General features: G+C 72.4%; 41 protein-coding genes and 1 pseudogene (1 of these 42 running past the window's edge). 22 read left to right on the forward strand and 20 right to left on the reverse strand.

The features are described 5' to 3' along the window. The 4 genes and pseudogenes from ABZ928_RS20800 to ABZ928_RS20815 all read left to right on the forward strand — a co-directional run. Positions 1–240 (forward strand): annotated as a pseudogene (locus ABZ928_RS20800) (hydrolase TatD); the annotation flags it as partial. Positions 241–247: 7 nt separating this feature from the next. Next, the gene (gene eboE / locus ABZ928_RS20805; protein ID WP_361520769.1) at positions 248–1,450 is read left to right on the forward strand and encodes a metabolite traffic protein EboE; all 1,203 of its coding nucleotides are present in this window, start codon (positions 248–250) and stop codon (positions 1,448–1,450) included. Continuing rightward, positions 1,447–2,823 carry a nucleotide pyrophosphatase/phosphodiesterase family protein gene (locus ABZ928_RS20810; protein ID WP_361520772.1) on the forward strand — a complete coding sequence of 459 codons (1,377 nt, stop codon included), beginning with the start codon at positions 1,447–1,449 and terminating at the stop codon, positions 2,821–2,823. The genes eboE and ABZ928_RS20810 overlap by 4 nt, the downstream gene beginning before the upstream one ends. 34 nt (positions 2,824–2,857) lie before the next feature. Further along, positions 2,858–4,045, forward strand: coding sequence for a cytochrome P450 (locus ABZ928_RS20815; RefSeq protein WP_361520775.1), 1,188 nt, complete (start codon positions 2,858–2,860; stop codon positions 4,043–4,045). Positions 4,046–4,124: 79 nt separating this feature from the next. On the opposite strand, the gene ABZ928_RS20820 is transcribed toward ABZ928_RS20815, so the two are convergent. The 3 genes from ABZ928_RS20820 to ABZ928_RS20830 form a co-directional block, all read right to left on the reverse strand. After that, positions 4,125–5,330: an MFS transporter gene (locus ABZ928_RS20820; RefSeq protein WP_361520777.1), complete on the reverse strand. Its 1,206-nt coding sequence runs from the start codon at positions 5,328–5,330 to the stop codon at positions 4,125–4,127. A 93-nt stretch (positions 5,331–5,423) separates the two neighbouring features. Next, on the reverse strand, positions 5,424–6,881 hold the full coding sequence (locus ABZ928_RS20825) for a tryptophan 7-halogenase (protein ID WP_361520780.1): 1,458 nt from the start codon (positions 6,879–6,881) through the stop codon (positions 5,424–5,426). Between the two features lie 57 nt (positions 6,882–6,938). Next, the gene (locus ABZ928_RS20830) at positions 6,939–14,717 is read right to left on the reverse strand and encodes a type I polyketide synthase (protein WP_361520783.1); all 7,779 of its coding nucleotides are present in this window, start codon (positions 14,715–14,717) and stop codon (positions 6,939–6,941) included. Between the two features lie 248 nt (positions 14,718–14,965). On the opposite strand from ABZ928_RS20830, the gene ABZ928_RS20835 reads away from it, so the two are divergent. After that, positions 14,966–16,144: a S1 family peptidase gene (locus tag ABZ928_RS20835; RefSeq protein ID WP_361520785.1), complete on the forward strand. Its 1,179-nt coding sequence runs from the start codon at positions 14,966–14,968 to the stop codon at positions 16,142–16,144. A gap of 41 nt (positions 16,145–16,185) precedes the next feature. Here the strand turns inward: ABZ928_RS20835 and ABZ928_RS20840 are convergent, their stop codons facing one another. Next, the gene (locus ABZ928_RS20840) at positions 16,186–18,831 is read right to left on the reverse strand and encodes an NACHT domain-containing protein (RefSeq protein WP_361520788.1); all 2,646 of its coding nucleotides are present in this window, start codon (positions 18,829–18,831) and stop codon (positions 16,186–16,188) included. A gap of 72 nt (positions 18,832–18,903) precedes the next feature. Further along, positions 18,904–19,950: a LacI family DNA-binding transcriptional regulator gene (locus tag ABZ928_RS20845; RefSeq protein ID WP_361520791.1), complete on the reverse strand. Its 1,047-nt coding sequence runs from the start codon at positions 19,948–19,950 to the stop codon at positions 18,904–18,906. Between the two features lie 145 nt (positions 19,951–20,095). On the opposite strand from ABZ928_RS20845, the gene ABZ928_RS20850 reads away from it, so the two are divergent. After that, positions 20,096–21,151, forward strand: a complete 1,056-nt coding sequence (locus ABZ928_RS20850) for a cellulase family glycosylhydrolase (protein WP_361520794.1) — start codon at positions 20,096–20,098, stop codon at positions 21,149–21,151. A 63-nt stretch (positions 21,152–21,214) separates the two neighbouring features. Here ABZ928_RS20850 and ABZ928_RS20855 read toward each other — a convergent pair whose 3' ends face one another. Then, positions 21,215–21,688 carry a carboxymuconolactone decarboxylase family protein gene (locus ABZ928_RS20855; RefSeq protein WP_361520797.1) on the reverse strand — a complete coding sequence of 158 codons (474 nt, stop codon included), beginning with the start codon at positions 21,686–21,688 and terminating at the stop codon, positions 21,215–21,217. 85 nt (positions 21,689–21,773) lie between these two features. Then, the gene (locus ABZ928_RS20860) at positions 21,774–22,295 is read right to left on the reverse strand and encodes a CGNR zinc finger domain-containing protein (RefSeq protein WP_361520800.1); all 522 of its coding nucleotides are present in this window, start codon (positions 22,293–22,295) and stop codon (positions 21,774–21,776) included. Positions 22,296–22,321: 26 nt separating this feature from the next. Here ABZ928_RS20860 and ABZ928_RS20865 point away from each other — a divergent pair, with 26 nt between their 5' ends. Next, positions 22,322–22,816: a GNAT family N-acetyltransferase gene (locus ABZ928_RS20865; RefSeq protein WP_361520803.1), complete on the forward strand. Its 495-nt coding sequence runs from the start codon at positions 22,322–22,324 to the stop codon at positions 22,814–22,816. A 127-nt stretch (positions 22,817–22,943) separates the two neighbouring features. Next, on the forward strand, positions 22,944–23,969 hold the full coding sequence (locus tag ABZ928_RS20870) for a serine/threonine-protein kinase (protein WP_361520805.1): 1,026 nt from the start codon (positions 22,944–22,946) through the stop codon (positions 23,967–23,969). 96 nt (positions 23,970–24,065) lie between these two features. On the opposite strand, the gene ABZ928_RS20875 is transcribed toward ABZ928_RS20870, so the two are convergent. The 4 genes from ABZ928_RS20875 to ABZ928_RS20890 all read right to left on the reverse strand — a co-directional run bounded on the left by ABZ928_RS20875 (position 24,066) and on the right by ABZ928_RS20890 (position 27,819). Continuing rightward, entirely contained in the window at positions 24,066–25,166 is a 1,101-nt protein-coding gene (locus ABZ928_RS20875) for an acyltransferase family protein (protein ID WP_361520807.1), read from the reverse strand. A gap of 58 nt (positions 25,167–25,224) precedes the next feature. Further along, a complete protein-coding gene (locus tag ABZ928_RS20880) occupies positions 25,225–25,908 on the reverse strand; it encodes a response regulator transcription factor (protein WP_361520810.1) in 684 nt (227 codons plus the stop codon). 124 nt (positions 25,909–26,032) lie between these two features. Continuing rightward, entirely contained in the window at positions 26,033–27,208 is a 1,176-nt protein-coding gene (locus tag ABZ928_RS20885) for an acyl-CoA dehydrogenase family protein (protein ID WP_361520813.1), read from the reverse strand. Between the two features lie 56 nt (positions 27,209–27,264). Then, entirely contained in the window at positions 27,265–27,819 is a 555-nt protein-coding gene (locus ABZ928_RS20890) for a DUF2269 domain-containing protein (protein ID WP_361520816.1), read from the reverse strand. 179 nt (positions 27,820–27,998) lie between these two features. Here ABZ928_RS20890 and ABZ928_RS20895 point away from each other — a divergent pair, with 179 nt between their 5' ends. Beyond that, a complete protein-coding gene (locus tag ABZ928_RS20895) occupies positions 27,999–30,086 on the forward strand; it encodes a SpoIIE family protein phosphatase (RefSeq protein WP_361520819.1) in 2,088 nt (695 codons plus the stop codon). Positions 30,087–30,129: 43 nt separating this feature from the next. After that, entirely contained in the window at positions 30,130–30,765 is a 636-nt protein-coding gene (locus tag ABZ928_RS20900; protein ID WP_361520821.1) for a TetR/AcrR family transcriptional regulator, read from the forward strand. Here the strand turns inward: ABZ928_RS20900 and dmpG are convergent. The 3 genes from dmpG to mhpD are packed head-to-tail and all read right to left on the reverse strand — an operon-like array spanning position 30,762 to position 33,507. Beyond that, positions 30,762–31,775, reverse strand: coding sequence for a 4-hydroxy-2-oxovalerate aldolase (gene dmpG, locus ABZ928_RS20905; protein ID WP_361520824.1), 1,014 nt, complete (start codon positions 31,773–31,775; stop codon positions 30,762–30,764). The two genes, ABZ928_RS20900 and dmpG, sit on opposite strands and share 4 nt — an antisense overlap. Beyond that, positions 31,772–32,701, reverse strand: a complete 930-nt coding sequence (locus ABZ928_RS20910) for an acetaldehyde dehydrogenase (acetylating) (RefSeq protein WP_361520827.1) — start codon at positions 32,699–32,701, stop codon at positions 31,772–31,774. The genes dmpG and ABZ928_RS20910 overlap by 4 nt, the downstream gene beginning before the upstream one ends. Then, positions 32,698–33,507, reverse strand: coding sequence for a 2-keto-4-pentenoate hydratase (gene mhpD, locus ABZ928_RS20915; RefSeq protein ID WP_361520830.1), 810 nt, complete (start codon positions 33,505–33,507; stop codon positions 32,698–32,700). The genes ABZ928_RS20910 and mhpD overlap by 4 nt, the downstream gene beginning before the upstream one ends. Before the next feature lie 99 nt (positions 33,508–33,606). On the opposite strand from mhpD, the gene ABZ928_RS20920 reads away from it, so the two are divergent. Then, a complete protein-coding gene (locus ABZ928_RS20920; protein ID WP_361522222.1) occupies positions 33,607–34,329 on the forward strand; it encodes an IclR family transcriptional regulator in 723 nt (240 codons plus the stop codon). Positions 34,330–34,570: 241 nt separating this feature from the next. On the opposite strand, the gene ABZ928_RS20925 is transcribed toward ABZ928_RS20920, so the two are convergent. Continuing rightward, a complete protein-coding gene (locus ABZ928_RS20925) occupies positions 34,571–34,879 on the reverse strand; it encodes a hypothetical protein (protein WP_361520832.1) in 309 nt (102 codons plus the stop codon). A gap of 180 nt (positions 34,880–35,059) precedes the next feature. On the opposite strand from ABZ928_RS20925, the gene ABZ928_RS20930 reads away from it, so the two are divergent. Further along, positions 35,060–36,010 (forward strand): zinc metalloprotease, encoded by a 951-nt coding sequence (locus tag ABZ928_RS20930; protein WP_361520835.1) that lies wholly within the window; start codon positions 35,060–35,062, stop codon positions 36,008–36,010. Between the two features lie 3 nt (positions 36,011–36,013). Here the strand turns inward: ABZ928_RS20930 and ABZ928_RS20935 are convergent, their stop codons facing one another. Then, positions 36,014–36,940 carry a LysR family transcriptional regulator gene (locus ABZ928_RS20935; protein ID WP_361520838.1) on the reverse strand — a complete coding sequence of 309 codons (927 nt, stop codon included), beginning with the start codon at positions 36,938–36,940 and terminating at the stop codon, positions 36,014–36,016. Between the two features lie 50 nt (positions 36,941–36,990). Between ABZ928_RS20935 and ABZ928_RS20940 the strand changes: the two genes are divergently transcribed. Next, positions 36,991–37,686 (forward strand): type 1 glutamine amidotransferase domain-containing protein, encoded by a 696-nt coding sequence (locus ABZ928_RS20940; protein ID WP_361520841.1) that lies wholly within the window; start codon positions 36,991–36,993, stop codon positions 37,684–37,686. A gap of 69 nt (positions 37,687–37,755) precedes the next feature. Here the strand turns inward: ABZ928_RS20940 and ABZ928_RS20945 are convergent, their stop codons facing one another. Further along, a complete protein-coding gene (locus ABZ928_RS20945; RefSeq protein ID WP_361520843.1) occupies positions 37,756–40,002 on the reverse strand; it encodes a heavy metal translocating P-type ATPase in 2,247 nt (748 codons plus the stop codon). A gap of 177 nt (positions 40,003–40,179) precedes the next feature. On the opposite strand from ABZ928_RS20945, the gene ABZ928_RS20950 reads away from it, so the two are divergent. After that, complete coding sequence (locus tag ABZ928_RS20950; protein ID WP_361520846.1) at positions 40,180–41,103, forward strand: hypothetical protein; 924 nt, start codon at positions 40,180–40,182, stop codon at positions 41,101–41,103. A gap of 9 nt (positions 41,104–41,112) precedes the next feature. Here ABZ928_RS20950 and ABZ928_RS20955 read toward each other — a convergent pair whose 3' ends face one another. From ABZ928_RS20955 to ABZ928_RS20965, 3 genes are read right to left on the reverse strand one after another with little or no spacing between them, the layout of a single operon-like run. Continuing rightward, a complete protein-coding gene (locus tag ABZ928_RS20955) occupies positions 41,113–42,201 on the reverse strand; it encodes an iron chelate uptake ABC transporter family permease subunit (protein WP_361520847.1) in 1,089 nt (362 codons plus the stop codon). Next, positions 42,198–43,244, reverse strand: coding sequence for an iron chelate uptake ABC transporter family permease subunit (locus ABZ928_RS20960; RefSeq protein WP_361520850.1), 1,047 nt, complete (start codon positions 43,242–43,244; stop codon positions 42,198–42,200). Before ABZ928_RS20960 ends, ABZ928_RS20955 begins: the two co-directional genes overlap by 4 nt. Continuing rightward, a complete protein-coding gene (locus ABZ928_RS20965) occupies positions 43,234–44,862 on the reverse strand; it encodes an AMP-binding protein (protein WP_361520853.1) in 1,629 nt (542 codons plus the stop codon). Before ABZ928_RS20965 ends, ABZ928_RS20960 begins: the two co-directional genes overlap by 11 nt. 170 nt (positions 44,863–45,032) lie before the next feature. On the opposite strand from ABZ928_RS20965, the gene ABZ928_RS20970 reads away from it, so the two are divergent. The 8 genes in view from ABZ928_RS20970 to ABZ928_RS21005 are tightly spaced (at most 44 nt apart) and all read left to right on the forward strand, a layout consistent with a single transcriptional unit that may run on beyond the window. Further along, positions 45,033–46,379, forward strand: a complete 1,347-nt coding sequence (locus tag ABZ928_RS20970; protein ID WP_361520856.1) for a salicylate synthase — start codon at positions 45,033–45,035, stop codon at positions 46,377–46,379. 8 nt (positions 46,380–46,387) lie between these two features. Next, on the forward strand, positions 46,388–47,686 hold the full coding sequence (gene entS / locus ABZ928_RS20975) for an enterobactin transporter EntS (protein WP_361520859.1): 1,299 nt from the start codon (positions 46,388–46,390) through the stop codon (positions 47,684–47,686). 44 nt (positions 47,687–47,730) lie between these two features. Continuing rightward, positions 47,731–48,543 (forward strand): alpha/beta fold hydrolase, encoded by an 813-nt coding sequence (locus ABZ928_RS20980; protein WP_361520862.1) that lies wholly within the window; start codon positions 47,731–47,733, stop codon positions 48,541–48,543. A gap of 41 nt (positions 48,544–48,584) precedes the next feature. Continuing rightward, positions 48,585–49,016, forward strand: coding sequence for an aspartate 1-decarboxylase (gene panD / locus ABZ928_RS20985; protein WP_361522224.1), 432 nt, complete (start codon positions 48,585–48,587; stop codon positions 49,014–49,016). Between the two features lie 3 nt (positions 49,017–49,019). After that, positions 49,020–49,238, forward strand: coding sequence for an MbtH family protein (locus ABZ928_RS20990; protein ID WP_361520865.1), 219 nt, complete (start codon positions 49,020–49,022; stop codon positions 49,236–49,238). After that, the gene (locus ABZ928_RS20995; protein ID WP_361520867.1) at positions 49,238–52,465 is read left to right on the forward strand and encodes an amino acid adenylation domain-containing protein; all 3,228 of its coding nucleotides are present in this window, start codon (positions 49,238–49,240) and stop codon (positions 52,463–52,465) included. Before ABZ928_RS20990 ends, ABZ928_RS20995 begins: the two co-directional genes overlap by 1 nt. Then, a complete protein-coding gene (locus ABZ928_RS21000; RefSeq protein ID WP_361520870.1) occupies positions 52,462–56,865 on the forward strand; it encodes an amino acid adenylation domain-containing protein in 4,404 nt (1,467 codons plus the stop codon). The genes ABZ928_RS20995 and ABZ928_RS21000 overlap by 4 nt, the downstream gene beginning before the upstream one ends. After that, on the forward strand, positions 56,862–57,671 hold the 5' end (the start) of the coding sequence (locus ABZ928_RS21005; protein ID WP_361520873.1) for an amino acid adenylation domain-containing protein. The gene runs 6,957 nt beyond the window's last position; the window shows 810 of its 7,767 coding nt (coding positions 1–810); its start codon is at positions 56,862–56,864; the stop codon falls past the right edge of the window. The genes ABZ928_RS21000 and ABZ928_RS21005 overlap by 4 nt, the downstream gene beginning before the upstream one ends.

The following is a 57,671-nucleotide window of genomic DNA, read 5'->3' on the forward strand; positions in this document are numbered from 1 at the left end:
GGCACCGACCGGATGCTCGTCAACTCGGCCGCCGACTGGGGCCGCAGCGACCCCCTCAAGACCCGCAAGACCGCCGACGCGATGCTCACCGCCGGCTTCGACGACAACGCTGTCGACCAGGTTGTGTGGCGCAACCCCGTGGCCTTCTACGGCCAGAGCGGCCGCCTCGACCTCGAAGACATCAAGGCCGACGACACGGCCCTCTTCGAGGGCAACTCGGTCAAACGCGGCGGAGCGTGACCCTGCCGTGCGCCTCCGACACCCCGACGGCACCACCGTCCACCTCGCCTACTGCAGCAACGTCCACCAGGCCGAGGACCTCGACGGAGTGGTGGCCCAACTCGCCGCCTACGCCGAGCCGGTACGCGCATCCCTCGGCGCCGATCTCCTCGGCATCGGCCTGTGGCTGGCCCGCGACGTCGTCACCGAGCTGAGCGAACGGCCCGACGCCGTACGCCGATTGCGTGCCGAACTGACCGCGCGCGGCCTGGAGACGGTCACCCTCAACGCCTTCCCCTACGGCGGCTTCCACCGCGAGGTCGTCAAGAAGGACGTCTACCTGCCCGACTGGGCCGACCCCGCCCGGCTGCGCTACACCGTCGACTGCGCCCGGGTCCTGGCGGGCCTGTTGCCCGACGACGCCCGGCGCGGCAGCGTCTCGACCCTGCCGCTGGCCTGGCGGGCACCGTGGCCGACCGATGCCCGTGACGCCGCCCGCCGGGCCACGGACCAACTCGCCAGGCAGCTCGCGGAGGTGGAGCGCGAGACGGGGCGCACCATCCGGGTCGGCTTCGAACCCGAGCCCGGCTGCGTGGTCGAGAACACCGTCCAGGCCGCCCGGGAACTCGGGGGAGTGGACCCCGAGCGGCTCGGCATCTGCCTGGACACCTGCCACCTCGCCGTGCAGTTCGAGGAACCCGCCGCCGCGCTGCGCCGCCTCGCCGACGCCGGGCTTCCGGTCGTCAAGGTCCAGGCGTCCAGCGCCCTCCAGGCCGACGACCCCGCCGATCCCGAGGCGCGGCGCGCGCTCGCCCGGTTCGCCGAACCCCGGTTCCTGCACCAGACACGGACCGCACCCGGCGGCACGGTCACCGGCGTGGACGACCTCCCGGAGGCGCTGGCGGGCGGCCTGGCTCCCGACTCGCCCTGGCGGGTGCACTTCCACGCGCCCCTGCACGCCGAACCCGAGCCCCCGCTCAGCACCACGGCAACCGAACTCACCTCGGCTCTACGCGTGTTGCTCGGCGGACCGGAGGCGGTCTGCGACCACATCGAGGTCGAGACCTACACCTGGTCCGTGCTGCCCGAACACCTCCGCCCGCACGACCGCGAGGGCCTGGTCGCGGGCCTGGCCGCCGAACTGTCCTGGACCCGGGACCGGTTCGAGGAGCTCGGCCTGAAGCCCCACCTCGGTGTGAACCCCCACTCACGCAAGGAGCCCGTCTCATGACCCGACTGGTCGTCCTCGACATCGTCGGCCTCACCTCCCGCCTGCTCCGCCACATGCCCGCCGTCTCGGCCGTCGCCGAACAGGGCTTCCAGGCCCGCCTCAACACCGTTCTCCCCGCCGTGACCTGCTCCGTGCAGTCCACCCTCCTCACCGGCGCCCCGCCCTCCGAGCACGGCATCGTCGGCAACGGCTGGTACTTCCGCGACCTCGGCGAAGTCTTCCTCTGGCGCCAGCACAACGCCCTCGTCGGCGGCGAGAAGATCTGGCACACCGCACGCAGGACCCAGCCCGACTACAAGGTCGCCAACGTCTGCTGGTGGTACGCCATGGGCGCCGACGTCGACCTCACCGTCACCCCGCGCCCGATCTACTACTCCGACGGCCGCAAGGAACCCGACTGCTACACCTGGCCGCCCGCCCTCCACGACGAACTCACCGGCAGACTCGGCGAGTTCCCCCTGTTCACCTACTGGGGCCCGAACGCCGGCCTGCCCTCCAGCCAGTGGATCCTCGCCGCCGCCCGCCAGATCTTCGACGAGCACCGCCCCGACCTGACCCTGGTCTACGTCCCGCACCTGGACTACGAACCCCAGCGCTCCGGCCCCGGCTCCCCGCAGACCGCCCGCGAGGCACGCCGCCTCGACGACGCCCTGCGCCCCCTGCTGGAGCACTTCGAGCGCGAGGGCGCCACGGTCGTCATCCTGAGCGAGTACGGCATCGCCCCCGCCTCCCGCCCCGTCGACATCAACCGCGCCCTGCGCCGGGCCGGACTCCTCGACGTCTACACGCAGGACGGCATGGAGTACCTCGACCCCTGGACCTCCCGCGCCTTCGCCGTCGCCGACCACCAGATCGCCCACGTCTACGTCCGCGACCCCGCCGACACGGAGGAAGTCGCGAAAATCGTCAGCCAACTCACCGGAGTGGACCAGGTGTTGGACGCCGAGGGCAAGGCGGCCCACGGCCTCGACCACGAACGCTCCGGTGAACTGGTCGCGGTGGCCGAGTCCGACGCCTGGTTCACGTACTACTACTGGCTCGACGACGACCGGGCCCCCGACTTCGCCCGCCAGGTCGAGATCCACCGCAAGCCCGGCTACGACCCCGCCGAACTCCTCTACGACCCCACCGTCCCCGCGGTGAAGGCCCGTGCCATCGGCCAGGTCGCCCGCAAGAAGGCCGGACTGCGCTACCGCATCCAGACCGTCCCCCTGGACCCCTCCGGCGTCCGCGGCAGCCACGGCCGCCTCCCGGACGACCCGCAGGACAGCCCCGTACTGCTGTGCTCACGGCCCGAGCCCGCGCGCGACGAGATCGACGCGACCGACGTCAAGGACCTCCTCCTCACGCTCGCCGGCCTCACCACCGACTGACCGACCGACCAACTGCCCACCGGAGCCCCCCCACATGAACGCCACCCCTCCGCCGCTGCCCACCCGGCGGCCCCTCCTCGACCCCGCCGCCGAATACGGGCGCTGGATCGAGGAACGCCCCCTCGCCCGGATCAGTCTCTGGGGCGACATCCACCCCTGGCTCGTCACCCGGCACGAGGACGCCCGCGCCGTCCTCAGCGACCCCCGGTTCAGCTCGCAGAACACCCGGCCGGGCTTCCCCGGCCTCCAGCCGACACCCCCGCCGCCCACCCCCGGCCAGCTGTTCGCCATGGACCCGCCGGACCACACCCGGCTGCGGCGCATGCTCATCCCCGAGTTCACCTTCCGCCGCGTCGAGCAACTCCGGCCCGCCATCAGGAACATCACCACCGAACTCCTCGACGGCCTCACCAAGCAGGAGCAACCGGCGGACCTCGTCGAGCACTTCACCCTCCCGCTGCCCCTCCTCGTCATCTGTGAACTGCTCGGAGTGCCGTACACGGACCGCGAGTTCATCAACCGGCACGCCGCCGCGTTCGCTACCGTCACCGCCGGGCCGGAGGCCATGCGAGCCGGCTGGGGAGCGCTCTTCGGCTACCTCCAGGAACTCCTCGCCGCCAAGTCGCGCGAACCCGGCGACGACCTCATGAGCAAGCTCGCCACCGAGCGGGTCGCCACCGGCGAGGCCACCCCCGCGGAAGCGGCCGGGATGCTCGTCCAGCTCCTCATCGCCGGGCACGAGACGACCGCGAGCATGCTCTCCCTCGGCGTCGTCGCCCTGCTGCGCCACCCCGAGCAGCTGGCCGCGCTGCGCGCCGACGAAGAACTCGTGCCGGGTGCGGTGGAGGAGCTGCTGCGCTATCTGACCGTCGTCCACATCGGGATGCGGCGCATCGCCACGGAGGACGTCGAGGTCGGCGGTGTCGCCATCAGGGCCGGTGAGGGGGTGGTCGTCGCCTTGCAGGCCGCCAACCGGGATCCCTCGGTCTTCGCCGATCCGGACAGGCTGGACATCACCCGGGATGCCGGACAGCACCTGGCCTTCGGTCACGGTCTCCACCATTGCCTGGGGCAGTCCCTGGCCCGGGCCGAGCTTCAGATCGCCCTGCCGATGCTGTTCGAGAGGCTTCCGGGGCTGCGGTTGGCGGGGGCGGAGGTGGAGGAGTACGCGTTTGAGGGGCGTGCGATTCATGGGGTGGAGGAGTTGCCGGTGGCTTGGTAGGGGGTGGCCAGCCACGTAGTTCGTCGTCTGCGGCAGCGTCGTGGCTGGTCGCGCAGTTCCCCGCGCCCCTGACGGGGCGCTACACCACTGTGTCTGTTCGATGGTGCCGGAAGGCTGGGAAGAGCAGGAACAGGGCGAGTGCTGCCGTGACGGTCAGCAGGCCGCCGGCGACGACCGCCCCGGTCGCGCCGACGGCGGCGCCTGCCATGCCGTGTGCCAGGTCGCCCAGCCTCGGCCCGCCTGCCGCCACCACCGTGTCGATGCCCTGGAGCCGGCCCCGCATCCCGTCCGGCACCGCCGATTGCAGGACGGTCCGGCGGAACACGCCCAGCGTGAGCAGCGCGGCGCCCGCCAGGAGCAGCCAGGCACATGCCATGACCAGCGAGCCGGACAGGCCGAACCCCGCGATGGCGAGGCCCCACACGCCCACCGAGGCCGCGATCGCGAGGCCGTGGCGGCGCAGGCCCGTGAAGGCCCCGGAGAACAGGCCGGCCAGCACACCGCCCGCCGACGCGGCGGCGTAGAGCACTCCGATGTCCGACGGCTGGAACCGTTCGGCGGCCAGTTGCGGGAAGAGTGCCGTGGGCAGGCCCAGGAAGAGGGCGGCGAAGTCGGCGAGGTACACCACCCGCAGCACCTGGCGCCGGGCCACGAACCGGAAGCCGTCCGCGATCTCCCGGACGCCTGCTCGCTTCCGGGGCCCTCCACCGTCGGGCGGCAGCGGAGGCAGTCGCCACACCGCCCACACCGTCGCGCCGACGGCGACCGCGTCCGCCAGATAGAGCGTCGGCGCGCCCACGACCGGCAGCAGCACCGAGGCCAGCAGCGGCCCCGCGATCCCGGCGGACAGGACGACCGTCGACTGGAGCGCGTTGGCGGCCGTCAGCGACTCGGGCGGCACCAGACGCGGCACGACCGCCCGCCCCACCGCCGCGTTGGCACCGAACAACGCCTGCTGCACCGCGATCAACGCCAGCAGCAGACCGACGGACCGAGGATTCGCCCACAACAGCAACGACGTCACACCGATTCCGGCCGTGGTCACGAGCAGCACCCGCCGCCGGTCCCGTACGTCGGCCAGCGCACCGCCCCACAGGGCCGCCGCGGCCATCGGTACGAACCCCACCAACCCGGCCAGCCCGACGTACGCCGACGACTCGGTGAACCCGTACAGCTGCAACGGCACGACGACCGCCGTGAACTGAGCCCCGAGCCCGGTCACGATCCCGGCCGCCCACAGCCGCCTGAACGCGCCCACCCGCAACGGCCGTACGTCGACCAGCATCCACGCCCCCTCGTCCCATCGCCTCAGGACGTCGATGCTGGGGGTTCACCATGGGGGAAGGTCAACAAACGGCTCCTCAGGAGCAGCCGGCGCTCACTCCTTGATCCAGGACAGGCCGTCCGGGGTCACGCCGAGGCCGTCGGGGTCGGTCGGGGCGGGGTCGTCGAGGGGGCCGCCGTAGAGGGCCTGCTCCTGGAGGTCGTTGCCGGTGCGGAAGGTCTCGCCGACGACCGGGGCGGCCAGCAGCGGATTGACCCGCCCGTCGGAGCCCGCCAACTGCCCGATTGCGCCGTCGAGTTGCGCTGCCGAGGTGTGCCAGTCCGCACGGACCACCGCCGTGTCCCGGGAGACCAGCCCGCCCGCCAGTTCGGCGAACGCGGCGGCCTCGCCGAGGTCCACCTTGGTGATCTTCTTCGCCGACCAGAAGTACGAGTCCTCGTTGCGCTCCATGTCGTAGAAGGAGATGAGGAAGTCGTAGAAGACGCGGTACTCGCGCCGGTAGCGGGCCTCGAACTCGGCGAAACCGCGCTCCTCGGGCACGCTGCCGTCCAGCGCCGAGTTGACCGAGCGGGCGGCCAGCAGGGCGCCGTAGGTGGCCAGATGGACGCCGGAGGACAGCACCGGGTCGACGAAGCACGCGGCGTCACCGACCAGCGCCATGCCCGGCGTCCAGAAGGACTTCTTCCAGTACGACCAGTCCTTGCGCACCCGCACCTGGTCGTACGGCGCCTCGGTCGCCTCCGGAACGCCCGCCACCATCCGGCTCACCTCGGGGGACGCCGCGATCATCTCCCGCCACGCGGCCCGCGCGTCACGCTGGACGGCCGGAGTGTGCTCGGGGGAGATCACCGCGCCGACGCTCGTCAGGTCGTCCCGCAGCGGGATGTACCAGAGCCAGCCCGCGTCGAACGCGGCACAGAAGATGTTGCCGCGGTTCGGCTCGGGCAGCCGGGCCCCGCCCGCGAAGTAGCCGAACACGGCGAGGTTGCGGAAGAAGTCGGAGTAGACGCGGCTCCCGCCGACCCCGGCGTGCAGCCGGCTGGTGTTGCCGGAAGCGTCGATGACGTAACGGGCGTACGCCGTACGGGCGTTGCCGTCGGCGTCGGTGTACTCGACGCCCCGCACCCGCTCGTCGTCGGCGACGACCCGGCGCACCGGACTGCCCTCGCATACCTCGGCACCGGCCCGCTCGGCACCCCGCAGCAGGATCTCGTCGAACCGCGAACGCTCCACCTGGAAGGCCGTCGCGGTCGGTTCGGGCACGCGCGGGGTCATGGCGAAGGAGAACTGCCAGGGCTCCGGGTCACGGCCCCAGCGCAGCGTGCCGCCGCGCTTGAGGGTGAACCCGGCCCGCTGCACCTCGTCGGCGACGCCGAGGATGCGGCACAGCCCGTGCACCGTGGCGGGCAGCAGCGACTCACCGATCTGGTAGCGCGGGAACGTCTCCCGCTCCAGCAGCAGGACCCGGTGTCCGCGCTTGGCCACGACGGTCGCGGCGGTCGAGCCGGCGGGCCCACCGCCGACCACGATCAGGTCGTACTCCTGGGTCATACGGCAACTCCTGTTCCTGCGGTGCGTGGTGCGTCGTACATGTGTGATGTCGGTCGTTCACCCCGTCAGCCAGGCGCGCATCGCCGCGGCCGTGGTGTCGGCGTCGTGGTGGACGAGGGAGTAGTGGTCGCCGGGGACCTCGGCGCTGTCGTGCGGCAGCGGCCAGCGGGCGAGCCAGTCCCCGTCCGGGTCGATGCGGAGCATCTCCGCAGTCGGCCTGCCCCGGACCAACAGGGTGGGGACCGGGGACGGTTCGGGTTCCCAGTTCTCCAGCACGCGCGCGTAGCCGCCGCCGGCGATCAGCAGCGAGTCGTCGAACTCGGCGACGACATCGTCCGGGAGCCCGGCCCCGGCGGTCATCAGGGCCAGCGCCCGCTCGTCGTCCCGGCGCAGCACGCCCGCGTGCGCGTCGAGCAGGATCAGCCCCGCCGGCGGCCTCCCCGACCGCGCGAGGTTACGTGCCACGGCGTGCGCGATCGCGCCCCCGGCGCAGTAGCCGACCAGGACCACCGGCCGGTCCTCCGACAGGGCCCGCACGGTGTCGGCGTGCGTCCGCACCAGCGTGGCCGCACTGTCCGGCACGGCCCGCCGCTCGCCGAAACCGGGCTGCTCCAGCAGGAACAGATCGCGCTCGCCGTCGAACTGCTTGGCCAGCCCGCTGGGCACGCGGTGGTATGGCGTGAGGTAGTCGGGAATGTACGCCAGCGCGGTGCCCGCACCCTGCGCCAGCCGCACCGGGCCGACGGCGTACCGGCCGCGGTCGGCGGCGCCGAAGGACGGGAGCGCGTGGGACGCCAGGAAGCGGAGCCCCATCGCCTCCAAGGGCCCACGCTCGCGCAGGACTTGGTGGTACAGCGGCCCGAAACGGTACGACGACGGCTCCTCCGCGCCACGTCCGGCCGTCTCTGCCGAGGTCGCTTCCCCTGCCCCGGGGAGGACTTCGCTCAGGGCGCCGTGGAGGTGCGCGGCCAGCTCGGGCAGCGTCGGATGGTCGTACACGATCGAGGAGGCCAGCCGCACCCGCGTGAACGCGCTGAGCCGGTTGCGGAGTTGCACCGCCATCAGCGAGTCGAAGCCGAGCTCCCTGAACTCGCGGTCGACGGGGAGTTCCACGTCATCGAAGCCCAGCAGCAGGGCGACTTCGGCCCGGATCAGCTCGACCAGCACGGCTTTCCGCTCCGGCACCGGAACCGTCGCGAGCCGCTCCCGCCAGGCACCGGGCGCCTGCGGGGCGGCGGCACTCGGGGCGGGGGCCGCACGCTTCGGCACCAGGTCCGTGAGAACCGGCGGGGTGACCGGTCCGCCAAGGGCCTTCAGGTTCAGCGGGATCGGCACGAGCACCGGCTCCGGGGTCCGCAGCGCCCGGTCGAGCAGGAGGATGCCCTCTTCCTCGCCGACCGGCAGGACACCGCCGTCGCCGAGCAGGGGCGCCGGGACCTGGGCCGCCATGCCGTCCTCGTCGGAGGTGGTCCAGGGGCCCCAGGCCAGAGCCTGCGCGGGCAGGCCCCGGGCGGTGCGGTGCCGGGCGAGCGCGTCCAGAAAGCCGTTGGCGGCGGCGTAGTTGGCCTGCCCGGGCCGGCCCAGCACGCCCGCGGCCGAGGAGTACAGCACGAACGCCGACAGCCCCAACTCCTTGGTGGCCTCATGCAGATGCCAGGCCCCGTCCGCCTTCGGCGCGAGCACACGCGCCAGCCGCTCCGGCGTCAGACCGTCCACGACACCGTCGTCCACGACCCCGGCGAGATGGAACACCGCGGTCAGCGACTCCCGGCAGGACGCGACCAGCGCGTCCACGGCCGCACGGTCGCTCACCTCGCAGGCCACCACCCTTACGTCCGCGTCGAGTTCGGCGGCCCAGACGGGCGTACGGCCACTGCGGCCGGCCAGCACCAGATGCCGTACCCCGCGCTCGGCCACGAGGTACCGGGCGAGGCTCGCGCCGAGGGCTCCGGTGCCGCCCGTGATGAGCACGGTGCCCTCGGGGTCGAGGGCGGGCGCCGCCCCCGAACCGGCGGGCTCCACCGCGCTCAGCCGGGGCGCGAGGACGCCGTCCTGGAGGGCGACCTGCGGTTCGCCGGTGCGGAGCGCGGCCTCCAGGTCCGCGGGGGACGCGGGGCCGCCACGCCGGTCGACCAGCACGATCCGGCCGGGATGCTCGGACTGGGCGCTGCGGAGGAGTCCGGCGACCGCTGCCTCGGCCGGGTCGGGGTCGTCTCCGGTGGCGTTGTCGGTGAGGACCAGGAGCCGTCCCGGGCGGGCGTCGGCGACCCAGTCCCGTACGGCCGCGAGAGTGGTGGTGAGCAGCGCGCGCGTACGGTCGGGCAGGTCGGTGTCCCCGCCGTTGCCCGCCAGGTCGAGCAGTTCGTGCCGCGTGTCGACGTCACCGCGCGCCGCCGCAGGACGCCATGCCAGGCCATACAACTCGGCCTGGACGGCGGGCCGTTGGGCGGGCAGGACGCGCGTCACCAGCGACTCGACCGTGGCGATCGGGCGTCCGGCGGCGTCCGTGAGGGCGACCCGGATCTCGTCCGGGCCCAGCCGCTCCAGCGTGGCCCGGGCGGCGGTGGCGCCGGGGGCGTGGACCGTCAGACCGGCGCAGGTGAGCGGGACGCGGGCCTCGCCGGGGCCCTCGGCCAGGAGCGCGGCGTGCAGCGCGGCGTCGAGGAGCGCGGGGTGGAGGGTGTACGAGGCCGCTGTCGCCGCTTCCCGGGGCGGCAGGGCCAGTTCGGCGAACAGGGACGTCCCGCGGCGCCACAGCGCGGTCACCGCGCGGAAGGCCGGTCCGTAGTGGTGGCCGTGCTCGGCGAGGCGTTCGTAGTCGACCGGGAGCCGCTCGGCACCGGCGGGCGGCCACACCTGGGGAGGTGCGGCGGCTGCCGCACTCGCCGGGGCGACGGTCGCCGTGGCGTGCCGTGTCCACGCCTCGCCCGCCCGGGCCCAGACGGTCACCGGCCGGTGCCCCGCCTCGTCCGGACCGTCGGTGACGACCTGGACGTGCACCGGCTCCGACTCCGGCAGGACCAACGGCTCCCGGAAGGACAGCTCGGTCAGCCGGACGGGGCCGGACGTCCCGGCCGCGTGACAGGCCAGCTCGGCGAAGGCCGTCGCGGGTACCAGGACCCGGCCGCCGATCGCATGGTCGGCGAGCCAGGACGGACGTACGGCGGACAGCACCCCGGAGTGCCGTACCGCGGGCCCGTCGGCGTCCGGCCGCGGCTCGCCCAGCAGCGGATGACCGGCCGGACCGGAGTGACGTACCGCGTCCAGCCAGTAGCGCTGCCGCTGGAACGGGTACGTGGGCAGCGGGCGGCGACGGGCACCGCTGTCCGCGTACACCGACCGCCAGTCGACCGGGACGCCGTGCACATGCAGCGCGGCCAGCCCCTTCAGCGCACGCGCGTCGGCGAACGGCGTGAACACCGCGCCCGCGTCCGGCGCGACACAGCCCTCGGCCGCCACAGTGAGCGCGGCGGCGGGACCGGCCTCGACGAACGCCGTCACGCCCGCGTCCGCCAGCCACTTCACCGCGTCGGCGAACCGGACGGTCTCCCGCACCTGCCGTACCCAGTAGTCGGCGGTGGCGAGCGCGTCGGGCTCGGGACGGCCGGTCACCGTGGACACCACGGGTACGGACGGGCGCTGGTAGGTCACGGTCTCGGCGACCGCGCGGAACTCCGCGAGCATCGGGTCGAGGAGCGGCGAGTGGAAGGCGTGACTCACCCGCAGCCGGGTGCTCCGGCCGCCGAGCGAGGCGGCGAGTGCGGTCACCGCGTCCTCGTCGCCGGACACCACGACCGACGTCGGCCCGTTGACGGCGGCGATGGCGATCCGACCGGGCACTTCCCCGAGCCGACGCGCCACCTCCGCCTCCGGCGCCCGCACCGCGATCATCGCGCCACCGGCGGGCAGCGCCGCCATCAGCCGGCCCCTCGCGGCCACCAGCCGCACCGCGTCGCCGAGCGAGAACACCCCGGCGAGGTATGCGGCCGTCAGCTCGCCGATGGAGTGGCCGACCAGGTAGTCCGGCCGTACGCCCCAGTCCGCGAGCAGCGTGTGCAGGGCGACCTCGTAGGCGAACAGCGCGGGTTGGGCGTAGTCCGTGCGGTGCAGCAGGTCGCTGTGGGGATCGTCGATCACCTCCCGCAGCGGCCGGTCCAGCAACGGCCCGAACCACTCGCACACTTCGGAGAAGGCGGCGTCGAACACCGGGAAGGCGGCGGAGAGTTCGCGGCCCATCCCCGTCCGCTGGGTGCCCTGACCGGCACAGAGCAGCGCCAGCTTGGGCGTGCCCCGCACGGTGTTCCTCAGCAGCGCCGGGCTCTCCTCGCCATCCGCCAACAGCCGTAGCCCGTCCAGCAGTTCAGAGACGTCGGAGCCCATCACCGCGGCGCGGCGCGGCAGGGGTGCCCTGGTCGTCGCGAGCGAGTACGCGATGTCCAGCGCGGCATCGTCGGACGCGTCGGCCGGAGCCGTTGTGAGCGCTGTCGTGAGCGACTTCGCGAGCGCTGTCGCGAGCGTCTCGGCGTGCGCCCGAAGCCCCGCCTCGTCGCCACCGCTCACCAGCCAGGACGTCACCGGCAGCCGACGCACAGCCCCCACCCCGCCGTCCGCCTCCGACGGCTCCTCGATGATCACATGCGCGTTGGTGCCGCCGATGCCGAAGGACGAGACCGCCGCCCGGCGCGGCCGGTCGCGCTCCGGCCACGGCCGGGCCCGGTCGAGGAGCCGCACCGCCCCCGTGGACCAGTCCACATGCGGCGACGGGTGCTCCGCGTACAACGAACGGGGCAGTTCGCCATGGTGCATCGACTCGATCATCTTGATCACCCCGGCCACCCCGGCGGCGGCCTGTGTGTGCCCGAGGTTCGACTTGACCGAGCCCAGCCACAGCGGATCGGCCGGGTCGCGGTCCTGCCCATAGGCGGCCAGGACCGCGCCCGCCTCGATGGGGTCGCCGAGCGCGGTGCCCGTGCCGTGTCCCTCGACGACGTCGACGTTGGCGGGGCCCAAGCCCGCGTCAGCCAGGGCGAGTTGGATCAGTTCGCGCTGCGCCTCCCCGTTGGGGGCGGTCAGGCCGTTGGACGCGCCGTCGGAGTTCACCGCGGAGCCGCGCAGCACGGCGAGCACCGGATGGCCGTTGCGCCGGGCGTCCGACAGCTTCTCCAGGAGCACCAGGCCAACGCCCTCACCCCAGGCGGTGCCGTCCGCGCCGTCCGCGAACGACCGGCAGCGGCCGTCCGCCGACAGTCCCCGCTGCCGGCTGAACGCGATGAACGGCTGCGGGCTCGACAGCACCGTGACCCCACCGGCCAGCGCGAGCGTGCACTCGCCCGCGCGCAGCGCCCTCGCCGCCAGGTCCATCGCGACCAGCGACGACGAACAGGCCGTGTCGACGGTCATGGTCGGGCCGCGCAGGCCCAGGACGTACGAGATCCGGCCCGAGGCCACACTGCCCGACGACCCGATGCCGATGTGCGACTCCAGCTCGTGCGGCGACAGCCCGGTGCCGTACCCGGCGTGCATCAGGCCGACGTACACCCCGGTGCTGGAGCCGCGCAGCGACGGCGCGGGGATGCCGGCGCGTTCCAGCGTCTCCCAGGCGACCTCGAGGAGCAGCCGGTGCTGGGGGTCGGTGGCCAGGGCCTCGCGCGGGGAGATGCCGAAGAACAGCGGGTCGAAGCCGGCCACGTCGTCCAGGAATCCGCCGCGGCGGGTGTACGTCGTGCCGAGCCGGTCGGGGTCGGGGTGGTGGAGCGCGTCGAGGTCCCAGCCGCGGTCGGCGGGGAAGTCGCCGGTGGCGTCCACGCCGTCGGAGACCAGTCGCCACAGGTCCTCGGGGGAGTTCACGCCGCCCGGGTAGCGGCAGCCGACGGCCACGATCGCCACCGGTTCGGCGTCCGGGCCGCGCGTCGGCGCGGAAGTCCCCGTAGCTGTCCCCGGAACGGGCGTTTCAGCGGGCGTGGCGCCGCTCATCCTGATGTCCAGGTAGGCGGCGACCGCGGCCGGGGTCGGATGGTCCCAGACCAGGGTCGCCGGCAGCCGCAGTCCGGTGCGCAGGCTGAGCCGGTGCCACAGGGTCATGGCGCCCAGCGAGGTCAGGCCGAGATCGGCGAACGCGGTGCCGGGATCGGCCGCCGTGCCCAGGATCGTCTCGGCCTGCGCGCACACCAACTCCCGCAGCTCGGCCCGCCGTTCACCGGCCGTGAGACCGGCCAGCCGCTCCAGATCCGGTGCCGGCGGTCGTTCGGTGAGCGTCTCGCGCAGTACCGCGCGTCGGGGTTTGCCCGCCGCGGTGCGTGGGACGGCCGGTGTGAACAGGACCTCCTCGGGCACCTTGTGCGCCGACAGCACCTCGGCGCAGCCCCGCAGCAGGGCGGCGGTGTCCAGGGACTGCTCGGCCGGCACCACGAACGCCACCGGGACCTCGCCGAGCAGCGGATGGGCCCGTGCCACCACGGCCGCGTCCAGTACCCCGGGCATGCCGCGCAGCACCCGCTCGACCTCGGCCGGGTCGACGTTCTCGCCCCCGCGCACGATCCGGTCGCCGAGCCGGCCGGTGACGGTCAGACAGCCGCCCTCGCCGAACCGGCCCAGGTCACCCGTGCGGTACCACCCGTCGCGCACGGCGTCCGCGCTCGCCTCGGGCCGATTGTGGTAACCGAGCATGACACCGGGCCCGCGCACCCAGATCTCGCCCTCGCGACCCTCACCACCCTCGCCGCCCACGGCGTCCGACCCGCTGTCGGGGTCGACCAGCCGAACCTCCATGCCGGGCAAGGGAGTTCCGCTGCCGCCACGTGGCCCGTCCAGCGCCTCCATCGCGATCTTGCCGCAGGTCTCGGTGGAGCCGTAGCCGTCGAGGAGCGGCGCCCCGAACTCCCGCTCCACCTCCGCCCGCAGCTCCGCGTCGCTCGGCGCACCCGCGGTCACGCACACCCGTAGCGAGGGCACCGCGTCCAGTCCGGTGTCCAGCAGCTGCCGGAAGGTGAGCGGCACTCCGCCCAGCACGGTCGGCTCGAACTCACCGATCAGGGCCGCGAGTCGGACCGGGTCCGGAGACGCGGTGATCCTGGCACTCGCCCCGGCCACGATCGTGCCCAGCACGCACAGGGAGTGAGCGTAGGTGTGGGCCAGGGGGAGGGGCCAGAGCACGCGGTCCGTGTCGGTGAGCCCAAGCCGCGGCAGATAGCAGGCGAACGAGGACCAGAGCGCCGACCGCTGACTGGACACGGCCGCGGTGGGCATCCCTGAGGTGCCGGAGGTGTAGAGCAGCCAGGCGGGTTCATCGAGCCCGAGATCGTCACGGGGAGCGGCGGAGCCGGAGCCACCGGCGGAGCCACGGGCAGCGCGGGCGCCGTCGGTCACCGACCCGCCCCCGCCTCCACCCCCACCCACAAGATCCTCAAGATGCGAGGCCCCCTCCGGAACCTCACCCTCCCCGACCACCACCAACCGCACCGACCGCCCCGCGACCATCCCCGCGATCCTCGGCAGCCGCCGCTGATCGGTGACCACCACGGCCGGATCGCAGTCGGCCAGCAGCTGCGCGAGCTCGGTGTGGGTGGCGCGCGGCGGCAGGGGCACTCCGATCGCGGCGGCACGGACGGTGGCGAGCAGTCCCTCGACCAGCTCCACTCCGTTGTCCAGGCAGAACGCCACCCGGGTGCCGCGCTCGACCCCGAGTCCGGCCGCCAACCGGGCGGTACGACGGTCCAGTTCGGCCCAGCTCACTCCGCGCCGGTCGTCGGCGAACGCGAGCTTGCTGCCGTACCGCTCGGCGTTCCGCGCGAGCAGCTCCGGCACCGGTCGAACCCTGATCGCCTCCGCCACACCCATCGGGCCTCCTGTCAGTGGGAGTCCGCACCGCGGCGGATCTTGAAGCAGCGTACGTCGAGCCGTCTCAACCATGACGGAAACCCGGCCAGTTGAGCGGCGAGCACCACCCGACGGCGACGCATATTGGTATGGACCTGTTCATGATCAGCCGCTAAGCTCGGCCGCGCCACACCTCTGAGAGCGCTCTCGGACTCTGCTGTTCCTGCTGTTCCACCCCCACTCCAATGGAACGACGAAGGACAACCTCCATGAGACGCACCAGATTCACGCATGCCACCCTGGCCGTCCTGCTCACCCTCGGCGCCGGCCTCGCCGCGGGCACCACCTCGGCCTCCGCCTCCGCTCCCTCCGCCCCCACCTCGGCCGACGACGCCACCGCGAAGGCCCCCGCCTCCGCCGGTCTCCTCACCGCCATGCAACGCGACCTGCACCTCACGAAGACCGAGGCCGAGCAGCGGCTCGCCGCCGAGACGCGGGCCACCGCCCTGGAGCCCAAGGCCCGCCGCGCCGCCGGGAGTTCCTTCGGCGGCACCTGGTTCGACGCCACCGCCGGGAAGCTGACCGTCGGCCTCACCCCGGACGCGACCCCGGCCACCCTCCGGGACGTGAAGGCCACGGGCGCCACCGTCCGTACCGTCGCGCACAGCGCCCGCCAACTCGCCGCCACCCAGGCGCGGCTCGACGAACTCGACGCACCGGCGGGCGTCAGCAGCTGGCACATCGACCCCGAGGCCGGCACGGTCGTCGTCAACGTCATCAAGAGCGAGCAAGCCGACAACGATGTCCGCGCGTTCGTGACCCGAGCCCATCGCGCGGGCCCCGTCACCGTCCGGCACGTCGCCTCCGCACCCCGGACCTTCGCCGCCGGAACCGTCGGCGGCGACCCCTACTACACCGGCAACGTCCGCTGCTCCATAGGCTTCTCGGTGTACGGCGGGTTCATCACCGCCGGGCACTGCGACCAGCACACCGGCAGCGTCTACGGCTGGGACGGCAGCTACATCGGCAACTTCCAGGGCTCGTCCTTCCCCGGCGACGACTACGCCTGGGTCAACGTCGGCAGCGGCTGGTGGACCGTACCGGTCGTGCTCGGCTGGGGCACCGTCTCCGACCAGCTGGTGCGCGGCTCCAACGTGGCCCCCGTCGGCTCCTCGATCTGTCGCTCGGGCTCGACCACCCACTGGCACTGCGGCACGGTCCTCGCGATGAACGAGACCGTCAACTACAGCCAGGGCTCCGTCTATCAGATGACCAAGACCAGCGTCTGCGCCGAAGGCGGCGACTCCGGCGGCTCGTTCATCAGCGGCGACCAGGCCCAGGGCGTCACGTCCGGCGGCTGGGGCAACTGCACCAGCGGGGGCGAGACCTGGTTCCAGCCGGTCAACGAGATCCTCAATCGGTACGGCCTCACCTTGCACACCGCCTGAGCCCGTGCGGGCCCGACCGCGCTCGGCCGGGCCCACACGCGTCACGTACGGGTCATCCGTTCGGCATCCGCGTGCCGTCGCAACGGGCGCCTGGAGCGGGGGAGTCGGGGACCCGCGTCCGCCGGGGACTCGGTCGCCGCGAGATGCCGTTGCAGATCGAGATGGCGGAACTGGTGGACCGCTCCCGCCTGCCGCAGCACACCGTGTCGTGCGTGGGCGTCGACGAGGAAGGCCGTCAGGTCCCGGGGGAGGCGGCGGCGCAGGGCCAGATGGTGGCGGGCGAGGACGTGGTACCACCAGGCGTTGTGACTGAGTGCCGCGGCGAGGCCGACGGTGACGCCGTAGGCCAGGCCCCGGTCGAGGATGTGCAGCGGGCCCATCGTGATCGCGTGCCCGTCCGCGGTCCCGCGCCCCAGACCGTACGAGAGCCCGCCCTGGACGAGTTGGTCGACGCCGTAGCAGACGCAGAACCCGGCACAGACCGCCAGGCCGACGACGAGCCAGAGGCGGCCGACGATCCCGCGGTCCTGTTCCAGGAGCGCGGCGGGTACAACCGGTGCGGTGAGGTCGGCCGGTTTTCCGGTGAGCCCGCGGGCGAGGCCGACGGCCAGCCCGAACGCGCAGCTGAACGCGGCCATGGTGCTCAGCGGATAGGAGGCCGCGCCGGTCAGGAGCGCCATGATCCGCAGCACGGCCCAGTGGGTGACGCCGATGGCGGCGCCGCTGGCGAGACCCGTGAAGAAGCCCCGCCAGTCCCAGGACCACCGTGTCCTGACGGTCGGCACGGCACCCGTCCGGTGCGCCGAGAGACTGCTCGCCCGGCCGCCCACGGCGCCCCCGGCCACCGCGTAGACCACGCCGGTGACCAGGGCACCGACCAGCGCGGCGCGCGGGCCGTAGGTGAGGCGGTACGAGAACCAGAGCGTGGTCCCGGCCAGCAGTCCGAGGGCGCACTTCGGCCAGTTCCAGTGCCAGTCCCGGGTCGCCGCGCCCGACTGCCGTACCGCCACCCTGCTGGACAGGGCGCCGACGATGCCGCCCGCGAAGCCGTAGGCGAGTCCGTTGGCGGTCGTGGTCGTCGGCCAGACGGCCTGCCCCGTGGCGAGCAGATGCGTGAGCCCCTCGGCGAGCCCTCCGGTCACCCCGGCGACCAGCCCGCAGCCGATGCCGCCCGCGACCCCTCCGGCCAGCCCCGCGACGATCGCGGCGGGCGGTCCGGTCAGCCAACCGGAGTCCAGGTCGCCGAGGAGTGCGGTGAGCCGGCCCGCCCCGGTCGCGGAGAGCCAGGCCACGGCGCCGAGGACGACCCCGGTCACCGTCTGGGCGACCCGGGTCGGCAGGGCGCGGCGCAGCTGCCACCAGGCGAGGTCGGTCGTGCCGCGCAGGCGCCGGGCCAGATAGCGCAGGGTGCGTTCGGCCTGCTCGGGGGTCCAGCGGCAGGGGTGGGACGGGTGCGGCCGGTAGGCGGCGGGCACGTAGGCGTCGAAGAGGTGGGTCCGTACGGCGGTGGGGTCGGGGAAGCGGGCCCGGTCGCACAGGTCCGCCGGGTCGGGGAGACCGCCCGCTCCTTCTCCCGGCCGGGGGTTGTAGACGGTCCGGGCCAGGAACAGCATCAGCGGTGTGGTCAGCGCCCGGGCCACGGGGGCGTCGGTGCCGAGCAGGCGCAGCACCGGCTCCCAGCGGGCGTCCGCGGTCTCCTGGCCGCCGGCGTCACGGCGCAGATAGACGGCGATGTCCGGTGCCTCCAGCGGCCGGAGCTCCACGGCCGCCGCCCCGCCGAGGCGGACGGGCACCCCGTCGGAAGGGGTCAGCGTGGCCGCGTACTCCTCTGCTCTGCTGGACAGCACGAGCGGATGGCCGGGCGGCAGGCCGGAGTTGACGGCGTCCAGCGCCCGGGCACGGAACCGTTCGGGGATCTCGTCGAACCCGTCGAGGATCGGCAGGATCAGCCGGTGCTCCAGGAGCAGCCGCGCCCGGCCGACCCGCCCGGTGTCATCCGTGGGCGCCGCGTCCGGGTCGCCGAGTCCGCTGTAGTCGCGCGCGAGTTGCTCCGCCAGCCAGGACTCCAGTGGCTGCTCGACGGGGTTCCAGGAGGCCGGCGAGAACAGCACCGGTACCGGGCCGCCAGGCGGGCGGTCGGCGAGCAGGGCCAGCAGCAGCCGGACCAGCAGTATGGTCTTGCCGCTGCCCGGGCCGCCCAGCACAACGAGCCGCCGCGTCGGCACCCGCCGGAGGAACACCTCGGTGATCTCCCCGCCCGTTCCGGCCAGTTCGGCGGGTCCGCCGCATGACGGACTCGCCTGTGCACCGGGCCAGTTGGCGGCCGTCTCCCGCAGCAGCTCCCACGGCTCGCCGAACCGGGCGTCGGCCGCCCGCCAGGAAACCGGCAGCGGATAGGGGTCGTTGAGCCGCCGCACCCCGGCCTCGGCCTCCCACTGCCGCCGTACGGCGAGCGCCAGCCGGTCCGCGACCGCCGCCGGGCCGTCACCGTCCGCCGGGTCGCGCCGGTCGGCCCGGAAGGTCGCCCACGACAGATACGTACCGCCCAGCGACGGCAGCAGCGCGGCCACCGTCTCGGCCATCCGCAGCTCGAAGCGGAGGGAAACCCACACCGCCGCAGCCATGCCGCCGAGCGACAGCAGGAGATAGAGCAGACCGACCCGTCGCGTCCGCCGACCAGTTCCCATGGCCCGGATTCTCCGGGCGCGGGACGGCCGTATCCGCAGGAAACCGGGTGTGGCCCCACGGACGAGTGACAGTCAGGCCCGTGGGGGTGCCGTGCTCTCCCTCACCACCAGGCGGGTCGGGACCAGATCCGTGCCGGGGCGGGTGCCGCCCGGCTCGCGGATCTGCTGGAGCGCCTTCTGCACACACCGGTGCCCCACCTCGGCGAAGTCCTGGTGGACGGTGGTCAGCGGTGGCACGAAGTACGCGGCCTCGGGGATGTCGTCGAAGCCGACCACGCTCACCTCCTCGGGCACCCGGACGCCCCGCTCGTGGAAGGCCCGCAGCAGGCCCAGTGCCATCTGGTCGTTGGCCGCGAACACCGCCGTGCACCCGGGTTCCGCGGCGAGGGCGAGCCCGGCGGCGTAGCCGGACTCCGCCGACCAGTCCCCGCGCAGCGGCTCCGGCACCGCGCGCCCCTCCTCCTCAAGCACCGCACGCCAGGCCTGGGTTCGCCGCTGCCCGGCGAAGGACTCCTCGGGTCCCGCCAGATGCCATACGGTGCGATGGCCCAGGTCGAGCAGATGGCGTACGGCCTTCCTGGTGCCGTCGGCCTGGTCGGTGTCGACCACGGTGTAGCGGTCGCCCGCGTCGGAGTCCACGACCACGACATGGACCCCGGGCGGGAGTTGGACGCTCCCCGTGTCGAGGAGATGGACCTCCATGATGACGACGACCGCGTCGACGGCCAGTTCGCCCATGCGCGTGAAGGCGCCGAGCACGTTGTCCTGCGTCGGCACGTCGATGGGGATCAGGGTGATGGCGTAGCCCTCGGCGGCGGCGTGCGTGGCGATCGCCTCGACCGTACGGCTGTTGCCCGTCGAGGCGAGGCTGAAGAGGATCACACCGATGGTGTTGAACTGGCCGTAACGCAGCGCCCGCGCCGCGCTGTTGGGCCGGTAGCCCAGCTCCCGCATCGCCGCGAGGACCTGCTCCCGGGTCGCATCGATCACGCCGGGATGGCCGTTGGAGACCCGCGAGACCGTCTGGGACGACACACCCGCGAGCTTGGCGACATCGGCCATGGACACCCGCTGCTTGCGGCGCCCGCCGGGCACGTCGGAACCGCCTCGCTCCACCATGGGCGCCTCCTGTGGCCTGTGCTCGGACTCGTGTGACGCAACGGATGTTACGTGTGGGAAACCTTGACGGCACTGAGGGTGGATGCCACGATTCCGGCGCCGTCATGTTTACGTAAACATGCTGTCGCTCCGGAAGGGTACGTCGATGCGCAAGACCCCTGTCAGCACCCGCCTCACCCCCCGACTGCGCGCCGCTCTGGCGACGGTCGCGATCGCCGCCGTCACCGGCGCGACCCTGGCGGGCAGCCCGGCCTCGGCCGCCCCGAGCACCGACACCACCCAGTTCAAGGGCGTCAACTGGGCCGACCCGCGCGACAACTTCGCCGACGACCTGCTCCAGCTCTCCGGCCTGTCGACCACGGACACCTACCGCGAGACGTACACCAAGTCGAGCCGGATCATCGCGGCGTTCCGCGCCAACCTCGGCGCCAACACCGTGCGGCTGCCGATCAACCCGTACACGGTCAACGGCGCGTACTGGAAGTCGTACCGCGGAGTCATCGACGCGGCGACCGCGCAGGGCTTCAAGGTCATCGTGTCCTACTGGGAGGGCACCGGTGACCGCAAGGACGGCTACATCGACGACACCGCCACCTACTGGCCCATGTGGGACACCGTGGTGAAGGCGTACAAGAACAACTCGAAGGTCTACTTCGAGCCGATGAACGAGCCCCACGGATACACCGACACCGAGTGGGCCGACATAGCGGCGAAGTGGCTCGACACCTACGCGAAGGTGCCGCGCAACCGCGTCTTCGTCAGCGGCGCCGGCTACAACGACCATGTCACCTCGGTCTGCGCCGACCCGCGACTCAAGGGCACCTACCTGTCGCTGCACCACTACGGGTTCTGGAAGTCGTACGCCACCTACGACGAGTGGGTCGCCGACCTGAAGGTGCGCATCGGCGACTGCGCGAACCGGACCGTCGCGGACGAGTTCGGCGCCCCGATGACGACCGGCCTGAACTACAACGTGCCGACCCCGGACGACAACTACGTCAACTTCATCCAGGCCGTCACGGACACCTTCCGCGAGCTGAAGATGGGCTCGGTGTACTGGCCGGGCCTGCGGACGGACGACATCTACTCGATCCAGAAGCTGACCGGCGACGCTGCCAAGCCCTGGCTGACCACCACCAACCAGTCCGGCGCGGACCGGCTCGCCTGGGCCTGGGGCCGCGGCAAGCCCGTACAGGGCTGATCGCCCGCTGGGCGGCAGCCCGGAGGCCGCGGTGCGCGCGCACCGCGGCCTCCGGCCGTCCCGTCAGCCGAACATGCCGGGCTGGTAGTCGCCCGCGGGCTGCTGGTTGATGACGTTGAAGCGGTTGTACAAGTTGATCAGGCCGATGATGCCGATCAGCGCGGCGAGCTGCTCCTCGTCGTAGTGCTTGGCGGCGTTCGCCCACACCTCGTCACTGACGCCACCGGCCGCGTCCGCGATCCGGGTGCCCTCCTCGGCCAGCTCCAGCGCGGCACGCTCGGCCTCGGTGAAGACCGTCGCCTCGCGCCAGGCCGCGACCAGGTGCAGGCGCTCGTGCGTCTCCCCGGCGGCCACCGCGTCCTTGGTGTGCATGTCGGTGCAGAAACCACAGCCGTTGATCTGGCTGGCGCGGAGCTTGACCAGCTCCTGCACCGCGTGCGGCAGGGTCGAGTCGGAGATCGCCTTGCCCGCCGAGTTGATGTGCCGGAAGACCTTGGCGCCGATCGGGCTCTCGAAGAGGTTGAGGCGAGCTTCCATGATGCGCTCCTGTGTCGTTGTCGTTGGCTACACCCCTATGACGGGACGGCCCGCCGAGATGTGACAGGAGCGGGTGTGACCTGGGTCACCGGGTGTCGCGGGCCCGGTGACGGCGTACCGCGTCGCGGTTGGCGCAGCGCGGGGAGCAGTAGCGCTGTCTGCCGGTGCGGGAGGTGTCGGCGAAGATCGTGACGCACTCGGTCACGGCGCAGCGCCTGAGGCGGTGCATGCCGCGCCCCGACAGATGCAGCGCGGTGCCCACGGCGATCAGGGAGAACAGCACGCCGCCCAGCGGCTGGGCCTCGTCCCGGTAGTGCAGATGCCAGCCGGTGCCCACATGGTTGGTCATCCTCGGGTAGGCGGTGGCCGCGGCCAGCATCCGGTTGACCAGCTCGGCGCGCTCGTGCTCGTCGTCGGAGTCGACGACCTTCTCCCACGCGTCCAGGACGGCCAGCGTGCGCTCCAGGTCCTCGGGCGTGGCGGGACCTTCCAGCGCCACCCCGGCCGCACGGCACCGCTCTGCGAGTTCCTCGGCGCTCACCGGACGCCGGTTGGCCAGATCGGCGGCCAGGTTCACGGCATCCTCGCCGTAAGGGTTGAGATGCATAAGGTCATTACATCAGGCTCGTGACCATGGGACAACGCACCGCACTGCGCTCCGCCGTACGCCAGGCCGTGGAGTACGACCTCGTCGAACTCGTCCGCCTGCGCGCCCTGTTGTTCGACCACCTCGGCGGCGACTTCTTCGACCCCTCGACGGCGGACGACGACTGGCTCGACACCCTGGCCGTCGTCCTCAAGGAACAGCTCGCCTCCGACACCGTCCGCATCCTCGTCGTGGACGGCGACGGCGACGGCCTCGCCGCCTGCGGCATCGGCACCGTCGAGCAACGGCTCCCCGGACCGCACCTCCACAACGGCCGGATCGGCCAGGTCATCGGCGTGGTCACCGACCCCGCGCACCGCCGCAGGGGGCACAGCCGCGCCGTCATGGAGGGCCTCCTCGACTGGTTCCGCGACCAGGAGGTCGCCCGCGTCGACCTCTACGCCTCCCACGAGGGCGAACCCCTCTACCGCGAACTGGGGTTCACCCCGCACCCCGACCCGTCGCTGTACTGGCGCCCCTGAGGCACCCGGCCGGCCGTCCGCGGACAGATCCCCAGGGGTGCTCATCCCTTCCCCGGGTAGGCGCAGTTCGGCCTGTCCGGTATCGGGCGGACCGTGCTGTCATGGGGAGAGGGGGAGGTGGACACCCATGCGCATCGGGGGCCGGTACCTGCTGGGGGAGCGGGTCGGGCAGGGCGGCATGGGGCGGGTGTGGCGGGCGCGGGACGAGATGCTCGAACGGACCGTCGCCATCAAGGAGTTGTGGCTCGACGGGCCGGACGCCGACCTGCGGACGCGGCGGGAACGCGCGCTGCGCGAGGCGCGGGCGAGTGCGCGGATCGACCATCCGGGTGTGGTCCGCGTCTATGACGTGGCCGAGGAGGACGACCGGCTGTGGATCGTCATGGAGCTGGTCGAGGCGCCCTCGCTGGAACGGGCCGTCGCCGATCGCGGGTCCCTCGGGGTGCGGGAGACGGCCCGGATCGGGCTCGCGCTGGCCGAGGCGCTGCGGCGGGTGCATGCGGCCGGGGTGCTGCACCGTGACGTCAAGCCCGGCAACGTACTGCTCGGGCCGGGCCGTCGGGTCGTCCTGACCGACTTCGGGATCGCCGCCCTCCAGGACGTCCAGGGGCTGACCAAGGACGGCACGGTGATCGGCTCCCCGGAGTACATGCCCCCGGAGCGCGCCACCGGCCGCGCCCCCGGACCCGCCTCCGACTGGTGGTCGCTGGGCGCCACCCTGTGCACGGCCCTGACCGGGCACTCCCCGTTCGTGCGCCCCTCGATACCGGCGACGCTCTACGCGGTGGTGTACGAGGAGCCCGAACTCCCCGACGACGACTGCCCGTTGACGCCGCTGCTGCGCCGGCTCCTCACCAAGGACCCGGCCCGGCGGCCGGGCGCGGACGAGATCGTGGCGTTCCTGGGCGCGGTGGCCGCCCGGCCCGACCCGGGGGAGGAGCCGCCGCCCCGGGACATCCGCTCGCGGCTGCTCACGGCGGCCGTCCTGCTCGCCGCGGTCGCCGTGGCCGTCGTGATGATCGTCACCGCGATCTCGCCGGGCGGCGAGAGCCGACTGCCGGAGGTCACCCCGCCACCGACGGTCGCAGGCACCTCCCGGCCGCCCTCGTCACCGCCCCCCTCGTCGCCACCCGCGACGGCCTCGCCGCGCTGAGAGCCTGTGTCATGTCCCCGGCCGGGCGCGCGGCGTCTGGCACGCACTCCCCGCCGCGCGCTGATCCGACCGGGGACATGACACAGGCTCTGACCCTCACGCGCGCAGGGCGAGGCCCTCCCGGCTCCGGTCCCCGCGGAAGGCCCAGCGCATGTCCGGTTCCATCGCGAAACGGAACACCCGCTGGACGGGCGGGGTGCACAGCACGGTCACGATGACGGCCGCGACGGCCGTGACGACGACCTCGCCGACCGGCTCGTACACCCACGAAGGGTCGTACCAGCCCCAGTACTTGGAGCCCTGCGCGACGAACCCGTGCAGCAGATAGCCGTACAGCGTCCCCGCGCCCAGCGCGGTGAACCACATGCGCCGCCCGGGCACCCAGGAGAGGAAGCAGGCCACAAGCAGCGTCGAGCAGGCGAAGACGACCAGCGTCATGACGGGCCCGTACCAGGCGGGCGCGCCCAGCTCCTGGGCGCTGTCCCGGTGGTAGAACCAGGCGCCGCTCATCCGCGGCACCGCCCAGTACGCCAGCCCGAGCGCCACGGCGAACACCGGCACCGCCGCGATCCGCACCTTCCAGCGGCGGATCAGCCGGAAGTGCTCCGGCCTGAGACACAGACCGAGCACGAAGTACGGCAGGAACTGAAGGGTGCGCTGGAGATCGAGGTCCTCGCCGATGGACGGGGTCACGGTCGCCAGCATCGCGACGCCGAGCGCGACCGGCAGGGGCCAGCGGACGGACCGCCACACCGGGGTGGTGAGCCGCCAGATGAACAGCGCGGCCAGGAACCAGGTCAGATACAGCGGCTCCAGCAGGCTGACCGGCCGGTCCGGCACCCCGTCGGTCCACCGGGTGTAGAAGGTGTACGCCGTCTCGAAGACCACATACGGGACGGCGACCCCGGTCACCAGCCGCCTGAGCCGCTGCGGGCTGCCGTCGAAACTGCGGGAGAAGTAGCCCGCGATGACGATGAACGCCGGCATGTGGAAGGCGTACACGAGCGTGTAGGCCGCGGTGACCGCCCGGCTGCCGTCCCGCAGCGGCTCCCACGCGTGACCGATCGCCACCAGCACGATCGCCAGATACTTGGCGTTGTCGAAGAACGCGTCCCGCTGTGCGACGGGTACGGGCCGCGGCGCGGTGTCCTTTCCGGGCGGTGCGGAAGTGGCTGCTGGGGTCAGTGGCTGGGGCATCCCACGCGCCTGACCACTTCTCGGCGCGGCAAACCTCCCGGGCCGTGCGGCGAACCTCTCAGGCCGCGGGACGCACCAGCCCGGATTCGTAGGCGTAGGTCACGGCCTGGACGCGGGCGCGGGCGCCGATCTTGGCGAGGATGTGGCTGACGTGGGACTTCACGGTCGTCGGGGCGATGGACAGCTTCTCCGCGATCTCCGCGTTGGACCAGCCGGAGGCGACGGCGGTCAGGACGTCGCGCTCCCGTTCGGTGAAGGCATGGAGGCCCACACCGGGCGCGGCGGGGAGGGCGGGCTGCAACTGCCGGACGGTGTCGATGAGGGCCCGGGTGAGATGGGGTGTGATGACCGAGTCCCCGTGGGCGACGACCCGGATCGCGGCGATCAGCTCGTCCGGGGTGGCGTCCTGCGGCAGGAAGCCACCGGCTCCGGCGCGCAGCGCGGCGTAGGCGTGCGCCTCGTCGCCGACCGGGGTCAGGACCAGGACACGTGCCGGACTGAGGGGTTCCACGGAGACGGCGAGGGCGGCGGGCCGGGTGATCCGCCGGATGACATCGTTATCCGCCTCATGGAGACGCCCGTCCAGCAGGACCACGTCCGGGCGCAGTACGGCGGACAGGCGCACCGCCTCGACGCTGTCGCGGGCTTCACCGGCCACGGCCAGATCGGGCTCGCCGGCCAGCAGCATGCGCAGGCCGTGCCGTTGGAGGGACTGATCGCTGGCGATGAGTACCGAGGTCATCCCGGCTCCTTCTAAACGAAACCGTTTCGTTCACGTTGACCTCAGAATACCCCGCCACCATCGAAACGAAGCCGTTCCTCTTGTGGTGTCGATCACCTCACCCACATGGGCCCGTCACCTCGCCTCAGAGAAACGGAGTCCCCGCGTCCAGCCCCGACAGGATCCGTCCGTACAGCTCCAGATTGGTCGCCGGATTCACGAACGAATGCAGGTTCAGCGCCTGCACATCCCGCACCGCCCGCTGGATGGGTACCTCCCGGTGCAGCGAGGAGGCGCCGGACGCGGAGGCGACCAGATCCACGGCCTCCTTGCACAACCGCGCCACATACCCCGTCTGCGCCCGGATCTTCGCGCGCTCCTCCGCCGAGAACGGCTCACCCGCCTCGATCCTGGCGACCAAATCCGCCGTCAGCAGCTCCGCGCACGAGATCTTCATCGACGCCTCGGCCGCCTGGAGATGGGTGACCGTCGCCTCGTGCTGCCGCTGATGGAAGGTGTACGTGATGCCCCGCCGGTGGATGAGCTCGGTGAACCCCGCCAGCGCGCCCCGCGCCAGACCGAGCGCGTGCGGAGCCGTCCACACGCAGAACATCAGCAGGACGGGAATCCGGTAGAACGGGTCGTCCGCGTTGGCCTTCGACGGGAACTCACCCGCCAGCAACGGCCCCACGGGCAGCACCCGGTGGGCGGGGACGACGACGTCACGGGCCACGACACTGTTGCTGCCGCTCCCGGCAAGCCCCGACACATGCCAGTCGTCGAGGACCTCGAGCTCGGCCATGGGCACCGCCGTCCACAGCACCTCGGGCGGACCCTCACCGGACTCGACCCGCGCCGTCAGCAGATGCCAGTCGGCGTCCTGGCACCCGGTCGCGAACCCCGACGTGCCGTTGACGACATACCCCTCGTCCGTCGCGACCGCCGTGGCGCCCGGGATCAGCGTCCCGCCGACCCGGACGTCGGGGCCGGTGAAGATCTCGTCCTGCGCCTCGTCCGGGAAGAGCGACGCGATGAACGCGCAGCCCGCCTGGATCAGCGCCGTGAACGCGGTCGAACCGCACGCGGCGGCGATCTCCGCCACCACGTCCACCTGCGTGGCCGGCCGCGACTGGTAACCCCCGTACCGCCGGGGCACGTTCATCCGGTACACCCCGGCGTCCGTCAGCGCCGCGAGGACCTCGCCCGTCACCCTCCTTCGCTGCTCGGTACGGAGTGCGTGCTCGCTGATCAGCGGCCGGAGCGCGCGGACGCGTGCGACCAGGTCCGCGTCAGAACGTGCGTCGGAACGGGGTGCTGGCATGGGGCGACCTCCAGTGTCCCACCGTGACGCGACCGGCCGCGGCCGTCAATGCCCCCTCAAGCCGCGGAAGTTGGGCTCACCAAGGCTTCTTCGCGGCGCTGCGCGCGGCGTCCGGCCACCGTCTCCCGGAGCCTGCGGCCGCGTCGCGTGAGCCCCCACGGCTTGAGGACCGAGATCACCGTCATGAAGACATACGCCGACAGCGACACGATCGGCCCGAACAGGACGTCACCGGTGTCGGGCAGCGGCCCGCCCGCGGCGACGGCGGCGACCGCGGAGTTCACGGCGGGCCGCAGCGCGAAGACCGTGGCGGTGGTCGTGCCCAGGGTCAGCCAGAACTTCGTCCACACCCAGCGATGCCTCGCCAGCCCCCACGGGGTGCCCACGGACAGCAGCACCCCGCTCAGCAGCGTGAGGAACGCCAGCGGCAGCAGCAGCCAGTCGGCGAAGAGCTTCATGGCCCGGACCGAGGCCTCGACCGTCACCGCCGAACCACTGGTGGCCGCGGTGATCCCGAGCGCCAGCAGCCCGAGGGTGAGCCCGAGCCAGCCCGCGGAGGCGATGACATGGACGACGAGAGAGGCCCGGCGGGCGGGTCTGGTGAGTTTCACACCGGCCACGGTGCCGGGCGGGGGACCAGCGGGGCGTCCGACAGCGGGAGTAACCGCGCGTACTGGCCTGGGAGTACGGAGCCGCCCAGCGCCTCGGCGAGTACGCGCTCAGGGCGTCGGAACCCCGAGTTCCGACCGGAGGAAGCGCACACGACGGCGTCCGGCGTACCGTCGTAAGAGTGGACCTCACCGCGGACCGACTCGTGTCCCGGGCCGCGCGCGAACTCGGCCGGGACGGGGACCGGCTCGTCCACGACGTCGAGCGGGTCCTCAGGAGCGAGCTCCCCGAGCTGTGGGACGACCCGGAGGCCATGGCCTCGGAGAACATCGCCGACCATGTCGTGGCCGTCCTGGCCGGTCTCGAACACGGCGTCGAGCCGGGCAGCGTCGAACCGCCCGCCGCCGAACCGGAGCGCGCCCGGAGGCTGGCCCGGCACGGCACCCCCGTCAGCACCCTGCTGCGGGCCTTCCGGCTCGGACAGGGCGTCGTCCTGGACCGGCTGCTCCAGGAGCTGCCCCGGCACACGGACGACGCCGAGCTGATCAGCGCCGCGACCCGCCGGATCCTGCGCACCGCGACCGGCTACCTCGACCGCACCTCGGAGCGCGGCGTCCAGGCCTACCAGGAGGAGCGGGAGCGCCGCCTGAAGGGACGGCTGTCGCTGGTCAACGAGGCGGGCCTGCGCATCGGGACCACCCTGGACATCGCCCGCACCACCCAGGAACTGGCGGACCTGGCCGCAGAGCACTTCGCCGACCTCGTCACCGTCGACCTCCTCGACTCCGCGATCCGCGGACAGGACGTCCCGGCCGCGGACCCGCCGGTCCTGCGACGGGTCGCCCAACTGCCCGACCCCGCGGAACAGCAGCTCCACTCCTACGTCGACGGCTCGCCACCGGCCCTGGCCCTGGCCACCGGACAGCCCTCCCGGCACCAGGACCCCCCGACCCTGGTCGTGCCCCTGCGCGCCCGGGGCATCACCCTCGGCGTCGCACGGTTCGTCCGCCACCGCACCACCGACCCCTACGACGACGAGGACCTCCTCCTCGCCCAGGAGATCGCCGCCCGGGCCGCGGTCGCCGTCGACAACGCCCGCCGCTACACCCACGCCCGCGCCACCGCCCTCACCCTCCAGCGCAGCCTGCTCCAGCACCATGTGCCGCCGCAGTCCGCCGTCGAGGTCGCCTGCCGCTATCTGCCCGCCGGCGACCGGGTCGGCGTGGGCGGCGACTGGTACGACGTCATCCCGCTCTCCGGCGCCCGGGTCGCCCTCGTAGTGGGCGACGTCGTCGGCCACGGCATCCACGCCGCCGCCACCATGGGCCGGCTGCGCACCGCGGTCCGCACCCTCGCCGACATCGACCTGCCGCCCGACGAACTCCTCACCCACCTCGACGACATCGTCATCCGCCTCTCCGCCGAGGCGGCCGACGACCCGGCCATCGACACCGCCGGGGACATCGGCGCGACCTGCCTCTACGCCGTCTACGACCCCGTCTCCCGCCGCTGCACCCTCGCCCGCGCCGGCCATGTGCTCCCCGTTCTGGTCACCCGCGACGGCACCGTCGACCTCCTCGACCTGCCGCCCGGACCGCCCCTGGGCCTGGGTGGACTGCCCTTCGAGGCCGCGGAGGTCGACCTGGCCGAGGGCAGCCTCCTCGCCCTGTACACCGACGGGCTGATCGAGGCCCGCGACCATGACGTCGAGGCCGGTCTCGACCTGCTGCGGCACGCCCTCGCCCGGCCGGGCCCCTCCCTGGAGGCCACCTGCGACACCGTCCTGGAAGCCCTGCTCCCGGCCCGTCCCGACGACGACGTCGCCCTCCTGCTGGCCCGCACCCACGCCCTCGGCGTCCGCCAGGTCGCCACCTGGGAACTGGACGCCGACCCCGCCGCCGTCGCCGGAGCCCGCTCGGCCGTCGCCCGGCAGCTGCGCACCTGGGGCCTGGAGGAGCTCGACTTCACCGCCGAACTGGTCGTCAGCGAACTGGTCACCAACGCCATCCGCTACGGCCGCCCGCCCATCCAGCTCCGCCTCATCCACGACCGCGGCCTGCTCTGCGAGGTCTCCGACGCCGGCGGCACCACCCCGCACCTGCGCCGCGCCCGCGCCTATGACGAGGGCGGCCGAGGCCTGCTCCTGGTGGCGCAGCTCGCCGAACACTGGGGCACCCGGCACGCCGCCCACGGCAAGACGGTGTGGGCCGAGCTCAACGAGTCCGACCAGGCGCTCCAGGCCCTGCTGAAGGTCGCCGTGACAGAATGACCGACCGTCCGCCCGCCGCTCCGACCGACCGAGGCAGCTCCCTTTGACCAAGCCCGTGGCCCGCGTGCCGCAGCGAAGCAACGCGCGGTCCAACCGGGCGCGCATCCTGGCCACGGCCCGCCGGGAACTCGGCCGGAACCCGGACGTCACGCTGGAGGAACTGGCCCGCGCCGCCGGAGTCGTACGACGCACCCTGTTCGGTCACTTCCCCGGGCGCCCGGCGCTCCTGGAGGCCCTCGCCGACGAGGCCGCGGAGACCCTGCGGGGCGCGCTGGAGTCGGGGGCGCGGCCCGAGGAGCCGGCCGACCGTGCGCTCGCGCATTTCGTGTTCTCGATCTGGCCTGTAGGGGACCGCTACCGACTGCTCCTGGCGCTGGCCCGGCACGACCTGGGAACGGACCGCGTGTCCGAGATCCTGGCACCCGCCCGTGCCGCGGCCGCCACCATCCTGGAGCGCGGACAGCGCGACGGCGTCTTCCACAGCCGGCTGCCGCCCGCCGTGCTCAGCGCGGGCCTGGAAGCCATGACGGTCGCCCTGTTCGACGAGGTCAACTCCGGTGCGCTGGAGGACGACGGCACCCACACGGCCATCGCCACGATGGTCGCGGCCGGGGTGCCGGAAGAGCGGGCCAAGGTCGTGGTGGGTGAGGTTTCGGCAGAGGTGAATGCCGCCCACTAATCGCCGGCACGCGCCACCAGGTCCAGCGCGATGTCGGTGATCATGTCCTCCTGCCCGCCCACCATGCCCCTGCGCCCGACCTCGACGAGGATGCTGCGGGTGTCCAACCCGTAGCGCGCGGCCGCGTTCTCCGCGTGCCGCAGGAAGCTGGAGTACACACCCGCGTAGCCGAGGCTGAGCGTCTCGCGGTCCACCCGCACCTCACGGTCCTGAAGCGGTCGTACGACGTCGTCGGCGGCGTCCATCAGCGGGAACAGCTCGCACGCGTGCTCCCAGCCCATCAGGTCCGCGACCGCGACGAACGCCTCCAGGGGACAGTTGCCCGCACCGGCGCCCTGGCCCGCGAGCGAGGCGTCCACACGGACCGCGCCGCTCTCCACGGCGACCACGCTGTTGGCGACACCGAGGCCGAGGTTGTGGTGGGCATGGATGCCCAACTCCGTTGCCGGGTCCAGGACTTCGCGGTAGGCGCGGAAGCGGTCGCGGACGCCGTCCATGGTGAGGCGGCCGCCGGAGTCGGTGACGTAGACGCAAGTAGCGCCGTAGGACTCCATCAGCTTGGCCTGGCGGGCGAGTTCGGCCGGTTCGGCCATGTGGGACATCATCAGGAACCCGGCGACGTCCATGCCCAACTCGCGGGCGGCGGCGATGTGTTGGGCCGATATGTCGGCCTCGGTGCAGTGGGTCGCCACGCGCACCGAGCGGATGCCGAGGCGGTGCGCCTGCCGGAGGTCGTGCAGGGTGCCGATGCCCGGCAGCAGCAGCGTGGTCGGTACGGCATGGAACGCCACGTCCGTGACGGCCTCGATCCACTCCCAGTCGGAGTGCGCGCCGATGCCGTAGTTGATGCTGGAGCCCGCGAGGCCGTCGCCGTGGGCGATCTCGATCGCGGCCACCCCGGCGGCGTCCAGGGCGGCGGCGATGGTGCGGGCCTGCTCGACGGTGTAGCGGTGCCGGACGGCGTGCATGCCGTCCCGCAGGGTGACGTCCTGGATGTACAGCGCGGTCACTTGGCCGTCTCCTTGCTGTGCGCGGCCATGCGTTCCGCGGTGCGCAGCGCGGCCGAGGTCATGATGTCGAGGTTCCCGGCGTAGGCCGGGAGGTAGTGGGCGGCGCCCTCGACCTCCAGGAAGACGGAGACCTTCAGGAGATCCCCGCCGGAGGCCAGGGTGCGCAGCGGATCGTCGGCGGCGACCTTCTCGTACTGCACCTTCTGCTTGAGCCGGTAGCCCGGCACATACGTCTGGACGCGGCCGACCATCTCCTCGACCGACGCGGTGACGGCCTCGGTCGCGCACTCGGAGACCAGGCAGTGCACGGTGTCCCGCATGATCAGCGGGGGTTCGGCCGGGTTGAGGACGATGATCGCCTTGCCGCGCGCGGCCCCGCCGACCCGCTCGATGGCGGAGGAGGTGGTCTCGGTGAACTCGTCGATGTTGGCCCGGGTGCCGGGACCGGCGGAGCGCGAGGCGATGGACGCGACGATCTCGCCGTAATGGACGGGCGACACGGCGTTGATCGCGGCGACGATCGGGATGGTGGCCTGGCCGCCGCAGGTGACCATGTTGACGTTTCCGGCGTCGAGGTGGGCGTCGCCGTTGACCGGAGGGACGACGTACGGGCCGATCGCGGCCGGGGTGAGGTCGACCAGGGTGCGGCCCAGCGGGCGGAGCACCTCGTCGTGGTGGCGGTGGGCGCCCGCCGAGGTGGCGTCGAAGACGATCTCGACGTCGGCGAACTCGTCCAGATTCACCAGCCCTTCGACGCCCCCGTGGGTCGTGGCCACCTTGAGGCGGCGGGCGCGGGCCAGGCCGTCGGAGTCCGGGTCGATGCCGGCCAGGGCGACGATCTCCAGGCTCTCCGACAGGCGCAGGACCTTGATCAGGAGGTCGGTGCCGATGTTGCCGGAGCCGATGATGGCGACCTTTGTGGTCATGACCGTGTCCCTTCCGGGCCGAAACCGGCCTGGACCGAGCCCAGGCCGAGGATGTGGGCGTCGAAGACGTCGCCGGGCGCGGCGGGGGCCATCGGGCCGAGGGCGCCAGTCAGGACGATGTCGCCCGCGCGGAGCGGGTCGCCGCGTTCGGCGAGCGCCTGGGCCAGCCAGACGGCCGAGTTCAGGGGGCTGCCGAGACAGTCGGCGCCGGTGCCCTCCGAGACGGTCTCGCCGTTGCGGGTCATGGTCATCGACACCGAGCGCAGATCGAGCCCGCTGAGCGGGACGGGGGTGCCGCCGAGGACGTACAGGCCGCAGGAGGCGTTGTCGGCGACGGTGTCGACGAGGGAGATGTCCCAGCCGGCGATCCGGCTGTCGACGATCTCCAGCGCGGGCAGCGCGAAGTCGACCGCGCGCAGCACGTCCACGACCGTGCACGCGCGGTGCGGCAGATCCTCGGCGAGGACGAGCGCGACCTCGGCCTCCACCTTGGGCTGGAGCAGCCGCCCGGCCGGCACCTCGGCGCCCTGCGGCACGGCCATGTCCGCGAACAGGGCACCGAAGTCGGGCTGGTCCACACCGAGTTGGCGCTGCACGGCCGGGGAGGTCAGACCGATCTTGCGGCCGACGATCCGGCGTCCGGCGTCCAGACCGCGACGGATGTTGACCTGCTGCACGGCGTAGGCGGTCTCGAGGTCGCCGGCGTCGAACAGCGTCCGCACCGGAGGACAGGCGGCCCGGGTGCGGGCGGCCTCCTCCAGCAGGTCGGCGGCCTTGAGCACGGCCGGGGAGACGGCGTTCGGCATGGATCCCTCCAGGGAGTGCGAGTACGGACACCGATATAGACAGCTCGCGGCGCATGGGCCAAACTTTGTTCCGTGTCACGGAACATCGCGAGCGGCAGCATGCTGGAGAAGGCCGCGGGCATCTTGGAATGCTTCAGCCCGAGCGGCGGACCGTTCCGCCTCTCGGAACTATCGGAGCGGGCGGGACTTCCCAAGCCGACGGTGCACCGGCTGGCGGCGGACCTGGTCCGGCTGGGCTGGCTGGAGCGCTCGGGCGCCCAGTACCGCCTCGGCGCGAAGCTGTTCGAGCTCGGCTCGCTGGTCCCGCACCGGCTCGATCTGCGCGAGGCGGCCCTGCCCTTCCTCCAGGACCTCTACGAGGCCACTCGCGAGACCGTCCACCTCGGGGTGCGCGACGGCATGGACGTCGTCTACCTCGAACGCATCCACGGCCACGAGGCCCTCCAACTACCCTCCCGCATCGGCGGCACCCTGCCTCTGAGCTGCACGGCCGTCGGAAAGGCGCTGCTGGCCTTCTCCGGCACGGAGCTGACCGAGCGGCTGCTGGCCGAGCCGCTGCCGAGCCTCACCCCGCACTCGATCACCGACCCGGCACGCCTGCGCATGGCCCTGGAGAAGATCCAGGTCTCGGGCCTCGCCTACGAGGAGCAGGAGGCGGCGCCGGGCGTGAGCTGTATCGCGGCGCCGGTCTTCTCCGGCGGCACCACGGTCGCCGCCCTCTCGGTGGCCGTACCCCGCTCCCGCTTCAGCCCCGCCCAGCTGGCACCGGCGGTACGGACGGCGGCGCTGGGGCTGTCGCGGGTGCTGCGCGGGGGCGCGTGAGGCGTCATCCGGGCTGGACCAGCTTGAACACGGCCCGGGCGGCAACCCGTTGGGCGCTTTGCCGCAGGCGCGTCCTGGCCCTCCGCGCCCAGACAGGTGCCCCGGTCGTTGGCCGGCAGCGTGACCCCGTCGGCACCCGGTTCGGTCAGCGCCCGCCGGGCCTCGGCCGCCGAAGCGTCGGCATCCGGCATCGGAAGGGCGGCGAACCAGCCGAACCGGCCCCCCTGACCAGCGACGCGGGTCAGTGCGGCGCCCGCACCTTGAGGACCTGATCGTCGACATAGAGCACGTCCAGCTGGCGATCCGTGCCCGAGACGCTGAGCGAGAGGCCCGTCGGTGTTCCCGTCCAGCGGCCCGTACGCAGCCCGGGTGCGTCGCCGCGCCCGAGGGGCCGCTCGGTGAAGGTGCCGTCCGCCGCGAACTCCAGGCCCCGGCGCCCCCGTGCGGGCGGCAGCGGATAGCCCGCCGGGCGGTACACCGTGACCCCGGGGGAGTCCTCCTCGTACGCGTGCACCCAGCTGCCGATCAGTTCCGGCGGCGGACCGCTCATGGCCGAGCACCTCCTGATCTGTGGCCAGTTGACCTGATACTGAAGGCAAAGCCGTACTTAGTGCGGAATTCGCGATTCTGCTTACGGTGTCCGTTCCGTCGCCCTACCGTAAACCTCAACGGGCCCGCTCCACCCTCAGCTCCGCGCCGTATCGGTGCGACCCTCTCCAGGCGGTGCAGCGTGCCCGAGAACGAGTTCGACGAGACCACCCCCGCCCCCGGCCACCGTGTCTGCGGCACGATGCCGGTCCACCGGCGGCTGCTGACCGAGGATCCCTCGTACGCCATCGCGCGGGACGCGGTCGAGAACCGGGCCTTCGCCTTCGAGCAGGGCTTCGAGACACCGACCCGCGCCGGGGTGACGGTGATCCCGGTCGTGGTGCACGTCGTCCACCACAGCCCCGACCAGGACATCTCCGACGCCCAGATCGCCGGCCAGATCGACGTCCTGAACCAGGACTACCGGATGCTCAACCCGGATGTGTCCCAGGTGCCCGGCGTCTGGCAGTCCCTCGTCGCCGACTGCCGTCTCGAGTTCCGGCTCGCCTCCCAGGACCCGGACGGGCAGCCCACCGACGGCATCACCCGGACCAGGACCGCGACGGACACCTTCGGCATGGACGACGCGATCAAGTTCTCGGCGAGCGGCGGGCAGGACGCCTGGCCCGCCGATCAGTACCTCAACTTCTGGGTGGCACCCCGCCTCGAAGACCCCCAGGTCGGCGAGATCCTCGGCTACGCACAGTTCCCGGGCGGCCCCGCCGCCACCGACGGGGTCGTCATCGGCCACAGCTTCGTCGGGACGACGGGCACCGCGAGGGCCCCCTTCGACCTCGGCCGCACGGCGACCCACGAGATCGGGCACTGGCTCAACCTGTTCCACATCTGGGGCGACGACGGCGAGGGATGCAGCGGCAGCGACTTCGTCGCGGACACCCCCAACGCGGGCGGCCCCAACTTCGGCAGGCCCACATTCCCCAGCGTGACCTGCAACAACGGCCCCGACGGGGACATGTTCGTGAATTACATGGACTACACGGACGACGCCGGGATGTTCATGTTCACCCAGGGCCAGCTGGCCCGTATCGACGCCACCCTGGAGGGCCCGCGCTCGTCGTTCCTCAAGTTCTAGCCGTCAGTCCCGGGCGGCCCGCAGCAGATGATCGCGGACCAGGGCCACATGCGGGTTGCCGGAGGCGCCCGGGCGCTGCACGAGGAAACCGGTGTTGATCGGCGGGTCGTCCGGATCGTGGAGCAGCACGAGCGCGCCCGAGGACAGCTCGGCCGCGCAGAGGTAGTGGGGGAGGACCGTGAACCCGGCCCCGCCGACGACCGCCGCCTTCACCGCGTTGAGGTCGGGCATCGTGATCGCCGGGTCGCGCACCAGCCGCTTGCCGAAGACATGCCGCCAGTAGCGGCGCACGATGGGCAGATCCTCGGCGTACGCGACGAGGGGGACGCCGTGCAGGGCGGCGGCCCCTTCGGCCGCGACCCGGGCGGCGCCGCCGATCCCCTCCGCGAGAGCGGGGGAGGCGACCAGCACGAACTCCTCGTCGTTCAGCGGCACCGAGGCCAGCGTGCGCCCGCGCGGCCGGAACGTGGCGATCACCAGATCGTGGCGGCCGGCCCGCAGATCCTCCAGGAGCGGCTCCGTCAGACCGGGGGTGATGCGCAGCCGTACCCCTTTCTCCACGAGCGGGGCGAGGTGCGGCAGCACGGAATGGGTGAGGAACTCGGCCGGTCCGGCGAGATGCACGGGCTCGGCCGGGGCCTCGTCCGCCCCCGTGACCGTCGCGAGCGAGTCCAGGGGGTCGACGATCCGGGCAGCCAGCTCGTCCGCGTACGGCGCGGGCGCGACACCGCGGGCCAGCCGCTCGAACAGCTCCCGGTCCAACTGCCGCTCCAGAGCCCGGATCTGCGTGGTGACCGTCGGCTGGGAGAGCCCGAGGAGCCGGGCGGCCGCGGTGAAGGAGCCCGTGCGGTACACGGTCAGGAACGTGCGGAGCAGATTCAGGTCCAGTGGTGCCGCGACCGGGTGGTGATTGGATTCCCTATCTCTCACATACGTGAGCCTATTGGATTCCTATGGCTGCCTCGACTTACCGTCGGACCATGGCAAAGATCCTCTTCGTAATCACCGGCGCCGACCACTGGACGCTGGCCGACGGCACTCAGCACCCCACCGGCTTCTGGGCCGAGGAGGCCGTCGCCCCGTACGAGGCCTTCAAGGCCGCCGGTCACGACATCACCGTGGCCACCCCGGGCGGCGTCGTCCCCACCGTCGACAAGGGCAGCCTCGCGGCCGAGGTCAACGGCGGCCAGGAGAACGCCGACCGGATCGCCGGCGTCATCGCCTCCGCGACCGAACTCCAGCACCCGGTCCGCCTGGAGGACGTGCGGCTCGACGACTACGCCGCCGTCTTCTACCCCGGCGGCCACGGCCCCATGGAGGACCTCGCCGTCAACACCGACTCCGGCGAACTGCTCACCCGCGCCCTGGAGTCCGGCAAGCCCCTCGGCGTCGTCTGCCACGCCCCGGCCGCGCTGCTCGCCGCCGTGAAGCCCGACGGCACCAACAGCTTCGCCGGCTACCAGGTCGCCGCCTTCACCAACGCCGAGGAGACCCAGGCCGGCTTCGCCGACAAGGCCAAGTGGCTGCTCCAGGACCGCCTCACCGAGGCCGGCGTCCAGGTCCAGGTGGGTGAACCCTGGGCCCCGAAGGTCGTCATCGACCGCAACCTCGTCACCGGCCAGAACCCGGCGTCCTCGGCGCCGCTGGCGGTGGAGCTGCTGAAGAAGCTGGGCTGATACAGCGGTTGAACGCAGGAGGGTCGGTGCGGGCCGCGAAGCCCGCACCGACCCTCCCGCGCTCTCGGCTTACCGCACCGGCCTGAACGACCGCAGCCGCAGCGAGTTCCCCACCACGAACACCGACGAGAACGCCATCGCCGCCCCGGCCAGCATCGGGTTCAGCAGCCCCGCCGCGGCCAGCGGCAGCGCGGCCACGTTGTAGGCGAAGGCCCAGAACAGGTTGGACCGGATCGTGCCGAGGGTCCGGCGGGCGAGCCGGATCGCGTCCGCCGCCGCGCGCAGGTCGCCGCGTACGAGGGTCAGGTCGCCGGCCTCGATCGCCGCGTCCGTGCCCGTGCCCATGGCGAGCCCCAGGTCGGCCTGGGCGAGCGCGGCCGCGTCGTTGACACCGTCGCCGACCATCGCGACCGAACGCCCCTCGCCCTGGAGCCGCTTGACGACGTCGACCTTGTCCTGCGGCAGCACCTCGGCGATGACGTCCTCCGGCGCGATCCCGACCTCACGGGCCACGGCGTGCGCCACCGCCTCGTTGTCCCCGGTCAGCAGGATGGGGGTCAGCCCCAGCGCCCGCAGCCGGGTGATCGCCTCCGCGCTGGTCTCCTTCACCGCGTCGGCCACCTCAAGGACCGCCCGGGCCTCGCCGTCCCAGGCGACCGCGATCGCCGTACGACCGGACCCCTCGGCCTCGGACTTCACGCGCGCCAGCTCCACCGGCAGTTCCATCGCCCACTCACTCAGCAGCCGCTCCCGCCCGACGAGCACCGCGTGCCCCTCGACGATGCCCTGCACCCCGAGACCCGGCACGTTCGCGAAGTCCTCCGGCGTGGGCAGCGCGCCCAGCTTCGCCAGCGCGCCCTCGGCCACCGCACGGGCGATCGGGTGCTCGGAGGAGTGCTCCAACGCGCCCGCCAGCCGCAGGACTTCGGCCTCGTCCGTGCCCTCGGCGGTGTGCACGGCCAGCAGGCTCATCCGGCCCGTCGTCACCGTGCCCGTCTTGTCGAGGACCACGGTGTCGACCTTGCGCGTGGACTCCAGCACCTCAGGACCCTTGATCAGGATCCCGAGCTGTGCGCCCCGCCCCGTGCCCACCAGCAGCGCGGTCGGCGTGGCCAGCCCCAGGGCGCACGGGCAGGCGATGATCAGCACCGCGACAGCGGCGGTGAACGCGGCCGTCAGACCGGCCCCGTTGCCGAGCCAGAAACCGAGGGTGCCCAGCGCGAGGGCGATCACGATCGGCACGAAGACACCGGAGATCCGGTCCGCGAGGCGCTGCGCCGCCGCCTTTCCGTTCTGCGCGTCCTCGACCAGCTTCGCCATCCGCGACAGCTGGGTGTCCGCGCCGACCCGGGTGGCCTCGACGACGAGCCGCCCGCCGGCGTTGACCGTGGCACCCGTGACCGCGTCCCCCTCGGCGACCTCCACCGGCACCGACTCGCCGGTGAGCATCGAGGCGTCTACCGCCGACGAACCCTCGACCACCGTCCCGTCGGTGGCGATCTTCTCACCGGGCCGCACCAGGAACCGGTCGCCCACCTTCAACTCGCCCACAGGAACCGTCTGTTCACGACCGTCGCCCCGCACCACGGTGACGTCCTTCGCGCCCAGCTCAAGCAGCGCCCGCAGCGCCGCCCCCGCCTTCCGCTTGGACCGCGCCTCGAAATACCGCCCGGCCAGGATGAAGGCGGTGACCCCCGCGGCGGCCTCCAGATAGATGTTCCCGGCCCCGTCCCCGCGAGAGATCGTCAGCTCGAAGGGATGCGTCATGCCCGGCGTCCCCGCGCTCCCGAAGAACAGCGCCCACAGCGACCAGCCGAACGCGGCCAGCGTGCCCACCGAGATCAGCGTGTCCATCGTCGCCGCCCCGTGCCGCGCGTTCGTGAACGCCGCCTTGTGGAAGGGCCATCCGGCATACGTCACCACGGGCGCCGCCAGCGTCAACGACAGCCACTGCCAGTACTCGAACTGAAGCGCCGGGATCATCGCCATCGCCACGACGGGGATCGCGAGGAGCGTCGCGGTGACCAACCGCTCGCGCAGTGACCGGAGTTCGTCGTCCACGGGCTCGGCGGCCGGTTCCTCCGGCACGGGCTCCTGCGCGGTGTACCCGGTCTTCTCGACGGTCGCTATCAGATCCCGGACGGTCACCTCACCGTCGTAACTGACCTTCGCCTTCTCGGTGGCGTAGTTGACGGTCGCGGTCACCCCCTCCATGCGGTTCAGCTTCTTCTCGATGCGCGCGGCGCAGGAGGCGCAGGTCATGCCGCCGATGGCGAGCTCTACCTCGGCAGGGGCCCGGGTGGCGGTGGTGGTCATCGCTGCTCCCTCTTCGATACGGGGTGGGGGTATCCGTGATGCGAGTCCATGTATACCCCTGGGGGGTAGTGAAGGCAAGCGGCTCAAAGGGTTGACTTCATACCCCCCAGGGGTATTGTCAGCTGCATCGAGGCCTCGCGTTCAGGGACCGGAGGCCGTGTTCTCCAGGAGTGGGCCATGCATGCTGGACTCAAGATCTCCGCGTTCGCCGCCGCGCTGGCCGCGACCTTCGGCACCGCGTACGGCGTGGGCAAGGGCATCGACCCGATCGTCACGGAAAGCGCGCGGGCCGGCCATGAAAGCCACGAGGAGTCGCCGGACGGCGGCGGCACTCACGCTCCCGGGGGTCTTCAGATCTCCGAGGGCGGCTACACCCTCGATCTGAAGACCCCGAACGTCACCGCCGGCCGGCGGACCGAGCTGCGGTTCGCCATACGCGACACGAGCGGCCAGGCCCTCACCGCGTACCGGCGCGAGCACGAGAAGGAACTCCACCTCATCGTCGCCTCACGCGACCTCGGCACCTTCCGCCATCTGCACCCCACGCGCGCCGCCGACGGCACCTGGAGCATCCCCGTCGAGTTGCCCCGCGCGGGCGGCTACCGCGTCTTCGCCGACTTCACCCCGGCGAGGAAGGGCGCCGAGAACCTCACCCTCGGAGCGGACCTGGCGGCCTCCGGCACCTACACGCCCCAGCGCCTCCCGGCGCCGAGCGGCACCGCCGAGGTCGACGGCTATCAGGTCCGGCTCACCGGCGGACTGCGCCCGGGCGGCGAGAGCGAGGTCGGACTGGCGGTTTCCCGCGACGGCGAGCCGGTCACCGACCTCCAGCCCTACCTCGGCGCCTACGGCCACCTCGTCGCCCTGCGCTCCGGTGACCTGGCCTACCTCCATGTCCACCCCAACGGCGAACCGGGCGACGGCAAGACCGAATCGGGGCCCGGCATCTCGTTCACGGCCACGGCACCCAGCGAGGGCTCGTACCGGCTGTTCCTCGACTTCAAGCACGAGGGGCAAGTTCACACGGCGGCGTTCACGGTGACGGCGGGGGAGCCCGTACGGACCGAGGAGCATGCGGAGGAAAGTGGCCACGGCCACTGACTCGGATGCTCAGATACGGCCCAGCCGCCGCTGTCTGCGCAGCAGCAACCCCAGATACAGCCCGCCGACCACCGCCGTCACCACCCCCACCGGCAACTGGGCCGTGTCATGGATCCGCTGGGACGCGAAGTCCGCGGCGACCACGAGGAAGGCGCCGGTGCAGGTGGCGGCGAGGAGGTTGGGGCCCGGCGCACGGGTGAGGCGCCGGGCCAGCTGCGGTGCGATGAGGGCCACGAACGGGATCGGACCGGCCGCGGCGGTGGCCACCGCACAGGCCGCCGTGCCGAGGACGAGGATCAGCAGCCGGGTGCGCTGCACGGGCACCCCGAGGCCGCCCGCCACATCGTCGCCCATCTCCAGGATCTTCAGCCGGCTCGCGGCGAGGACGACCAGCGGCACGACCACCAGCAGCCCCAGCGCGGCCGGCCGGACATCGCCCCAACCCCGGCCGTTGAGACTGCCGTTGAGCCACACCATCGCCTGCGCTGCCTGCGTGAACCGGGCCTTGGCGAGCAGATAGGCGTTGACGCCCTGGAGCAGCGCGCTGACCCCGATGCCGACGAGGACCAGCCGGTAGCCGTGGATGCCGTGCCGCCAGGCGAGGACGTACACCAGCACCGCCGTCGCCAGACCGCCGCCCACCGCACCCGCCGCGATCTGCCCGCCGGTCCCGGAGACGAGCAGCACGACCAGCAGTCCGCCGGTGGCCGAGCCGTAGGTGAAGCCGACGATGTCCGGGCTGCCCAGCGGATTGCGGGTCAGGCTCTGGAACAGCGCCCCGCTCAGCCCGAGCGCCGCGCCGACGAGGATGCCGGTGAGGAGCCGGGGAAGGCGCAGCTCGTTGACGATGAAGTCCGTGCGCTGACTGCCGTTGCCCAGCAGGGTGCGGACGACGTCCGCCGGGGAGATCGCGTACGCGCCGGTGCCGAGCGCGAGGACCCCGACGCCCGCGGTGGCGGCCAGCAGCAGCGCGCAGACCGTCACCACCCGTACGTCCACGCGCAGGGAGAGCCGGTGGGACCGGCTGCGGACGACATGGCCGCGCGTGGGGACCGCCTGCGTGGTCACGCCCTGTGTGGTCACACCCTGCGTGGTCATACCCCCACCACCCGGCGGTGCCGCACGAGCGCGATGAACACCGGCGCGCCGATCACCGCGGTGACGACCCCCGCGTCGAGCTCGTCGGGGCGGACCGCGACCCGGCCCAGGACGTCCGCGAACAGCAGCAGGGCGGGAGCGAGCAGCATCGACAGGGGCAGGGTCCAGCGCTGGTCGGCCCCGGCGATCATCCGGGCGATGTGCGGCACGGCGAGCCCGACGAACACCAGCGGACCGACGGCGGAGGTCGCCGCCCCGCACAGCAGCGTCACCGCCAGCAGCCCGGCGAACCGGGTCCGGTCGACATGGGCGCCCAGGGCGCGGGCCCCGTCGTCGCCCAGGGCGAGCGCGTTGAGCGGCCGTACGAGACACAGCGCGAGCAGCAGACCCACGCCGACGAACGGGGCGATGGTCGTCAGGGTCTCGCTGTCCGCGCGGGCGAGCGATCCCACGCTCCAGAAGCGCAGCTGGTCGAGAGCCTGGGCGTCGAGCAGCATCAGGGTCTGGCCGACGCCGGTGAACACGGCGGCGATCACCGCACCGCCCAGCGCCAGCCGCTCGGGCGTGGCACCACCGCGCCCGCCCGAGGCCAGCGCGTACACCAGCAGGCCCGCCACCACCGCGCCCGCCATCGCGAACCACACCGACGCCCACAGGCTGGTCAGCCCGAAGGCCGTGATCGACAGCACCACCCCGGCCGCGGCCCCCGCGTTGATGCCGAGCAGCCCGGGGTCGGCCAGCGGATTGCGGGTCAGCGCCTGGATGAGCGCCCCCGCGACCCCGAGCGCGGCCCCGGCGGCGATGCCGGCCAGGGTGCGGGGGACCCGTACGTCCCAGATGACCGAACTCGCCGTGGAACCGTCGTCGTGGAGCAGCGCGTCCACGACCGTCGACAGCGGCAGCGACCGCGATCCGATCGCCAGGCTGAGCAGGACGGCCAGGAGCAGCAGGAGCAGGGCGCCGAACACCGCGGCCGTGCGGGTGGAGTTCCGGCGCCAGGGGGACTTCCGTACAAGTGCCGCCGTGGCGACGTCAGTTGCCAACGCTTCCCTCCGCGCGCAGCTGCTCGGCGATGGTGCGGCCGAGCGCCTTCTTGTCGATCTTTCCCACGGAGGTACGGGGGAAGGCGTCGGTGAGTTCGACGCGGTCGGGCAACTTGTAGGCCGCGACACCCCGTTCGGTGAGGAACGCGGCCAACTCGCGCTGTGTCGGGGCCTGTCCGCGCGGCACGAGATAGGCGCAGGTGCGCTCGCCCATCGTCTCGTCGGGCATGCCGACCACGGCCGCGTCGTGCACGCCGGGGTGGGCGAGGAGGTGGTTCTCCAGCTCCTCGGCGGAGATCTTGTCGCCGCCCCGGTTGATCTGGTCCTTGGCCCGGCCCTCGACGACCAGATGGCCGCTCGGCAGCACGCGGACGAGGTCGCCGGTGCGGTAGAAGCCGTCGTCGGTGAAGGAGCGGGCGTTGTGCTCGGCGGCCCGGTAGTAGCCGCGCAGGGTGTACGGCCCGCGCGTGAGCAACTCCCCGGTCTCGCCCGGCGGTACGTCGTGCCCGTCCCCGTCCACCACCCGGATCTCGTCCGCCGGCGACAACGGCCGCCCCTGGGTGCCGAGCACCAGATCCGAAGGGTCGTCCAGACGGGTGTAGTTGAGCAGGCCCTCCGCCATCCCGAAGACCTGCTGGAGCGTGCAGCCGAGCGCGGGCCCGACCCGGGCCGCGGGTTCCGCACCCAGCTTCGAGCCGCCGACCTGGAGGAGCCGCAGCGAGGACAGATCGGCGTCCTCCCACTCCACGGCGTCCAGCCACAGCAGGGCGATCGGCGGGACCACGGCCGTCACGGTGACCTTCTCCCGCTCGATGAGCGCGAACGCGTCGTCGGGGCTCGGCGTGGGGGAGAGGACGACGGTCCCGCCGGCCATCAGGGTGCCCAGCAGACCGGGGCAGGCCAGCGCGAAGTTGTGCGCGGTCGGCAGCACCACCAGATAGACGGTCGACTCGTCGAAGCCGCACACTTCGGCGCTGGCACGGACGTTGTAGGTGTAGTCGTCGTGGGTGCGCGGAATGAGCTTCGGCTTCCCGGTCGTCCCGCCGGACAGCAGCAGTACCGCCACATCGCCCGGATCCGGCTCGGGCAGCGCCACCGGCTCGGCGTCGAGGCCGGCCAGCGCGGTGAACTCCGCCGCGTCACCCGCCACCAGGACGTGCTCGACGCTCGGCACCGCCTTGCGCACGGCCCTGGCGAGCCCGCGATGGTCGAAGCCGTCGAGGATGTCCGGGACCGCCAGCGCCGTCGCACCCGCCGTCTCGGCGACATGGACCAGCTCGCTCTCCCGGTGCGCGGGCAGCGTCAGCACCGGTACGGCACCGGCCCGCAGGAGCGCGAAGAACAGCACCACGAAGGCGTCGGTGTTGGGGAGTTGGACGACCACCCGGTCACCGCCGCCGATGCCGAGCCGCCGCAGCCCCGCCGCCGTACGGTCGGCGCGCAGGTCCAGTTCCGCGTACGTCCACCGGCGGCCCTCGGCGTCCACGAGCGCGATCCGCTCGGGCGTCCGCCGGGCCTGGTCACGCAGCAGCCGGTCCAGTGGCCGGCCCGCCCAGTAGCCCTCGCTGCGATACCGCTCCGCCAGCGGCTCCGGCCAGCGCACCCAACCGTCGAGCATGCTCAACTCCCGCCTGCCTGAAGGGGAAAGGCGCCTGCCTGTTTAGGAAAGGCTTGCCTAATGAGCGATCGAGGTCAAGCCTGGCGGGGCGCCCTGGACGCACCGGCGATGCGGAGTCTAGGGTTTGACTTGATTAGGTTAGGTTAACCTAAGTCCACGGAGGTGGCTCGTTGCTGCGTTACCGGAGCGCGGAGACGGAACTGCCGGGAGATCCCGTGCTGTCGGCCGCGAGACTGGCCGAGTCGGGATTGTTCGACCAGTACGTCGTGTACGAGCGGGAAGGCGACTGCTGGTTCGCCGGGGGAGTCCTCGGCGAGATCGTCGTCGACCGCTCCGAGATCCGCGGCAGATGGCTGACCGACGAGACGGTGACCCCGCTCGGACCGCGGCCGCTGCGACAAGTCCAGGAAAAATTACGGGACATGGCCGTGGAAGGCTGGCACGCCTACGGCTGGATGGCCTTCGAGTTCTCCCATCTCCACACCGACCGACCGCACCGCGCCGGTGACGACCGACTGCTCCATCTCGTCGTCCCGCACAGCGAGGTGAGACTCCGTCAGAACGGCACGGCCCTGGTGCGCAGCACCGACCAGGAGACCCTCGATTCCCTGCTGGCCCTGCTGTCCCACCCCATCGAGCCCTGCATCGCCGAACCCCGGCCCATCGAGGTGTCCGGCACCGGCAGCGGTTACCCGGAGATGGTGACGGAGGCACTGGAGGAGATCCGCACCAGCGAACTCCAGAAGGTCATCCTCTCCCGCACCCTCACCATCCCCTTCCCGGTCGACTTCGTCGCCACCTACCTCCACGGCCGTACCCACAACACCCCCGCCCGCTCCTACCTGTTGAACCTCGCCGGCCGCAGGGTGGTCGGCTTCAGCCCCGAGACCGTCGCCGAGGTCGACGCCGACGGCCACGTCATCACCCAGCCCCTCGCCGGCACCCGCGCCCGCGGCCTCGGCGAGAAGGAGGACGAACGCCTGCGCGTCGAACTCCTCGCCGACCCCAAGGAGATCTCCGAGCACGTGCTCTCCGTCAAACTGGCCGAGGAGGAGATGGCCACCGTGTGCCGCCCCGGCTCGGTCTCGGTCCGCGACCTGCTGAGCGTGCGCCAGCGCGGCAGCGTCCAGCACCTCGGATCCAGCGTGCACGGCGAGTTGGCCGAGGACGCGAGCGCCTGGGACGTCCTGCGCGCGGTCTTCCCGGCCGTCACCGCCTCCGGCATCCCCAAGGGCCCGGCGTACGACTGCATCACCCGACTGGAGCGCGAGCGGCGCGGCATCTACAGCGGCGCGGTGCTCATGGCGGGCAGCGACGGCTCCCTGGACGCGGCCCTCGTACTGCGCAGCCTCTTCGAGGAGGGCGGCCGCACGTGGCTGCGGGCCGGTGCCGGCATCCTCTCCGGGTCCACTCCCGAACGGGAGTTGGAGGAGACCTGCGAGAAACTGCGCAGCGTCGCCCCGTACGTCGTCCCCGCGCGACCGGCGCGGGTCGTCGCGCCGTCCCTCCAGGGTTAGGAAGCCCGGTGCGTCTCGGAGAAGTCGTCGTCGACGTCACACCCCTGCGAGCCGGCAGGGACTTCCGGCTGGTCTTCGCCACCCAGGCGATCTCCATGCTCGGCACCCACCTCACCTCGGTGGCGGCGAGCCTGCAGATCTACCACCTGACCGGATCCACGGTCCAAGTCGGCCTGATGAGCCTGGTGTTGGGCCTGTCCCTGCTGGTCGGCCTGGTCGCGGGCGGAGTGCTCGCCGACCGGGTCGACCGGCGCCGGGTCGTGCTCGTCACCCGGGCCGTCACCGCCGTGGTGATCGCGGGCCTCGCCGTCAACGCGGCCCTGCCGGACCCGCAGGTGTGGTTCGTCTTCGTCGCCGCCGTCCTCGCGGGCGGCACCAGCGGCCTCGGCGGCCCCGCCATGATGGCCGCCACCCCGAGCCTGGTCGCCCCCGGCCAGCTCGCGGCGGCGGGCGCGCTCACCACGCTCACCGCCCAACTCGGCGGCATGGCGGGCCCGTCACTGGCCGGTGTCATCGCGGCCGGGCCCGGAGTGGCCTGGTGCTTCGGCATCGACGCGGCCGTGTACGTCGTAGGCCTGGCGCTGCTCGCCCCGCTGCCGCCGCTGCCGCCCGAGGGCTCCGGCGAGGCGCAGCATCCGCTGAAGGCGATGGCGGAGGGCTGGCGGTTCCTGCGCAGCAGCCAGGTCGTCGCCGGGCTGCTGCTGATCGACGTGTGCGCGGTCGTCTTCGCCATGCCGTACGCCCTCTTCCCGGAACTGGGCACGGAGAAGTTCGGCGGCGACACGGCTGTGGGGCTGCTCTACACCGCCCCCGCGGTCGGCTCCTTCTTCGGCGCGCTGACCAGCGGCTGGACCGGCCGGGTCCATCACACCGGACGGGCGCTGATCGGCGCGGTCGCGGTGTGGGGCGCGGCGATCGCCTGCTTCGGACTCAGCGCCAATCTCTGGCTGGCGCTGACCTTCCTGGCCCTCGCGGGCCTCGGCGACACCGCCTCCGAGATCCTGCGCCGGGCCCTGCTCCAGCACTACACCCCGGACCGGCTCCAGGGCCGCGTGGGCAGCCTGTGGCTCGCCCAGGCCACCGCGGGCCCCTCCGTCGGCAACCTGGAGGCGGGCCTGGTGGCGCGGGCGCTCGGCTCGTCGGGCGGGGCGGCGGCCCTGGGCGGGGTCGTCTGCCTGGCCGGCGTGGCCACGCTGACCCTGGCCATGCCTCAGCTGCGCAAGGCGACGCTGCATGGGCCGACGGGGGTGGAGGCGGCCGCGGCGCCGGTGGAGGCGGTGCCGAGACCGAGCGACAGCCAGCCGTAGGACCCGCTCCGGAGTCAGAGAGCCGCCGAGCCGCTGGGAGAGTCATGCCGAGTGCGCAGATCAACGGAGTCCGGCTGCACTACGAGGACACCGGCCACGGCGAACCGGTCGTCCTGGTGATGGGCCAGGGCGCCGGACACCGCGGCTGGCACCTCCACCAGGTCCCCGCCCTCGTGGCCGCCGGACACCGGGTCGTCACCTTCGACAACCGGGGCATCCCGCCGAGCGACGAGTGCCCCGAGGGCTTCACGATCGACGACCTGGTGGCCGACACGGCGGGCCTGATCGACCACCTCGGCATCGCGCCGTGCCGTCTCGTCGGCGTCTCCATGGGCGCGTACGTCGTCCAGGAACTGATGCTGGCCAGGCCCCAACTCGTCCGCCAGGGCGTCCTGATGGCCACCCGCGGCCGCACCGACGGCCTGCGCACCGCCATGACCGTCGCCGAACGGACCCTGTACGACAGCGGAGTCGCCCTGCCTCCGGCCTACGCGGCCTGGGTGCGGGCACTCCAGAACCTCTCACCGGCCACCCTCGACGACGAACTCCAGGTCCAGGACTGGCTGGAGGTCTTCGAGTACGCGCCACCGGTCGAAGGGCCGGGCGTACGGGCGCAGTTGGATCTGACCGTCCCGGACGGACGGCTGGCCGCCTACCGGGCGATCGCCGTGCCCTGCCTGGTGATCGGCTTCGCCGACGACCTGATCCTGCCGCCGTACCTGGGCCGGGAGGTGGCGGACGCCGTCCCTGGCTCGGTCTACACGGAGATCAAGGACTGCGGCCACTACGGCTACCTGGAACGGCCCGACGAAGTGAATCGCGCGCTCCTCGGCTTCTTCCGCACTCGGCGATGTTGATTTAGGTTAGCCTCACCTAAGTATCTACTCTGGGGGTAGTGGTGCAGCGCACCTTGCTCAACGGAAAGATCCACCGAGCCACCGTGACCCAGGCCGATCTGCACTACGTCGGTTCCCTGACGATCGACCGGGACCTCCTGGACGCCTCCGACATCGTCGAGGGCGAGGCGGTCCAGGTCGTCGACATCGACAACGGCGCCCGCCTCACCACGTACGCCATCGCGGGCGAACGCGGCAGCGGTGTCATCGGGATCAACGGAGCCGCCGCCCATCTCGTCCACCCCGGCCACCTCGTGATCATCATGTCTTTCGCCGTGCTCGACGAGTCCGAACGGGCCGCCCACCGGCCCCGCGTCGTCCACGTCGACAAGGCCAACCGCGTCGTCGCCCTCGGCGCCGACCCGGCCGAGCCGGTGCCCGGGGCGCCGGACCAGTACGCCGGATCCTTCACCGCGCGGCAGGAGAGGAACTGACCCATGGCGAACCCCTTCGACGACGACAACGGCGTCTTCCGCGTCCTGGTCAACGACGAGGGCCAGTACTCCCTGTGGCCGGACTTCGCCCCCGTCCCGGGCGGCTGGGAGAGCGTGCACGGCCCCGACAGCCGGGCCGCCTGCCTGGAGCACATCGAGCGGCACTGGACGGATCTGCGCCCGCGCAGCCTGGTCGAGGCCGTGCGCGCGGCCGGGTCCTGATGGCGGCCCGGCCGGGCGTCGAGGACGTCCTCCCCCTGTCGCCCCTTCAGGAGGGCATGGTCTTCCACGCGCTGTACGACACCGACGCCCGGGACGTCTACACGGGCCAGATGGTCGTACGCCTCGAAGGCCCCCTGGAACAGGGCCGGTTGCGCACCGCCGCCGAGGCCCTGGTCGCCCGGCACGCCAACCTCCGCGCCGCGTTCCGCACCCAGCGCTCCGGCCGCCCGGTCCAGGTGATCCGCAGCGCGGTCACCGTCCCGTGGCACGTCGACGACCTGTCCGCCCTGCCGTCCGGCGAACGCGAACCAGCCCTCGACCGGCTGCTGGAACGGGACTTGGCCGCCCCCTTCGACGTGGCCCGCCCGCCCCTGCTCCGCTTCCGCCTCGTCGTCCTCGACGACCAGGACCACCGCCTGATCCTCTCCTCCCACCATCTCCTGTGGGACGGCTGGTCCGCCCCCGTGCTCGTACGGGAGCTCTTCCAGCTGTACACCTCGGCCGGCGACCCGACCGCCCTGCCCCGCGTACGCCCCTACCGCGACTACCTCACCTGGCTGTCCCGACAGGACCGCGAGGCCGCCCGGGAGGCATGGCGGGCCGCTCTCCACGGACTTGACGAACCGTCACTCATCGCTCCGGGCGACCACCCGCCCCAACTGCCCGAACGTCTCGTCCTGGAACTCCCGGAGCAGGACACCGAGGCTCTCAGCGCCACCGCCCGCACCCACGGACTCACCACCAGCACCGTCCTCCAGGGCCTGTGGGCGATCCTCCTCGGCAGACTGACCGGCCGCACCGACGTCGTCCTCGGCGCCACCGTCTCCGGCCGCGACGCCGACGTACCCGGCATCGACTCCATGGTCGGGCTCTTCATCAACACCCTTCCGGTGCGCGTCCGGTTACGCCCGGAGGAACCCCTCGCGGACCTCCTCCGGCGGATCCAGTCCGAGCAGTCCGCCCTCCTCGACCACCGCCACCTCGGCCTCGCCGACATCCAACGCGCCACCGGGCACACCGAACTCTTCGACACCCTCCTCGTCTTCGAGAGCTACCCCATCGACGACGACGGCATCGCCCGCGCCCTCCACGGCCCCCGCATGACCGACGTCTCCGTCCGCGACGCGACGCACTACCCCCTGACGGTCACCGCGCTGCCCGGCACCCGACTCACCCTGACCCTCAGCCGCCAGCCGTCGGCGCTGGACCAGGCCGTGGTCGAGGAGATCGCGGACCAACTCCAGGGAATGATCCGGGCGTTCATCGAGAACCCGGCGTGCCCTGTCGGGCGGCTCGGCCCGGCGCCCACGGTGGAGCAGCACGATGATTTTCCCGGGCACACCGCCACCACGGTCCCCGCCCTCTTCGCGGAACAGGTCGCCCGTACGCCCGACGCCCCGGCGGTCCTGTACGCCGAAACGGCCCTCACCTTCGCCGAACTCGACGCCAGAGCCGACCGGTTGGCCGCCGCACTGCTCGACCGAGGCGCCGGTCCGGAGTCAATCGTCGCCGTCGCCCTGCCTCGCAGCCCCCACCTGGTGATCGCACTGCTCGCCGTACTCAAGGCCGGGGCGGCCTGCATGCCGGTCGACCCCGGCTACCCGCGCGACCGCATCGCCCTGATGCTCGGCGATGCGCGACCCCGACTGGTCATCGGCGACGCCCACCAGCTGAACCTCTGGAACCTCGATCCGGAGTCGGTCTGCCCCCCGGACGCCGAAGCCGACGCCACCGTACGCCGCCCCTCGCCCCTGTCGCCCGACCACCCCGCCTACCTCATCTTCACCTCGGGCTCCACCGGCCGCCCCAAGGGCGTGCTCGGCACCCACCGCGCGCTGGCCAACCGACTTGCCTGGGGAAGGGAGTCGGTGGAGGGCGGCGTAGGCGTGTCCAAGAGCCCGATCAGCTTCATCGACGGCCTGACGGAACTGCTCGGCCCCCTGGTGGCCGGCGCGCCCGTCGCCCTCGCCGACGACGAGGCGACCGGCGACCCGACGGCCCTCGCCGCCCTGGCCGACCGCCACCGGGCCACCCTCCTGACCGCCGTCCCCAGCCTCTACACCACCCTCGTCGAATCCGCCCCGCCCGGCACCTTCGACTCCGTGCGCACCTGGGTCTCCAGCGGCGAACCCCTCACCGGCGAACTCGCCCGAGCGATCACCGAACGCTGGCCGCGAGCCCGGCTCGTCAACCTGTACGGCTGCTCCGAGGCGGCCGGCGACAGCCTGATCCATGTCTACGACGGCAGTGCGGGTCCGGTCCCGTTGGGACAGCCGATCGCCCACACCCAGGTCCACGTCCTCGACCCCTTCCTACGCCCCTCCCCACCCGGCGCGACCGGCGAGCTGTACATCACGGGGGAGGGCCTGGCCCGCGGCTACCTGAACCAACCCGGCCGCACCGCCGAGCGATTCATGGCCAACCCCTACGGCCCACCCGGCAGCCGCCTGTATCGCACAGGCGACATGGCCAGGCAGCGAGCCGACGGCACGTTGGAGTTCCTCGGCCGGGCCGACGACCAGGTCAAGATCAGAGGCTTCCGAGTGGAACCGGGCGAGACAGAGACGGCGATCCGCAGGCTGCCAGGAGTGGCCCGCGCGGCTGTGGTGGCCCGACGCGACAACGCGCCCCCCAAGGGGCGCGAGGAACTGCGCGATCAACCCCCACCGGCCCGCAGTCTCGTCAAGGCCTCTTCGGCACAACGACTAATTGCGTACGTCGTACCGGAACCCGGCGCCACCCCCGACCCCGTGGTCCTACGCCGCGCCCTCTCCGAGCGCCTCCCCGCCCACCTCGTACCCTCCGCCGTCGTCATCCTCGACACACTCCCGCTCACCCCCAGCGGCAAGCTCGACCGCCGCGCCCTCCCCGCCCCCGACTTCACCTCCGCAAGCACCCACGAACCACCCCGCACCGAACCGGAAAAGGTCCTCTGCGGACTCTTCGCCGAGATCCTCGGCCTCGAACGGGTCGGTGTGCACGACGACTTCTTCGAACTCGGCGGCGACAGCATCGTCTCCGTCCAACTGGCCGACCGCGCCCGCAGAGCGGGACTCACGCTCTCGCCACGGGACGTGTTCAGGCGCCGCACCCCGGCCGGCCTCGCGGAAGCACTGCCCGACTCCGCGACCTCCGCGACGGAGGAGTTCATCGCGACCACCGGCCCCCTGGTGTCGCTCAGTCAGGCGCAGCTCGACAACGTCAAGGCGAGGTGGAGGACCCGATGAGCGACGACGGTTCCCTGGTCGAGGACGTCCTGCCCCTGTCCCCGCTGCAACAGGGCCTGCTCTTCCACGCCCTGTTCGACGAGCGCGCCCAGGACATCTACACCATGCGGTCCCTGGTGGAGATCGAGGGACCCCTGCGCCCCGAACTCCTGCGCACGGCCGCCGAGGAACTCTTCGCCCGCCACGCCAACCTGCGCAGCGCCTTCCTCCACGAGGACCTCGACGAACCGGTGCAGGTCGTCCTCAAGCAGGTCACCGTGGACTGGACGGAGGCCGGCGCGGCTCAGGAGGCCGCACTCATCGCCTCCGACACCACCACCCGGTTCGACCTGACCGACCCCCCGCTGCTCCGCCTCACCCTCGTAGACCGGAGCGAGAACCGCTGGCTCCTGATCCTCACCAACCACCACCTCCTCCTCGACGGCTGGTCGGTACCCCTCCTCGTACGAGAACTGCTCCACCTGTACGCCGCCCAGCTCGCCCCCGACCAAGCCGCCCCGCTGCCGGCCGTACGGCCCTACCGCGACTTCCTCGCCTGGCTCGCGGCAAGGGACCGGGACGCCTCGGCCCAGGCCTGGCGACAGGCGCTCGCCGGAGCCACCCCGACGCTCCTGGCCCCCACCGCCCCTGGCCCGGTGCCGGTGACGCCCGAGCTGCACACGCTCCAACTCGACAGGACCATCAAGGAGTTCGCGCGCTCGAACGGCGTCACCGTCAACACCGTCGTACAGGGACTGTGGGCCCTGCTCCTCGCCCGGCTGACCGGCCGGGAAGACGTGGTGTTCGGCGCGACGGTGGCAGGCAGGCCTGCCGAACTCGCCGGTGCGGACGCCATGATCGGACTGTTCATCAACACCGTCCCGGTGCGGGTGGCGGTCCCGCCGGGGGAGCGCGTCGGCGCCTTCCTGCGGCGACTCCAGGACGAGCAAGCACTCCTGATGGACCACCAACACCTGGGGCTCACCGAGATCCAGCGCCAGGCAGGTGCGGGTGACCTCTTCGACACCCTGCTCGTCTTCGAGAACTACCCGATCGACCGCGCCGCCGTCGCGGAGGCCGAGGCGCTCGCCGGACTGCGGATTGTCGACGTCAAGGGCTTCGGCGCCACTCACTACCCGCTGACGCTGGCGGTACTCGACGAGCAACACCTGGACGTCATCTTCGAGTTCCGTCCCGACTCCTACGACCGGGCGGCGGTCGAGGAACTGGCGGGACGCTTCGAACGGCTCGTCCACGCGGTCGTGGCTGCCCCCGACACCCCGCTGGCCGCACTGGACGTTCTGGTGCCCGAGGAGCGGGCGGCGCTGCTGGAAGGGGGCGTGGGGGAGCGGCTCCCGTCCGAGTACCTCACCATGCCCGAGGTGTTCGAGAGCCAGGCGGCGCGTACCCCGGACGCGGTCGCGGTCGTCGGTGCCGGCGAGCGGCTGACCTTCGCCGAGCTCAACACGCAGGCCAATCAACTGGCCCGGATGCTCGTGGAGTCGGGGGCCGGTCCCGAGCGGATCGTGGCGTTCGCGCTGCCGCCGACGCCGTACACCATGGTCGCGATCCTCGCGATCCAGAAGGCGGGCGCGGCCTATCTGCCACTGGACCCCGCCTGGCCGGAGGAACGGATCGCCGGGATGCTCGGGGACGCGCGGCCCGTAGCGCTCGTAGCCGTAGCGGGTACGGCGGGTGCGGCCGGTATGACGCTCAAGTCGGCGATCCTGCTCGACGATCCGGCCACCGCGCGACGCCTGACGGGAACGGACGGCTCCGACCTCACCGACGGAGACCGCTTGGCACCCCTGCTCCCCGAGCACCCCGCCTACGTCATCTACACGTCCGGCTCCACCGGGCGCCCGAAGGCGGTCGTGGTCCCGCAGCGGGCCATCGTCAACCTCTTCACGGCCCACAACGCCGCCCTGCACACACCGGCCTCCCCCGACGGCAGGCCATTGCGGATCGGGCATGCCTGGCCCACCGCCTTCGACGCGTCGTGGCAGCCGATGCTGTGGATGTTCGCCGGGCACGAACTGCACTTCGTGCCCGAGGAGGTGCGCCGCGACCCTGACGCGCTGCGTGCCTTCCTCGCCGAGCACGGGATCGAGTTCATCGAGCTGTCCCCTTCTCTGTTGGGGGAACTGGTCGCCCAAGGCGGGGACTGGCAGGGGAAGGTGAAGGTCCTGGGGGTGGGCGGCGAGGCCGTGCCGCCGGATCTGTGGCGCATCCTCCGGGAGACGGACGGGCTGGCCGCGCACAACCTGTACGGGCCCACCGAGTGCACCGTCGACTCCGCCGACTGCGACCTCGCGCTGAGCGAACGGCCCGCCATCGGACGGCCGGTCGCGGGCGGCACGCTGTACATCCTCGACGGCCACCTCAACCCGGTGCCGATCGGTGTCGAGGGCGAGCTGTATGTCGCGGGCGCCGGACTGGCCCGGGGCTATCTCGGCCAGGCGGGCGCCACCGCGAGCCGCTTCGTCGCCGACCCCTTCGGTGCCCGGCCCGGCGCCCGGATGTACCGCACCGGGGACATCGCCCGCTGGACCGAGGACGGGCTGGTGGAGTGCCTCGGCCGGGTCGACGACCAGGTCAAGATCCGGGGCTACCGGATCGAGCCCGGCGAGATCGAGGCGGTGCTCCTTGAGCACGAACTGGTCGAGCGGGCGGCGGTCGTCGTACGGGAGGACACTCCCGGTGTACGGCGACTGGTGGCCTATGTGGTCGTCACCGCCGAGGTCACGGACGAGCTGCTGCGCCGGTCCGTGTCCGCCGTCCTGCCCGACTACATGGTGCCCTCGGCCTTCGTCCCGGTCGACGGCTTCCCTCTCACCCTCAACGGCAAGCTCGACACCGCCGCACTCCCCGCCCCCTCCCGCACCGCAGGACCGGCCGCCCAGCCGCCCCGGAACACGACCGAGCAGCGCCTCGCCACCCTCTTCACGGAGGTGCTCGGACTGGACACCATCGGGGTGCACGACAGCTTCTTCGCGCTCGGCGGCGACAGCATCGTGTCGATGCGCCTGGTCAGCCAGGCCCGCGCCACCGGCCTCGCCCTCTCACCGCGCGACATCTTCGAGGCCCCGACGATCGCGGAACTCGCCGAGCGAACCACCACAGTTGCCAAGCGAATCCCGACCGCCACCGGGAGTCGTACGACCGACCCCGACGCGGGCACCGGCGACATCCCGCTCACGCCCATCCTGGCCTGGCTGACCGAACAGGGCGGCCCCTTCCGGCAGTTGAGCCAAGCCCGCTTCCTCCGGACACCCGCCGGTACGGATCTCGACCGGCTGCTTCGCACCGTCCAGGCCGTCCTGGACCGGCACGACCTCCTGCGCGCCTCCTTCACGCGTACCGATGGAGGGGAGTGGCGTCTGCGCGTCGCTCCGGCCGGTGCGGTGAGCGCGGCCGACTGCGTACGGAGGAGCGTCGAGGACTGGCAGGACGTGCCCAGCGCGTTCGACGACCTCGTCGCCCAACTCGACCCCACGACCGGGGACATGGCGCGCTTCCTCTGGTTCGACGCCGGACCGGACGACGAAGGCCGGCTCCTGGTCGTACTCCATCACCTGGTGACCGACGCGGCCTCGTGGGGCGTGCTCGTGGCCGACCTGGCCGCCGCCTGGGAAGGCAGGGAACTCTCCCCCCGAGGCACCTCCTTCAAGGAGTGGGCCGAGGCCCTGCACACGGAGGCCTCGCGCCGCACGGACGAACTCACTCTGTGGAAAGGCATCCTGGACCGGCCCGAACCACCCCTGGGCTCCGCCGCGTTGGACCCCTCCCTGGACACCCGCGCCACGACCCGCCGCCACTGGACCGAGCACCCGGCCCCCACCACCTCCGTACAGGAGACCCTCCTGGACGCCCTCGCCCACGCGATCCCCGGCTGGCGCAGGGAATTCGGCCGCTCCGCCTCGGACGACAGCGTCCTCATCGCCCTGGAAGGGCACGGCCGAGAGGAGCAACTCCTCCCCGGCGCCGACCTGTCCAGCACCCTCGGCTGGTTCACCAGCCTCTACCCCGTCAGGCTGGAGCCCGGCGCCCCACCCGCCCCCCTCCCCGACAAGGGCATCGGATACGGCCTCCTCCGCCACCTCAACCCGGCCACCGCCGTAGAACTCGCCGAACTGCCCGAGCCGCAGATCGAGTTCAACTACCTGGGCCGGATGACCATCGGCGAGCAGCGGGACAGCGCCCTGTTCACCAGCGCCCCCGAGACCGGCGCCATGGGCAGCGCGGCCGACCCCGCCATGCCGGCCCCGTACCCCCTGGTCGTCGACGCGGTGATCACGGACGGGGTGCTCAAGGTGTGCTGGCAGTGGCCCGAACGGCTCTTCACGGAGACGGAGATCGACCGACTGGCCGAGTTGTGGAGCGCTTCCCTTGACCTGCTGCTGAAGGGCGGACACCAGTGACCGAGACCGACCTCGCGGCCCGCAAGCGGGAACTGCTCCGCCGCCGACTGGAGAGCGCGGGCCTCGCCGACACCCCGACCCGCTCCGAGCGCATCCCGCGCCGGCCGGCGGACGCGGGGCGCCTCCCGCTGTCGTACGCCCAGTCCCGGATGTGGCTGCTCCAGCAGCTCGACCCGGCCAGCCCCGCCTACAACGTCTGCCTGGCCATCCGGCTGCGGGGCCCTCTGGACGCGGCCCGGCTGCACACCGCCTTACAGGGCCTGGTCACCCGGCACGAGATCCTCCGTACCCGCTACCCGGTCGGTCCGGACGGCGCCCCGGAGCAGGTCGTCGACACCGCCGCGAGGGTTCGGTTCAGCAGCGTCGAGATGTCATTGGAGCGCACGGCCGAACTGGCTCGCGGCGAGTCGGCGACCCCCTTCGACCTGGCCGCCGACCACCCGATGAGGACGGTGCTCGTCCGCCACGCGGACGACGACCACACTCTTGTCCTGACGGTCCATCACATCGCGTGGGACGGCGGCACGTTCAACGCTCTCTCGCGTGATCTGAGCATCCTCTACGCGGCGGAGGCCGAGACCGAGACTCCGTTGGGCGTCGAACCGCTGCCCCTCCAATACGCCGACTACGCCGTCTGGCAGCGCCACACCTGGACCGACGAACGGCTCGACGCCCACCTCCAGCACTGGCGTAAGGCCCTGACACCACCGCCTCGGCCACTCGCCCTCCCGGTCGACGCCCCCCGCACCCCCCAGCCCACCGCACGGGGCGACCGCCGCTTCCACACCTTCGCCCCCGAAGTGACC

Origin of the sequence: Streptomyces sp. NPDC046909 (assembly GCF_040644695.1) — a bacterium.
Lineage (GTDB): Bacteria > Actinomycetota > Actinomycetes > Streptomycetales > Streptomycetaceae > Streptomyces.

What these genes read in the sequence shown, in the direction of transcription:
- ABZ928_RS20910 (WP_361520827.1), bottom strand. Translation starts at nt 32,701, where the DNA reads ATGACCACAAAGGTCGCCATCATCGGCTCCGGCAACATCGGCACCGAC.
- ABZ928_RS20995 (WP_361520867.1), top strand. Translation starts at nt 49,238, where the DNA reads ATGGCGGCCCGGCCGGGCGTCGAGGACGTCCTCCCCCTGTCGCCCCTT.
- ABZ928_RS20965 (WP_361520853.1), bottom strand. Translation starts at nt 44,862, where the DNA reads ATGCTCGACGGTTGGGTGCGCTGGCCGGAGCCGCTGGCGGAGCGGTAT.
- ABZ928_RS20940 (WP_361520841.1), top strand. Translation starts at nt 36,991, where the DNA reads ATGGCAAAGATCCTCTTCGTAATCACCGGCGCCGACCACTGGACGCTG.
- ABZ928_RS20845 (WP_361520791.1), bottom strand. Translation starts at nt 19,950, where the DNA reads ATGGTGGAGCGAGGCGGTTCCGACGTGCCCGGCGGGCGCCGCAAGCAG.
- ABZ928_RS20980 (WP_361520862.1), top strand. Translation starts at nt 47,731, where the DNA reads ATGCCGAGTGCGCAGATCAACGGAGTCCGGCTGCACTACGAGGACACC.
- ABZ928_RS20880 (WP_361520810.1), bottom strand. Translation starts at nt 25,908, where the DNA reads ATGACCTCGGTACTCATCGCCAGCGATCAGTCCCTCCAACGGCACGGC.
- mhpD (WP_361520830.1), bottom strand. Translation starts at nt 33,507, where the DNA reads ATGCCGAACGCCGTCTCCCCGGCCGTGCTCAAGGCCGCCGACCTGCTG.
- ABZ928_RS20955 (WP_361520847.1), bottom strand. Translation starts at nt 42,201, where the DNA reads ATGACCACGCAGGGTGTGACCACACAGGGCGTGACCACGCAGGCGGTC.
- ABZ928_RS20810 (WP_361520772.1), top strand. Translation starts at nt 1,447, where the DNA reads ATGACCCGACTGGTCGTCCTCGACATCGTCGGCCTCACCTCCCGCCTG.
- ABZ928_RS20815 (WP_361520775.1), top strand. Translation starts at nt 2,858, where the DNA reads ATGAACGCCACCCCTCCGCCGCTGCCCACCCGGCGGCCCCTCCTCGAC.
- ABZ928_RS20825 (WP_361520780.1), bottom strand. Translation starts at nt 6,881, where the DNA reads ATGACCCAGGAGTACGACCTGATCGTGGTCGGCGGTGGGCCCGCCGGC.
- ABZ928_RS20920 (WP_361522222.1), top strand. Translation starts at nt 33,607, where the DNA reads ATGCTGGAGAAGGCCGCGGGCATCTTGGAATGCTTCAGCCCGAGCGGC.
- ABZ928_RS20870 (WP_361520805.1), top strand. Translation starts at nt 22,944, where the DNA reads ATGCGCATCGGGGGCCGGTACCTGCTGGGGGAGCGGGTCGGGCAGGGC.
- ABZ928_RS20835 (WP_361520785.1), top strand. Translation starts at nt 14,966, where the DNA reads ATGAGACGCACCAGATTCACGCATGCCACCCTGGCCGTCCTGCTCACC.
- ABZ928_RS20990 (WP_361520865.1), top strand. Translation starts at nt 49,020, where the DNA reads ATGGCGAACCCCTTCGACGACGACAACGGCGTCTTCCGCGTCCTGGTC.
- ABZ928_RS20855 (WP_361520797.1), bottom strand. Translation starts at nt 21,688, where the DNA reads ATGGAAGCTCGCCTCAACCTCTTCGAGAGCCCGATCGGCGCCAAGGTC.
- ABZ928_RS21000 (WP_361520870.1), top strand. Translation starts at nt 52,462, where the DNA reads ATGAGCGACGACGGTTCCCTGGTCGAGGACGTCCTGCCCCTGTCCCCG.
- ABZ928_RS20865 (WP_361520803.1), top strand. Translation starts at nt 22,322, where the DNA reads ATGGGACAACGCACCGCACTGCGCTCCGCCGTACGCCAGGCCGTGGAG.
- ABZ928_RS20840 (WP_361520788.1), bottom strand. Translation starts at nt 18,831, where the DNA reads ATGGGAACTGGTCGGCGGACGCGACGGGTCGGTCTGCTCTATCTCCTG.
- ABZ928_RS20885 (WP_361520813.1), bottom strand. Translation starts at nt 27,208, where the DNA reads ATGCCAGCACCCCGTTCCGACGCACGTTCTGACGCGGACCTGGTCGCA.
- ABZ928_RS20925 (WP_361520832.1), bottom strand. Translation starts at nt 34,879, where the DNA reads ATGAGCGGTCCGCCGCCGGAACTGATCGGCAGCTGGGTGCACGCGTAC.
- ABZ928_RS20945 (WP_361520843.1), bottom strand. Translation starts at nt 40,002, where the DNA reads ATGACCACCACCGCCACCCGGGCCCCTGCCGAGGTAGAGCTCGCCATC.
- ABZ928_RS20875 (WP_361520807.1), bottom strand. Translation starts at nt 25,166, where the DNA reads ATGCCCCAGCCACTGACCCCAGCAGCCACTTCCGCACCGCCCGGAAAG.
- ABZ928_RS20830 (WP_361520783.1), bottom strand. Translation starts at nt 14,717, where the DNA reads ATGGGTGTGGCGGAGGCGATCAGGGTTCGACCGGTGCCGGAGCTGCTC.
- ABZ928_RS20860 (WP_361520800.1), bottom strand. Translation starts at nt 22,295, where the DNA reads ATGCATCTCAACCCTTACGGCGAGGATGCCGTGAACCTGGCCGCCGAT.
- ABZ928_RS20950 (WP_361520846.1), top strand. Translation starts at nt 40,180, where the DNA reads ATGCATGCTGGACTCAAGATCTCCGCGTTCGCCGCCGCGCTGGCCGCG.
- ABZ928_RS20820 (WP_361520777.1), bottom strand. Translation starts at nt 5,330, where the DNA reads ATGCTGGTCGACGTACGGCCGTTGCGGGTGGGCGCGTTCAGGCGGCTG.
- ABZ928_RS20850 (WP_361520794.1), top strand. Translation starts at nt 20,096, where the DNA reads ATGCGCAAGACCCCTGTCAGCACCCGCCTCACCCCCCGACTGCGCGCC.